Origin of the sequence: Methanobacterium petrolearium (genome assembly GCF_017873625.1) — an archaeon.
Lineage (GTDB): Archaea > Methanobacteriota > Methanobacteria > Methanobacteriales > Methanobacteriaceae > Methanobacterium > Methanobacterium petrolearium.
Map to the genome: position 1 here is coordinate 57,672 of NZ_JAGGKL010000008.1, position 57,215 is coordinate 114,886.

The window sequence follows — 57,215 nt, forward strand, 5'->3', positions numbered from 1 at the left end:
TTACTTACCTCGGAGACAGAAGCTGTTTTAAGAGTTGTTGACGGTCATCTGCAAGCTGACACCGAAAAAGACATCCTGAAAATCGCGGTTGTGGAAAGATACGGCCATGATAATGTTTCAAATGCTTTCATACGTGGATTCCTGCTTAAAAATGGGGCGATTGCCTCCAGTGTTGCCCATGATTCTCATAACATCATTGTGGTTGGTACCAATTGCCAGGATATGGCAGAAGCAGTGAATATTCTTTCCAAAAACAATGGAGGGATTGTTGTTGTGTCTGATGGTGATTGTTACTCGTTAAAACTTCCAATCGCTGGTCTTATGAGCACTGAAAGTGCAGAAGATGTGTCTTCCCAACTAAGCCAGTTACATAAAATAGTTAAGGATATTGGATGTGAACTTGCTTCACCTTTTATGACCATGTCCTTCATGGCGCTTCTGGTGATTCCTAAACTGAAAATTAGTGACCAAGGTCTGTTTGATGTTGAAAATTTTCAATTTGTTGATGTTATAAAATAAATAAGCATTTATTCAAATGTATCTAATTGAATTTTAAACTAAAGATTATCAATGGGTGTTTTATCATGAAAATCGTACCTCTGGCCTTTGAAAGTATGGGTGTCCGTTCCATGGCCACCTTCATTGAAACTGACCAGAAAATACTCATGGACCCTGGAACATCTATTGCCCCTAAAAGGTTCGGATTCCCTCCCTGGAAGGATGAATTTGATGCTTTGCATGAAACCCGGACTAGAATTCAGGATTATGCTGCCAATGCAGATATTGTTACCATCAGCCATTATCACCATGATCATTTCACGCCTTTCAGCCTGGGACTATACCTGGCTTCAGCTCCTAAATATGCAGAAGAAATATACCAGGATAAAAAGTTGTTCATAAAGCATCCCACTTCCCATATAAATAAAAGTCAACAAAAAAGGGCCCGTGACTTTTTAAAGAATCTGAAAATCATGAAAAGCCGTGACATCACCTACGCCGATGGAAATACTTTTGAAATTGGAGATACGAGGATTAAATTTTCAAAACCATTGCCCCACGGTCCGGAGGGAAGTCGGTTGGGTTATGTGATAACCACCACTATAGAATGGAATGATGAAAAGGTTATGCATGCTTCAGATGTTCAAGGACCAATCTATGAGGGGTCAAAAGAACTTATAATTGATGAAAACCCCGATACTCTAATTTTAAGTGGTCCTCCTATTTATCTTGAGGGTTTTGCCCTGGAAAAAGAGGATATTGAAAAAGCCCGGGAAAATCTTGTTGAAATAGCAAGTAAAATATCAAGAGTGGTTGTGGATCATCATTTGTTAAGAGACCTTGGCTGTTTTAACTTTTTAAAAACTATAAGAGAAGAATCTGGCGGAAAAATATTAGTAGCATCAGAACTTTTAGGTGAAGAACCCTATTTGTTGGAAGCAAGAAGAAAAGAGTTTTATTATTAGTTATTCCTAATTATTAATAATTTTCATTCGAATATATCTTCAAGTAATATATTTCCGGATCAAATTTCCATTATAGATTATATTAAAAAAGTGTAATTATTTGATTATTTAGACTTCAATTCCTTTAAAATCATTTTCATGGCTTTTTTATGGTCTTCACCACCCACTTTATTCACCACTCTGGAGATTTCATCTATTTTATCCAGATTCTTATTCTTTTCATCTTCAGATACCATGTCAATCCGAGTTAAATATATCAACGCCTCAATGATCCCATAAATAGCCCGGTTTAAAGGTTCAGGGTGTTGATTGACCTCGACAACTTCTTTAACATTGGCTCGGACAATATTCAAAGTAGATGTTCCCAGGTGATCCTTCCGTTCTACGATCCTTTCATGAGTTACATCAGCCCTGAAAAATGAATCTGCACCCTTAAGAGAAAATCCACTGTTTTGTTTCTGGAATTTTCCACTGCCCAGATCCCCAATGGTTGATTGGACAAACAATAGGGGGTCTTTTGATAGATTAACATAAAAAGTCTTTTTACGTCTCACATTCAAATAGGTTTTTGACCCCTTAAAAAGATAAAGAACAATCTCGTTTTCATTTTTACACACCACCCCTACTGGTGCTGCATTGGGTGTTCCATCCCTGTTTTGGGTGGTGAGGATGGTCTCATAGAGAAGACCACGTTCCATTCCCAAAGAATAAATATCTGACATTATAACCATTATCCTAATCTTCTATTTTTGTTTTATTCTTTTCTAAGGATCTCTCCGGTTAACATGCCATTGATTATGCAGTCAAAATCAATTAACTCATCCCAACCTGCCTTTTTAAACATGTCCATATAACAGAGTCCGATGATCTTCCCATTAGGTTCTAGGATGTCATCTAAGAGTTTTTTAACATCTTCTATGTCTACATTATATTGGGGCATAGAAAGTCCGCCAAGCAATGCCACAACCCCAGAATGAGGATCAGCTTCTTGTGAAAATTGCATGCCAAGTGGAGTGCGTTCTATTTTACGTGCGCTTTCCATATCAGTTTTAGCCATAAACACTGATTCTTTGTCTCGAATTACATAGGCGAATAGTTCTGCAAATGGACTGCAAACACCAGGAATGCCTACAAAAGTAACTTTTTCAGCATCCCCTACTTCTTTCTTAAGTGCCATTAAATTTGCATTCAATCCTTTGAATTTTTCTGTTTCAATCATGTTATCCTTCCGTATCTCCTGTATAAAAAAATAAACAATTGGTAAAAAAATGAATATGACTTTTTATTCTCTAAATTAAAGAAACGATAAGTTTTAATGGTCACGTACTAATTTAGGATCCCTTCAAAAATATGTATATGACGTAGGCGATTACCAGTATAATTATAACTGGAAGTAACCATATGAATACATAGAAGAAAACCACTGCCAGCACCAGGGCCACCAGTATGAGTAAAATGTCTTGAAGTTCCATATTTTTCTATATTGCCATTTCAACATAAAAATATTTCCATAACACAAATTTAATCAGTATCATGGTGAATTAAGAAATTAAATAAGCATCAGTCATCTATATTTAAAGTTAAACCCTATTAAACGATAAATTTAAGAAGATAAATCCAAGGAGAACATCTATAATGATATTAGTGATTAATAATCATGGGCAGTATAATCACCGCATCCATCGTACCCTTCACTATCTGAAAATACCCTCTGAGCTGGTGCCCAACACTACTTCACTTTCTGAAATTGAAGATAAAAACCCCAAAGGACTCATATTAGGGGGAGGTCCTTCAGTGGAAAGATCTGGTAACAGCACCGAATATGTTAAAAAACTGGATTATCCCATTCTGGGAATCTGCCTCGGTCACCAGATTATAGCCAAGGCTTACGGTGGCGAAATAGGATCTGCGGGCTCAGAAAGTTATGCTCAGATTCAGATCAACATCCAAGATGAGGATGATATTTTCAAGGGTTTGGGACCCCAGTTAGATGTATGGGCTTCTCACAAGGACGAAGTTACCAAAATTCCCCCGAAATTTGAAATTCTCGCTTCATCACCCATATGTGACATTGAAGCTATGAAACACCCTGAAAAACCTTTATATGGTATACAGTTCCATCCTGAGGTTTATCATACTCCAGAGGGGCCTAAAGTTTTTGAGAATTTTTATGAAGTTTGTCGAGAATACCATAAAACTGATTAAGACTCCATTGGAATAATTAACCCACCTAAGAGAAGAAATTATCATATTAAACTACTTAACAAATTTTCATATTTCATTGAATCAAAAAAAGTCATTAAAGGTTGATAAACATGTTGGATCCGTCTTCTTTTATTAAAGAATCAATAGATGAACTAAAAAATACCATCAAAGGTAAAAAAGCAATAATAGCCCTCTCCGGGGGTGTTGATAGTTCAGTAGCATCAGTACTGGTTTCTAAAGCTATTGGTGAGAATTTGACTGCGGTTTTTGTAGATCATGGCCTCCTCAGAGAGGGGGAAGCAGATTACGTTCAGAATACTTTCCAAAATCGGCTGAATCTAAAATATATTGATGCTAGTGAAGAATTTCTGGGTAAACTGCAGGGTGTGGAAGACCCTGAAGAGAAAAGGAAGATCATTGGTGAAGTGTTCATTCGGGTTTTTGAAAGAGAGGCTGAAAAAGTCGGTGCTGAGTTTCTGGTGCAAGGTACCATTGCCCCAGACTGGATTGAGAGTCAAGGTGACATTAAATCCCATCATAATTTGGCCCTCCCCCATGGGATGGTTTTAGAAATTGTTGAACCCATAAGAGAATTGTACAAAGATGAGGTAAGAATTATCGGAACTGAAATGGGCTTACCCCCTGAAATGGTAAATCGGCAACCATACCCTGGTCCTGGATTGGCAGTGCGCATTGCAGGGGAAATAACCCCGAAAAAAATCGAGATATGCCGCAAAGCCAACGCCGTTGTGGAAGAAGAAGTGCAAAAAGAGGGTTTGGATAAAACATTGTGGCAGTACTTTGCAGTATTAACCAACACCAAGGTTACTGGTGTGAAAGGGGACATAAGGGATTACGGATACTTAGTTGTTCTGCGAATGGTTGAGTCTTTGGATGCTATGACTGCAGATGTCCCTGAACTACCTTGGGGAATGGTTAAAACAATCTCCAGTAGGATAACTGCTGAAATACCTGAAGTAACCCATGTTTCTCTTTCAGTGAGTGATAAGCCCCCTAGTACTATTGAGCTGGCATAATGCTATTTTTCATTCATTTTTTCGAGTATCCTGCATATTTTTAGATATTAGACAAATATTCAGGAAAAATTCATTTTCGATAAACAAATTTTTGGTTAATCAGTAATATTGTGGATAAATTTATATACTATTAAAACGAACAATTTGATCGGAAGTAGGATTCCGTATTCCTGTTAAATTTTGTTGGTGATCAGATGGAAACTAAAAAAATTTTAGTGTTAGGAGACTCAGATTCAGGGAAAAGAACAACCTTGAAACATATCTGTAACAATTTGGTTGAAACTGAAGCTGCAAGTTATGGGAAAACTATTGCAAATAATAAAAAGCTTCAAATATTCAGTCCATCCAGTGCAGAGAGATTTCAATTCATGAAAGACATATTATCCAAAAACATGGACGGAGCTATTATAGTCATTGACAATACTCAGGGAATAACTCCTAACTGTGAAGAGATGATCGATTTTGTGGAGGAAAAAGGGGTTCCCTACATAATATTTGCCAACAAACAGGATTTAAACAATAACCCCTTATATAGCCATTATCCTCGTGTTTATATAATCCCTACAAAGGCAATATCAGGTAAAGGTGTTTTAGAAGGTTTAAACTTATTATTAGAATTAATGGAAAACAAATATGCCAATGAAGCTCACGCTATAAGCCACTGATAATTTAAACCACTTTTTAATTTATTTATTAAATAGTTATTAGAAAATACCTCTAAATTAGTTTATATTTGATTTATTTCACTATCTGCATGATGATTAATTAAAATAACTATCTTGAAAAAGAATTATTTCCGAAACGAGAAAAAATCCAAAATATTGTAGTAATCATAATCTAAGGTGACTGAATTGGAAAATGAATCCCTCATCAATGTTAAAAAAATCGTTATCTTCAGCAATTATAACTCAACCCATGAACAGTCTGAAGAACTACTAAACTATTTCAATGAAAACATAATAATGGAAGAAAAAATTGAATTATCGATTTTTAATTACCGGAAAATCCAAATAGATGGACAAAACAATTATTTATTTAACATCCCTGGCCATCAGGAATTTATTTCAATTAAACAGGCATTATCTGGAGATGTGGATGGAGTTATTATTTTTATTGAGACACAGGTGGGAATTTTCAAAACAGATGTGGAAATTATCAATTTGATTAACACCAAAAACATACCACATGTTTTGTTTGCAAATCGAGCCGATTTTGGCGAATATGAAATGAACACGTATGTTGAAGGCGAACTTATTATTCCAACCATTATAAAGGATGGAATTGGTATTAATGACGGTCTGAAAATTTTATTAAAACTAATCGAGAAACATGACCAAGAACCTCCCATAATTGAACATGAAGAACCACAAGAAAACCACGAACCACAAGAAAACCACGAACCACAAGAAAACCTTGAATCAATAGAAATGGAAACCCATCAAAAACCAGCGGCTGCACCACAGCCTGAAACAGAATTTTGTAAAGTAAGGTTCTTTTTCCATCCAATTGAACTGGAAAATGTGAAAAATTCCCTGAAAGAATTTGGATTTTCAAATATAACCCTAATTGAAATTAAATACCAAGACCCAGACAATGAAAAAATGGAAACATATCGTGCCAGTATTTATGAACTGGAATTACCACCAAAAATGGAAATGATGATGATTATCAAAAAAGAAGAAATTGAATATTTGGTCCGGGCTTTTGAAGCAATTAAAACTGAAAATGTGAGTGAAAAACTATTCATATCCCCTGTAGAAGAGGTAATACGAATAAGAACCACTGAAACGGGAGAAAGTGCAATTGATTAATTTTTTTAATTATTTAAAACGTAATTTTTCCCCCATATTCTTCATAATCCATCCATTATCAATCATTCTACTTCATAACTAATTATTTGGAATGTGGATCTAAATTTAGGGATCTAAATCATCCAAGTCACTAAAAGCAATATTCATACCCCCAGCAATATTCATACCCACAGACCATTATTTATATGATGTGAATTTTGGCACGTTGCATTAAGATGAATTTTATTTTTTTGTGAAGATAGTGTAATACTGTGACGCGAATGGATGTGAAACTGGTACAATTGGTTGTTTAACTTTTCACTCCAAAGTCATTTTATGAACTTAACCCAGTTATTCATGCATATATCAAGGTTATAATGGGCGATATAGGGAGATTTATATGGTATAGTTAATTCTGAGTGAGTTATAGGTGATTATATGGAAATTAAAAAAATTTTGATGCTGGGAAACTCCGGTGCTGGTAAAAAAACTGCCCTTAAACATATGTGTAATAATTTGAAAAAAACTGCTTCTGCAAGTTATGGAAAGACCATCATAAATAATAAAAAACTCCAAATATTCAGCCCCTCTAGAGCAGACAGATTTGAGTTTATGGGAGACGTTTTATCCAAAAACATGGATGGAGCTATCATATTTATTGACAACACCCATGGAATTACTAACACCTGCACCGAAATGATAAATTTTGTTGAAGAAAAAAACGTACCTTACGTAATATTTGCCAATAAACAGGATTTAACTAATGAACCATTAAAAAATCACCCCAATGTTCCCATACTCCCAACTGAGGCAATCTCAGGTAAAGGACTTTTACATGGTCTTAACACATTACTCGAAATTATGGAATCTTATAACAAAAAAAGAAAGATTGAAGTTATCTACTGTTGATTATACACCAATTATTCCTTTTTTTAATTAAAATTCAAACATAATTAAAGATAAAAATAACATAACTCTTCTCGAATGCAAGGCCAGCATCCATGAAAATAACCTACATGTTGAAAAGGATACCAAAGAGGAACAAACTATGAACAAAATAAAAAACCAGGAAAAGTGCTGGGATGAATTAGCAGAAGTAAAAGAGTTTCCCACACCATTCCAAATGGAAGAATTTGAAAAACACACCTCTCACCGAATGAAAATACTGGATGTGGGTTGTGGTTACGGCAGAATATTAAATGAACTTTATAATAATGGTTTTAAGAATTTAACTGGTGTTGACTTCTCTGAAAAAATGATAAAAAGAGGATCAAAGTTATATCCTTATTTAAATCTTGTTAAGAATGATGGAGAAAAATTACCATTTCCTGATGATGAATTTGATGCTGTTACCCTTGTTGGAGTTCTCACCAGTAATTTTCAGACTGGAGAACAGGAAAACTTGATAAGAGAGATAACACGAGTACTCACAACTAGAGGTGTTTTGTATGTCAGTGATTTTCTTTTAAACGATGATCAGAGAAATCTCGAACGTTATCATAAATATGAAGATAAATATGGAGTATATGGGGTTTTTGAACTCCCTGAAGGATTAATTCTGAGACATCATACCATGAAACATATATCAAAACTAACTGAAGAATATGAAGAATTAATATTTGAAAAAACAATTTTTAAAACGATGAATGGCAATATTTCCAATGGTTTTTACTACGTGGGACGGAAAAAGTGAAGAATGATAGTTATTATTTGACCGATATTTTGAAAAATAAGCTATTGATAAAAAAGGTAATAAAGATTTGGAATGCTTAAAGATCCAGTGTCTTAAAAAAATTTTTTACCTCATAAAGAGAGTTAAAAGTCTTTGCGGTTAATTTTTCAATCTCTTTTGATGGTTTTTTAGCATCAGATACCAGTAAAGGAATCATATTTGCCTTTGAAGCAGCTATAATGCCATTAAGTGAGTCTTCCAGAACCACACATTCATCTGTTTTGCAATTCATTTTTCTAGCTGCAGCTAGAAATATTTCTGGTTCGGGTTTACCATTGGAAACTTCATCTCCACATATTATAATATCGAATTTATCTTTAACCCCGGCAGAACACAATAAACGTTCTGTTCTTTCCCTTTCTGTGGATGTGGCCACTGCCTTAAATACTGTTTTCTCATCCAAAAATTCAATCAATTCATAAAGCCCGTTTTTTACAGGAACCCCATTTTCGTTTATATGATCGTTGGTATACTTTAACCTTAAACTCCTAATATCATAATAAGGGAAATTATTCCCTAAATGTTTCTTAAACACCTTTTTTGCACCGTGGATATCTAGACCAAATGATTCTGTGACAATTGACTCAGAAATGTCAATACCCTGACTTTTTCCAGCTTTTATCCAGGTTTGTATTCCCAAAGTCTGTGTGTCAAACATCAATCCATCCATATCAAATAGGATAAGAGAAATCTTGTTTTTTATTTCCATTTTTTCCCTCAAAAAACGTGTTAATTATTGTTGTTCTGGTTTTTTATCATTACTTTCTTTAACATCATTAATATCAGTAATAGATTAATTGTCAAACTGTTTCATAGCAATTTTAGATGCTTTGCTAATTTCTGAATTTTGATGATGGGATAACTCCAATAGTAAGTTCATTATTTGAGAATTTCCAACTCTAATTTGGCCTAAACTACGCACTGATTCCCAGATGATCGGGAAATCATCCTCATTTTCCATGGCATGTTCTATCACCGCCAATAGGGGGCCGGTGGCATCTTCACAATTTCGAAACCCGCCTAAAGCCCTGACTATTTTCCATGAAGTAAGTTTGTCATGCTTCTCCAAGGAGGATTGGAAAAGACTAATTAAGGATTTTAACCCCCTTTCATCATTGGTTTTGGCTGCTATTCCCCCCACTGCATCTATGGCCTGTTGGACTTTAAAACTGTTTTCATCTTTGAATATTTTTATAAGGGGAAGAGTTGCTGGTTTCCCTATTTTAACCAGTGTTCTAGCTGCCATGTCCCTAGCCAGGGGGTAACTTTTCTTGTTGAAATATTTCTGGGGAAGTTGAGTTTCCTGATTATTTCCAATTTCACCTAAAATGTCTATTAACGGAGTAATTGAAGGTTCCCCTATTTCGGATAATGCTCTTGAAATTGCAATTCGAGAATACAATGCTTTTTCCTGCTTTAACGCAGAAGTAAGAGGTATCACAGCTTTTATAATCTGTTTTTTTCCCAGGAGGGTTGCAGAAATAGTCCTTTTTTGGGGATGATCATCATTCAATAACTCAATTAAATGGTTGTCAGGAGAGTTAGAATAGGGTTTTAGATCTTCTGGTGTGATTTGTCCCCTTTTTTCTCGATTCCTCCTCTTAATTTCATCCGAACTCATTTAATCCTGTCCTTAATCCCTATTTTTATAATATGTTTTGGATAAGGGAATTTATTTTTTTGATTATACACCTATTTTAAGTTTATAAAATCCATATATAATATCGTTTCATGCCAATATCACCTACAAATAAATTTGTAAAAAAAAACCTTGCGACGGTGATTTATATGGGAACCCCACTTAACTCTAATGGTCTTATTCCAATTTATTTCATTGATTCTAATGAGATTAAACTGGTTGAAAAAATTGTTAAGACTGATGAAGAGTGGAAGAAGATTTTGAGTCCAGAACAATTTAATGTTGCCCGAAAAAATGGGACTGAACTTGCTTTCACTGGTAAGTATCATAATTGCCATGAAGACGGAATTTATCAGTGTGTATGCTGTGGTACTGATCTTTTCAATTCACAGGCTAAATTTGATTCTGGAACTGGATGGCCCAGTTTCTGGGAACCTGTTGCAGAAGAAAATGTTAAAACTAAAACAGACCGTAGTTTATTCATGGTGCGTACTGAGGTGCTTTGCGCCCGCTGTGATTCTCATCTAGGTCATGTTTTTGATGATGGCCCACCACCCACTGGCTTGCGTTTTTGTATGAATTCAGCTTCCCTTAATCTGGTTAAAAAATGAAATTCGCTTAAGAATATCATGAATAATTTGGACATAACAATTGAAAGACCTGATTGTTGAAAACTACAAATTAATGGTGAGATCTAAGCAGGAATATTATTTGAAAATTTAATAGTTCTCACCTGCTCACCTAAAATCTTTATAAAAAAGCAATTTAATTGATATGATAATATGATGGGTAAGAAGACTTACCTTAAAAAACTGACTTCTAAATTTCAGATACCCTCAGTTGACGTAGGTAAACAGTTGGATGGAAGCACACCTCCATCAGTGTTCATAGGTAGTTGGAACTATCCCAAAGTATATGCCGGACCCATGATATCATCTGTATCTGGAGATACCACCATAATGGACACTCCTGAAGCATGGATTCCTGGAAACAAAAGCCAGGAAGACATTATTTCTTATCGTATGAGTTTGGTTAGGGGTAAGAACATGTTGGGAGTCACTGATCTGGATAACAGAATGGTAGAAAAGCTTCAAAATATTTCCCTAGCTTCCAGTTCCATTGACAGTGAAGCAGAATTCTGGAAAAAACCACGAGGAGTTTCATTCAGTGAATATCAGGCCCCACATGGTCCAAGCGCAATCCTGGAAAAGTTTGAAATTGACAACGTCCGCTGGGACCGGGAACTAGAGAAGGCATACTATGATACTGATTTAAAGGCCAAAGAAGCACTCATAGATCTACACCAAAAAGACGTGCCCTTTTCCCATATTCAAAAAGCCTTTTCAGTGGGCACTATGGGTGTGGATAAACGCAGGCGCCTGGTTCCCACCCGCTGGTCAATAACTGCCTGTGATAGTACCATAGCTGATGAATTACTACGAGAAGTAAAACACCATGATCCTTTGGATGTCCATCGTGTATATGAATTCCAAAGCCTCTCAAATTACTACGCAGTGCTCTTACTCCCCACAGCATGGCAATATGAGTGGATGGAAGCATTTCTTGAAGTTTTAGGGAGAGAAAAAATGATATTCTCCGATTACGAACATTACCCTGGCAAAAAAGAATACTCAAGGGTGGGAGGATGTTATTACACTTGCAAAATGGCAGTATTGGAATCTTTAGCACAACAAAAAATCCAGGCAGGAGTAATAGTTCTCAGAGAGGCATACTCAGGATACATTCCTTTGGGAGTGTTTAATGTGAGGGAAAATGTCAGAAATGCCATGTTACAACCTTACCATGAATTCGAGGATATGAAAAGTGCTTTAGCTTACATTGACACTAAATTAAAACTCTCGGTTGATAGTTTCATTAAACGTAGTGATCTCCTGCAGGACATTCTTCTTTCCAGACAGACCACCCTGGACTCATATTTCGCGAAATAAATAGAAAATAATCAAATTAGTTATTTAATATAAAAATTCAAGACAAACAGCCATATTAAAGTGATTCAATGGAACTTTTATTCAAAAAACCTTCCAACAAAGCGATTAAAGCCATGGCAAATGCTTCTTTTGAACTTGGTAACCGTGAAAGGAGCAATGAATACACAAAATTAGCCGAAGAGAGTATAAAAAGTTTCACAAACCATGAACATTCACGTGTGCTCTGTAGTGGTAATGCCGCAATAATGGTTGCCATGAGTAACATGAAAGGGCCAGTTATGATACCAAACCAGGGCGGTTGGAGTGGATTTATAAAAATGGCTGAATTTTTAGGTCTTAAACTAATACGTGTACCTACAAAAATGGGAGTTATAGATTTAAAAGTCTTAAAAGACCATATAAAACAAAATAATCCTGATTCTCTTTTCATCACCAGTTTTGCTGGTTATATGGCTGAACAACCAGTGAAAGAAATCTATGAGATTTGTGAAGACCATGACGTGATTCTGGTGGAGGATGCCTCAGGATCAGTGGGTGATCCCCAGAAAAATCTGGCCTGTGGTGACCATGCCCATATCATAGTGGCTTCTACTGGATATCCAAAAATAGTTAACGTTGGAAGTGGTGGTTTTATCTCCACCAACAATGTAAAATTCTTTAAAGATGCCCATTACCTTATTAAAACTGTTAAAAGCAGTCCGGTTATCTGTGCAGGTTTGGTAGAAGAAATTAAGAAAGCCCCTGAAAGCCTAACTAAAACACTCAAAGCCTGTGAATTTCTGAAAAAAGAGTTTAAATCCGAAAAAAACAAATCTGTTTTACACCCAAAAAAAAGGGGAATAAATCTTGCACTGTCCCTGGATGAACCCAAATTAAAAGCTAAAGAACTTAGAAAAAATATCAGAGTAAAGGGCGGTGGTATGATCACGGTTTGCCCCCGTTATGATCGGATTAACCAATTTGCAATCTGTTTAGAGGTTAAAAACCTCGATACCCAATGTTTAGAAAAAAATAACCTTCGAAAAATAGTTAAGATTGTGGAGAAAACTATTTGACTGTATTTTTATGTAAATTTAACTGGTTTGAGAATGTGAGGAACCATTTTTAAAGTTATTAAGAATGATTCTTTATGCATTGCAAGGTTAACTTTATTGCCCTAGAATATCTTATATACAATATGACCAAATAGAGGCCATGAATGAATAAACCAAAAATCACACCAAATGCGTTGGATGCTTTTAAGGTTTTGTGGAATGATGATGACATTTATGTCCGCCATGGTGCTGAAGAGGCAATAAAAAAAGATAAAAAAGGAACAAAATTAAACCAATATTTTTATGAGAGATTTAATGCCTTAGTCACTATAGTTTGCTATTAATACTTGAATATCTCAGATTTCAAGGTTTAAAAGTGCTGTTTTTTCAATTAAAACCCTTTCAATATTCCCTGCACTTTTTATTTCTTCATTGGAAATTTTATACAAATTTTTTAATGTTTCCTCATCTGCCTGTTTCATACCTTCATGCATTTTGCCCAGAACTTCCTCCATTTTATTAAAAATGTGTTTATCACAGTCCACTGCAACTGCACAGACTTCCATCTTCCCCTCCTTTATCCCCAATATATTAAGAGCATGGGATATTTGCCTTTGAGCAGAAGCTCTAAGACAGATCTCTAAGCCCAAATCTTTTGCTGTGTTTTTATTACTATCAAATGCCTTCAATGCCTGTATTGTAGCCTGCAAAATGTGTTTTTCACCAGCCAATCCTCTGGAATTCAACAATTGTACCGTGCCTTTTTCACAGATTCTGTTGGTAAAACCGATTACTTTCTTTAAATCATCTATCTTTACATCAAAACACGCAATCTGAATATCATGATTCATGAACTTGTAATGATTCTGCATAAGTATCTTCCATGTTAATCCCTGTAATATTAGTTCTAGTTTTTATTGGAAAAATAAAAGATTAAATAAAAAATATGCCAAAAAAAATATAAAAAGTGATTATTTAGGATTTTTATCAGGCTTTTCATACCTTTTGTCCAGGAGTACCTTGTTAATACCACCAAGGAATGCTTCTACACTGGCGTTTATAATATCAGGTTGGGTGCTTCTGGCGCTTACCACTTTACCATCGTGTTTGAGTTTTATCACCACATCAATAAGAGCGTCAGTACCTCCAGTTATGGCATCCACGTGGTATTCTTCAAATTCTATATCAGCAACATCTTTTATGGTTTTTTTGATGGCTACTATCGCAGCGTCCACTGGTCCTACACCAACACCTGCTTCTAATCTTTCAACATCACCAATTTTTAGTTTAACCGAAGCAGTTGGTGTTACCTTATTTCCAGATACTATGTTTAACTCCTGAAGTTCCACTGGTTTTTCAGTCATGACCCCCATTACATCCTCTGCTATGGCCTGTAAATCCACGTCAGTTACACATTTTCCCATATCACCAAGTGCTTTGATTCTGTTGAATATTTGGGAGAATTTTTCATCATCCACCCTGAAACCCATTTCATCAATCCTTTGTTTGATGATGTGTGAGCCCACGTGTTTACCCATGACAAAACGACGTTTGTGTCCCACAAGTTCCGGTGTTATGGGTTCGTATGTTTCGGCTTTTTTTATCACTCCATCAGCATGTATTCCGGATTCGTGAGCAAAGGCGTTTTCCCCCACTATGGCCTTGTTAGGTTGTAGATACATTCCAGTGATCCTGGCAACTGTTTTTGATACTTCATAAAGCATTTGAAGCTTCACTTTGGTCTTAACATTGTAAAGTGAGTACAGTGAAACTACCAATTCCTCTAATGATGCGTTTCCTGCTCTTTCTCCTATTCCGTTAACTGTTACGTGGGCTTGGGTTGCGCCTGCTCTGATTCCTGCAAGAGAGTTTGCAACTGCTAAACCAAAATCATTATGACAGTGCACACTCAATGGAACACCCAGTTTCTGGAGTTGACTGTAAAATTCAAATGAACGTTCTGGGGTGAGCATACCCACAGTGTCACAGGCACATATACGTTTGGCTCCGGCATTTATTCCTGCCTGGAAAATCTCTTTCAGATATTCCATATCACTACGAGTGGAATCTTCCGCGGATAGTTCCACCAGAAGCCCATGATCCACTGCGTATTGGGTTGATTGAACAGCCATGGCTTTCACTTCTTCCCTTGATTTGCGCAGTTTATGTTTCAGGTGCAAATCAGAGGTGGGAACCACCAAATGGACGCTGTCCACATCACAATCTAAAGCAGCATCAATATCTACCTGAACTGCCCTGGCAAAACTACATATCTCCGCAGAAAGGCTTTCAGAGGTTATATTTCTAATGCCCTCTCTTTCCCCTTCAGAAGTGATGGCAGAACCTGCTTCTATTACATCAACTCCTAATTCATCCAGTTTTCTGGCAATTAAAAGCTTTTCATCTGGTGTTAAGGATATTCCTGGAGTCTGTTCACCATCACGGAGAGTAGTATCAAATATTCGGGCTTTCATTGCATCCACCAACTAATTGTTAATTAGAAAATATGTTTTGTAATTTATCTAGAGTGTTATTATGTAATTAATTTTAATATAATATATTACGAATGAGTCCATACCTTTTTGAATCAAAAGTTAAGTGAATATTAAGTGAAATCACTGCTAGCAAATAAAGAGACTTTTTAAGAGGATGATGATTGTTCTTTTAGACTTTTCCAAGGACTGATATGACCCTGGTTAAACTTTTATGCATTCTTATGTGGTGCTGTTCTATTATTTTAAATTTTGTACCCATCAAGACCTCATCTAAATCAAGGTAATGGGGAGTTGCCAAACACATAAGACCATCATCTTTTAACAATCCCTCTAATGATATCATTGATTGCTGGTATAGGCTTTCACTTTTTTCCCCACCCGTGGATGCGGAGATACCATAAGGAGGATCAGTTACAATAGCATCTACTTTATTTGATAGTTCTAATTTTCTGGCATCCTCCTGGAAAACATGGAAATCGTGTATACCACAGTGCTGAAGGTTTTTCTTGGTGCCTTTAACCATTTTATAGTCGATATCCGCCCCTATGACTCTTGTTCCGATTATTCCCGCTTCAATGAGTATTCCTCCTGTTCCACAGAATGGGTCCAGCAAGGTTTCTCCACCGTGAATGCGGGTCAAATTAACCATACACCTTGCAAGCTTAGGACTCATTGATCCAGGATAAAAAAAGGGTCTTTTATGAGGTTTAAGGTTGAAAAAATGTTTTTTCGATATTTTTCCGATTCGATACCCAATCAGCGCCTTTCCATCTTGAAGAACGATCCTGATTAGAAATGAAGGATTTTCCAGATTAACTTGGGCTTTTTTGTCAAGGTTGGTTTTTATTATTCTCCCCATTTCCCATTCTAAATTTGAACTGTCAAATGAGGATTTTTTGTCCATCTTCTTAACTCGTACCGCAAAATCTGACTTGATATGCTCATTCCAGGGGTATTTTTTAGCTTCATCAATTATTCTGTCTTCATCAGCCCTTATGAGAATCTTAAATAGTTCATGAGTGAAAGAAAGCCTTTTGGTAATTTTTATCAGATTTTCGGAGGGGACATCAGGTAAATCTAAAATTAATAAGCCCTCTTTATCTTTTTTAACCAGGTAATTCATTCCTTCCGCATCAAATACTGCTTCCACTTCTGCTAGGGGAAGAGTGTGATGTTCTAGGGATAACACCAGGGCTACTTCCATAGGCTGGATATCCCCCGGGATAACATCTTTGGAAGAATTGAAAAAAGAATTCCTCTTTTAAACATTTCCTTAACCAGGGGAGATTGGTTGTCCATGTCTCCGTACTGGGAAATAATATCTTCTGCTCCTTCTTCCTTAAGTTTCCTGAACATATATTCCAGATCAGAATCATTGAGTGATTTAAAAACCTTATGAACCATCAGTTGTACCTTTAACTCATTTTTGAACTTATCATCATAGGTCTTAGGATAGTTCTGGAGCAGGTTTATGTCTTCAGCATCCAGTGCCTGTGATACTATCCTGGAAGCCATTCTTGCACAAACAAATCCCATTATGAGCCCACCCCCAGTGGTAGGTTTTATTTGGGATGCGGCATCCCCCAGTAGAATAACTCTATCGTTTACTAACTTCTTTTGTGGGTCATGTTTAGGTATAACCCCATAAAATTTCTTTAATATAGTTGTCCCAGCTAATTCAGGTCTTTTTTTGATTAATTCATCTAAAAACTGTGTTAATTGCGGGTAATTTGCATCCGCAAAAAGTCCTACCCTGGCTGTGTTCTCAGATAAAGGGATAGTCCAAAGAAATCCTGGAGAGACCTTTGAATCCGCATAAAGATGTACGAAATCCTCTTTAAATCTTCTTTCTCCCACATCAACAAGATACTGGGCTGCCTGGAAAGATTTCACTGGAGGGTTAAATGAACGTGAGATGACAGAAGAATGGCCATCAGCTCCCACTATCACATCGGCGGACATTTTGGTGTTTTGACTCTTCTTAAAATGTATATCACCATTGGAAGAATCCACTTTTTCCACACCATGGTTTAAGAATATATCTGCACCAGAATTTACTGCTAATTCAGCTAAAAACTTATCGTATTCTACCCTGTCCAGAACATATGCTTCTGGCCTTTTTTTATTAACAGAAAGTACAGTATCTGCTGGCGAATGAAGGAAAGCCCCATGAACAGAGTTTATAATAAATTCATCAGGTAAATTATTCACTTTCTTGATTTTTTTACCCAAAAGCCCGGCACACTGAAGTGGAACACCAACTTCTTTCTTTTTTTCCAGTATAGCCACTTTAAAGCCTTTTTCTGCCATGTATCGGGCAAAGGTTGAGCCTACTGGCCCAGCACCAACTACCGCTATATCATATTGATTCATATTTATCTTTATATCATAGTTTTATTATGCACCAATTAACATCATAAAATTAATAATTGAGCATTCTAAAATATCTTGATAGACGTTTACAATTCATATGTTCACTAAACTATCTTTTAAATTTTTGGTCATATTCTTCGATTATGGATCTCTGGGCTGATTTGTTACGCTGAGGTTTGAAACCTGCTTCTTCCCCCATCATAACCCGGTCAATCATATCCTCCACTTCTCGGGGATTAGGGATATCCTCCAATATAATGTTAGTGCTATCATGACCCCCATAAATCTCTACATCCCCTGCAGAAAAAATACGATCAATAATACCTTGATAAATGTCAATGTCCTGTATTTTAGTGTGATGTATGTAAGATCTCTTCCTTCTAATGATTCCTTTTTGAATAATTACCCTCTGATTAGTAAGTTGGTACTTCTTCTGTTTCCAAGAAACTATATCAAAAAGTATGGACAGGATCAACAAAATGATAATCAACAGTAGTAAATAAAATGTGGCTTGAATAAATGGTATTTGGGCCATCTGCACTGCATATTCCTGCAGAGTTATTGCTGCTGCTATTATTGTCCTGAAATAGTAAAATATCACAAGTAGGATTATGAATTTGAGAATGGTTGATTTCAGGTTGGCCAGAAATCTGGGCCGGGTCTCAAATACTACCCTTTCCCCTGGATTTGAATGATTATCTCTATTAAACATTTTATTGTACCACCATTCCTTATGAAAAACTCTTAACTTTTTTATAGGTACTCTTAATCTTTTTATATGTATTTTATTAGTGTTATTAACTATTTTTTAGTATAACCTTCACAATCTAAATAGTTTATCTGCTTTATTAACCTATTTTTTAATGATGATAAAAAGAAGGATCCTGATGGATGAAACTGATATAACACTCCAGTCAGATGTTGAACCTCACCATCTTTTCGACTTTATTTTAAAGCAACGAGAAGAACTAAAACGTTATATCCGGATGCACAATGACTTTCAAATGAGTTTAGAACCATTGAAAATAGATAAAGCACCCGTTATTGTGGAAATAATGGAAAAAGCTGCAGATAAAGCAGGTGTTGGTCCTATGGCTGCAGTGGCTGGAACTATATCCCAACTTTCCCTAAATTTTTTGTTAAATCATGGTGCTAAATATGTCATAGTTGATAATGGTGGAGATATAGCTCTTAAAACTAATAAAGATGTTATTATGGGATTATACGCTGGTGAATCATCACTTTCTGGGAAAATTGGTTTTAAAATTAAATACCAAAAGACACCTATGGGAATCTGCACATCTTCTGGAACTGTAGGGCACTCCATTAGTTTTGGAAAGGCAGATTCAGTAACTGTTTTTTCATCCAAATCAAGCACTGCCGATGCACTGGCAACATCAATTGCCAACCATGCCACTGGTAACGAAGATGGTGAAATAGTTGAAAATTGTCTTGCTAAAGCCGAAGAATTGCGTGAATATTTCAGAGGTGTTATGGTAGTGGTGGGAGAAGCAGCAGGAACCATCGGTAAAATACCCAAACTTGTTGAAACTGATAAAAAAGTGGTTTTGGGTGATATTTTCGATGTTTATTAAATTTTAATTTTTCTAATTCATATGAAAATTGAACCATAACCAATTTTGATAATAAAATAAATTTGAGGTCAGGTAATAAAATAAAAATTAAAATAAGCCAGACAAGGGCATTACTTCAATTTTTTCATGTTTTTCAATGATTTCCACATTCTTTGGAACTTCAAAATAACCATCAGCCTCAGCGAAAGCGGTTATTGCACCCGAATCTTTCAAAATAGGACTAGCAATATCCCCTTCAATTTTTACCAGAACTAAATGGCTTCTTCCCCGGGCAGAATGATATCTTTGCGCCAATTTAACTGTAAATGACTCTTTTTTATCAGCATAGTCAGAAATCCCTGCCATTTCCCTTAAAAAGGGAGCTACAAATGATTCGAAAATCATTAAAGCAGATATCGGATATCCTGGAAGTCCAAAAAGGATAATATCAACATCTTCATCAGGCAATGTGCCTATTAATGTTGGTTTGCCTGGTTTAACTGAAATTCCATGGACCAAAACACGACCCATATCATCTGCAACTCGACGCAGCACATCTCCCGCACCAGCCGAAGTTCCCCCAGATGTTATTATAACATCAGCATGTTTAAATTCATTTATTTTTGATTTTATAGAACTATAATCATCTTTAACTATTTCAGAATATAATGGAATACACCCACAGGATTTCACCGCATTTGAAATGGTTTCAGAGTTAATATCATAAAGCTTCCCATGTTGAAGTTCCTGGTCTGGTTTTATTAATTCATTACCCGTGGAAATAACTGCTACTGTTGGTTTAGCAAAAACAGGAGCTTTTGAAAGGCCAATAGCACTTAAAACCCCAATTTTCTCTGGTGTGAGTAGGGTGCCCTTTGAAAGGAGTAGTTCTCCTTTTTTCAGGTCAGAACCACATGCAGCCATATTTGCTCCAGGAGCCACTGCTTCGGATACTAAAATCCTGTCATCCTGAATGTCTGTGAATTCCACCATAACTACAGCATCAGCCCCTTCAGGCATTGGGGCACCGGTGCCTATCTCAGTACACTTACCTTCCCCAACTTTTTCCCGGGGCACATCTCCAGCACCGACCTTCTCAATTAAATCTAAAGTTATCGGATTATCCTCTGAAGCCCCAAAAGTATCCTGAGCACGTACTGCATAGCCATCCATGGCTGAACGATCAAAAGGAGGAAGATCAATGCTGGCATATATATCTTCAGCCAGAACACGTTGATACACATTAGATAAATGAATGGTTTCAATTTTTCTCTGGATCTGGAGAGATTCGATGATTTCTTTCACTTCATCTGGATCCATCACATTCAAAAATACTGTTCCCATGGTTAACTCCTTTCAACCTCTAAAATTCAAACCTGCACCTTATTACTGCAATTCCATTGACTGTGAAAATTTAAATCAATAATGAAATAAAGCAGGAAAAGACGATTATTTTATTTAAATAAAAAGTTAATAAATCTTACAAGTGGATTCAAACCATGCACCAATATAGTTAATCCACTCAAAAGTCCTATTTAATCAGTTAATGTTTAACTCCTCTTCCTCTTTTACTTCCGGGTTTTTTATGTTTCGCTCTAGTTCTTTTTTTTGTTCCTTTAACTTTTGCCATATTATTCAACTCTTAATCTATTTCTACTTTAATGGATTCTTAATCTATTTACTACTTTAATGGATTTTAACATTATGTGAAACTAATTCCTGTTAAACTTCTCAAAACTCCTTTTTTATTCTAAAATATTAGATTTGCATTGGAGATTTTTTAAATTCAGGGTTTCAAAATGGTGCTTAAATATCTTACCAAGACACCATCACCATATTCCATTCTTGGATATATTTTTAATATAACTTTATATACATTGCCCATTGTCTTTCAAATTTTCTCATAAAAAAAATTAATGATTTTCAATGATGATAGTTAAAATTAGATTTTATTTAGAAAAAGATTTTATTTGGAAAATATATTTTCACTAAATCAGCAAAAAAATAGGATGGTACTAAGTTTTTCATCAAGCTAATAGGAAAATGCGATTTTATATATACCTTAAAACACAATATAAAAAGAAAGATTAAATGATCAATAGTTCAGATTAAATGATCATTACTTAATTGATTCAATCAAATCCCACTTAAGTGAGTTTGTGAAGATAGATGAAACTATCACAATTCTATTCTTACTTAAAATATGATCTTTTATTCCGTTGATCTTTTATTATTTTAATTGAGGAGGAGAGTATTTGAGCAGAGGACACGGTCGTAATCAACAACCACAAGAAGTACGAAGGGTGAGATCCCCTCGAAAAGGAGAAATACCTGGAGTAGTAGAGCAAATTATGGGACATGGAAAACTTAAAGTTCGATGCGCCGATGGTAAAATAAGGCTTTGCCGTATTCCTGGAAAAATGAAGAAAAGGATTTGGATTCGAGAAGGTGACGTTGTTTTAATCAAACCATGGGACTTCCAGAGTGATGAAAAAGCAGATGTTATCTGGAGATACACCCGTACTGAATCAAATTATTTGGAACGTCGTGGATTCCTCAAGCTTTAAATACTGTTCATGCAATGAACTTATCTAATTTTTCTACAAAAACATTAGGGTTAACGGTGTTTTTAATCTATTAAATCATGAGCTTAAGAGTTAATTAATGACACATTGTCAGCGAATAAGAAATTTAAGGCTTTAAAAGGGCATTTAATTTAAATGTTCTCATTTTCCTTCTTTTGATTCTTAGGAAATAGATTTATATACATCTTGAACCTAATTTATCATTATAAACATAAATAAAACTGCGAAAAACCTTTTTTTAAGGGAAATTTTGTTGATGTGCCTAACATGGAATCACCTGTAACCAAATCAGATGTTAACCTGCAGAAAATGCGGGAAATAAAACGTTTGAAAAGTGTGGAAGATAAAAGAGTGGGTAGTGAGGTTTTTGATAGAATCACTCTTCAAACTTTGTATAAACTGGCTAATCAGGGATATATTCACCTTTTAAACGGAGCTATAAGTACTGGTAAAGAAGCTAATGTCTTTAAAGGTGCTGATGATGAGGGTAACTTGGTTGCAGTCAAGATATACCGGGTGACCACCTCTGACTTTAAGAAAATGCAGTATTACATCCAGGGAGATCCCCGTTTTAATGTTCGCAGTAACAGTAAACGCCAGTTAATCAATAATTGGGTTTTAAAGGAATTCAAAAACCTTAACAGAGCATATGATGCTGGGGTAAAAGTACCCAAACCCATAATTGCCAAAAACAATATACTGGTCATGGAATTTATTGGAGATGAAGACGGAATCCCTGCACGTCTCATGAGGCAGACTGAAATTTCCAATCCCGAATGTGTTGCCAATAAAATATTAGATTATGTTAAAAAACTTTATAATGATGCAAAAATAGTTCACGGGGATTTATCTGGATTTAATATCCTTATGGAAGATGATGAACCGGTTATAATCGATTTATCCCAGGGATTGGTGGTTGATCATCCCCTGGCACGGGAGCTTTTAAACAGGGATATTGACAACTTAATTAAAGATTTTAAAAAAATGGGTATTGAAATATCCAAAGACGAGATTAAAAGAAAGATTATGGATTTATGAGGATAGAAAAGTATATCTTAAAGGATAATGTAATATCTTTCTAGGAGTAGAGGTGAAATTTTGCCTACAACTGAGTATCTAAAGATCCCCAGAGAAAGAGTGGGAGTACTTATTGGACCACACGGAAAAACCAAACAAACCCTTGAAAACACCACCCAAACCACCATTGAAGTTGACAGCGAAGCAGGAAGTGTATCCATATCACCCCATGAGGATGCTGAGGATCCTTTATCTGTTTGGAAAGCACGCTACATGGTTAAAGCCATAGGTAGGGGTTTCAACCCAGAGATAGCACTTAAACTAATTGACGATGAGGTAATGTTAGAGATTATCAATCTACCTGATTATGTTGGTAAGTCAAAAAAGGCCATTTTACGACAAAAAGGGCGTATTATTGGCAAAGATGGTAAAACTCGAGATATAATCACAGAGATGACAGGAACCTATGTTTCAGTTTATGGGAAAACTGTTTCACTCATTGGGGACATGGAACACTTACAAATTGCTAAAGAAGCCGTGGAAATGATCCTGAATGGAGCCCGGCACAAAACTGTTTATGCATTTCTGGAACATAAAAAACAGGAAATGAAGTTAAGAGAAATTAAAATGGGCCCTCCCCTATGATCAATAAACAAATTAAATGAACGAATAGATCTGAATTCATATTACTCAAATAAATTAAATTTAAATTAATTAAATCATTTTAAAGGAGGCATAGTTTGGAGCGAGAAGCAGCTGAACTATTTGAGGAATTTAAAGAACTTACCGCATCTGAATTTTTCCGTAGAAATAAACAGATGCTGGGTTTTTCAGGAAAAATACGGTCTTTGACCATGGTATTTCACGAACTGATTACTAACAGTTTAGATGCTGCAGAAGAAGCAGGAATACTTCCTGAAATAAAAATAGACCTCAAACGTTTAGATAAAGATCATTACATACTTAAACACACCGATAATGGCCCTGGAATCCCTGAAGATTTTATTACCAAAGTATACAGTACCATGTTTGCTGGTTCCAAGTTCAGGAACATACAATCCCGTGGGCAACAGGGATTAGGGTGCAGTGGATGTGTTTTACTATCCCAAATGACCACAGGAAAACCTGCCAAAGTTATCTCCGGTTACAAAGACGGAGATACTCTTAAAGGCGTTGAAATGACCTTTAAGATGGATGTGAAGAAGAATAAAGGATTGGTACTGGAGCGAAAGGATGTTGAAGTGCAATCAACAGGAGTATCCATAGAACTACACTTCAAAGACGTTTCTTATTCACTCTCAGAACAGGGAGCCTTTGAATACATTCGAAGAACCATGATCGGCAACCCACATGCCAAGATCACCTTCCGGGACCCAACCGGCCATAAATATATCTTTAAAAGAGCCGCAAATATCATTCCAATACTACCTAAGGAAGTTCTTCCACATCCTAAAGGTGTTACTGCTGATGACCTGATATTCATGGCAAAACACACTGATAAACGCCGCTTCCGCAGTTTATTAACCAGTAATCTTTCCAGAATGTCCACCAAAAGGGTGAATGAGATCGAAGCAATCACTGGAATTGATCTTAATAAACGTCCCAAGGACATGAAATGGGAGGAAGCAGAACAGATCGTGGAAACTTTTGCCAAAATGGATTTCATGGCCCCACCCACTTCTGGCCTCATACCCATAGGTAAGGAACAGATAGAAAAAGGAATAAGGGAGATTTTAAACCCTGAATTCGTGGCTACCACCACCCGAAACCCCAAAACATTCCGTGGAGGTGTTTCCTTTATTATAGAAGCAGGTATCTCCTATGGTGGAGACTCGGGAAGAATGGTTGGTGAACAGCGTAAAGCAGAAATCATGCGTTTTGCTAATCGAGTCCCCCTAGCCTTTGACCAGGGCAGTTGTGCCATCACTGAAGCTCTTAAAAGTGTGGATTGGAAACGTTACGGCATAAGAGATATGGATAACGCCCCCATAACCATCTTTGTTAACATTATTTCCACCAACGTACCCTACCTTTCTACAGGTAAGCAAAGTGTGGCTCCTGAGCCTGAAATCCTGCATGAGGTCCGTCAGGCCACCATGAAAATAGCCAGGAGCATGCAGAAGTATATACGTGCCAAAAAGGCCGCTAAAGAAGAAGCAATGAGGGCCAAGGTATTTGAAAACCTGGTTCCAGTTATAATCCGTGAAGCAGCTGTTCTAGCAGAAAAAGATGTTCCAGAATACGATGCCGTGCTAGCAAAAGTTACACACCGAGCAAAATACGAAGGCGTGGTTGAAGATGAATAAGAAAGATATTACGGTTAACAAGCTCAAAAGTTTGGGCGATATAATATTAGAGGACGTTGAAAAAAACAACGTTCCTGCAATTAAAGTTCCATCCCGAGGAACATCTAACATAGTCTATGATGATGAAAAACGTTACTACGTCCTGGGAGACCGTTACGGGAAAAGATCCCTGGGTAACGTTAAACAGATAAGTAAAATGGCCCAAATGGTTTATGTAGCCAATTTCTGTAAGGATCTGGTCCGTAGAGGGAAAACCGCCACTCTGAGGGAGATGTACTACGTTTCTGAAGGATGGGATGTGGATTTCGGAGACCAGCAGGAATCCAACATCGTGGGCGAAGACTTGGAAGTGACCCTGGGAACGACCCGTGAAGATCTGGGTCTGATGCCTGAAGAAGACGGTGCTTCAGTCTATGGAAACATCACCCTTCAGGATGATGACGTTGAAATAAATGCCCTCAAGGCAGGTAAATCAGGTTACACCATTTCACCCACCATTGATGAAGTGGACTTTGTGGATCACGATGTTAAAAGGGTTATTGCCGTGGAAACAATGGGTATGTTCCACAGGATGGTTCAGGAAAGTGCATACAAAAAATTCGACTGTCTGATTGTTGGACTAAAGGGCCAAGCTGCCCGTGCCACACGACGTTTCCTTAAACGTGTGAACGAGGAACTTAAACTTCCTGTTTATGTCTGTAACGACGGAGACCCATGGGGATTCCATATTGCCATGGTTATCATCAGTGGAAGTGCCAAATTGGCCCATGTTAACCATCAACTGGCCACTCCAGATGCCAAATTCCTGGGTGTTACTGCATCTGACATCATAAACTACGATCTCCCCACTGACCCACTTAAAGACATTGATGTTTTAAGGCTTAAAGAACTTTCCAAGGACCCTCGATACAAGGATGAAGCCTGGCAAGTGGAAATAAAAAAGATGCTCAAGATCGGGAAAAAAGCAGAACAGCAGTCCTTCTCTAAGTATGGATTGGAGTACGTTGTTGAAACATACTTGCCTGAAAAACTCGAAGCACTGGAATAACTACAAAACAACCAGCCTTTAATTAAAAAGGCTGATGTTGAATTTTTTTTCCTTTTACCAAAATATTTTTTTTAAGTTTTTAAGTCGATTTATATAACATCTAACCTTGATAATTGGACTATTTTACATTTAATTGATAAAAAAACTTCTATGATTCCTGTTTCTCTTCAAAATTAAATCATAAAATTTATAATATTCTAAACAAGATAACTAATTATTAATTCAATACTATAACGGGGATTTTACTATGAAAAATGTAGGGATAAACGGATACGGTACTATTGGAAAAAGAGTGGCAGACGCAGTCTCCTGCCAGGATGACATGCAGATCGTTGGAGTAACTAAACGAACTCCTGATTTTGAAGCCCGTCTGGCAGTGGAAAAGGGATTCCCATTATACATCAGTGCACCTGAAAGGGAAGGGCTTTTTGAAGAAGCCGGAATAAAAGTGACTGGTACCATTGATGATCTCTACAGCAAAATTGATGTAATGGTAGACTGCACCCCCGGAGGAATAGGTGCTAAAAATAAAGAAACATATGATGATGTAGGCGTTAAAGGCATATTCCAGGGCGGAGAAAAACATGAACAAATAGGAAAATCATTTAACTCATTTTCCAACTACCAAGATAATTTGGGTGCAGATTTCGTGAGAGTTGTGAGCTGTAACACCACTGGACTATGCCGGACTTTAAAACCCATAGATGATCTTTGTGGGATAAAAAAAGTCCGGGCAGTTATGGTGCGTAGGGGAGCAGATCCTGGACAGATCAAATCAGGCCCCATCAATGCCATAGTCCCCAACCCCCCCACCGTGCCTTCTCACCATGGTCCAGATGTCCAGACGGTTATGTACGACCTGGACATTACCACCATTGCACTGCTGGTACCCACCACCCTCATGCACCAGCACAACCTCATGGTGGAACTGGAAAACCCACCTGCACTTGATGATGTGATTGACACACTTGAAACCACCCCACGAGTTTTATTAGTGGAAGCAGATAAAGGTTTAGGTTCCACCGCTGAAATAATGGAGTATGCCCGAGATTTAGGTAGGCCCAGAAGCGATTTAAATGAAATAGCCGTTTGGAAGGAATCTTTGAATATCAAAGATGGAGAACTCTTCTACATGCAAGCCATACACCAGGAATCAGATGTGGTTCCAGAAAACGTGGACTGTATAAGGGCTATGCTTGAAATGGAAGAGGACCCTGCCAAATCCATCGAAAAAACCAATAAAAATATGGGAATTAATTGAATAATTATTTCTATATTCTTTTCCTATTTTTTTAATACAACCTCTGAAACCTCAATTATTTTTCATTCTTAACATTTAGTTCTTAACAGATTTTCCAGACATATCCACCAACATATAAAGTAAAAAAAATAGAAAATCACTAAAAAAATTGTTATAATCACCAATAGGTAGATGAATGAAATACGACCTCCACACCCATACAAAATACTCTCCAGATGGGTTCATAGAACCCAAAAAAATCGTCAAAACCGCCATGAGAAGAGGTCTTTCTGGAATTGCAATAACAGACCATGACACGATTAAAGGATCAGGGAAAGTTAAAAAGTATGAAACTGATGAATTTCAGGTCATATGCGGGTCTGAAATAAGCACAGAAAGAGGAGAAGTTATCGGCCTGTTTTTATCCGATGAAATTAAATCTCACACATTTTTAGAGGTAGTTGACCAGATCAAAGAACAGGATGGAATTGTAGTTCTCCCACATCCTTTTGATAATATAAGAAAAAACGGAGTCAACCTCTCGAAAAAAGAAGTTAAATTAGTTGATTGCATAGAAATCTACAATTCACGTTGTTTGCGCCAAAAATACAATGATGATGCATGGAAATTTGCCAAAAATAATGATTTGATGTATGTTGCTGGAAGTGACGCTCATTTTGCCAGAGAAGTTGGAAATGCAGGGATTATAATTGGAGAAGGCAGTGTTAGAAAATCAATTTTAAAGGGTAACTTGGATTTTTTCGGAAAAAAATCATCCCTAACCAACTTGATAATGACAAAAATGCTAAAAACTTGGCGAGATTTCTCTGAAGACCATTCAAAATTAGATGAGTAAATTATTATAACTTTTTCCATAATAATTCAAAATTATCATTAACCATAGAATAGTAAAATAATATAGAACGAAAAGAAAATTAATTTAAAAAACCTATGTTAACTTGATGGCAATTCAAGACATCAATTAAACTATTAACTACTACTATCAACTAGGGCCTTGTTGGTGAATTTATATGAAATGTCAGGATTACTCCCTAAATCGGCAGACAGAAAGGAATAACCTTAATCTTAATCCCCTCCAGCGTGGTGGGGTGCTTCCTCCTGAATCACGTGAAGCGCTATACGAATTTTCAGACGGGTACAGTGTCTGTGACTACTGCTCAGGTCGCCTGGACGAAATACCCAAACCATCCATAGACAGTTTTTTAGAGGATATGGCCCGTTTTATTAATGTAGATCAGGTTAGAACTGTTCACGGGGCAAGGGAGGGTAAATTTGCAGTGATGCATGCCCTTTGCCAGCCTGGAGATACTGTGGTAATGGATGGTAACGCCCATTACACCAGTCACCTGGCAGCTGAGCGTAACAACCTTAACATTGTGGAAGTTCCCAGTACTGGAGAACCAGAATACCGAATAGATCCAGTGGCTTATCAGGAAGTCCTTGACAACCTCGATGATCAGGGTGAAGATGTGAGTCTGGTGCTTTTAACTCATGTGGATGGTGACTATGGTAACCTAACTGATGCCCGGGCTATTGGGAAAATTGCACATGATGCAGGAATTCCTTTCCTCCTGAATTGTGCATATTCCATGGGAAGGATGCCCATTGATGCCAAAAACTTGAATACAGACTTCATAGTGGGAAGTGGACATAAAAGCATGGCAGCATCAGGACCTATAGGTATTCTGGGAGTTAAGGAAGAGTGGGCAGATCTGATATTTAAAAGATCAGGTAGACATCAGGTGAAGGAACTGGAGATGATGGGATGCACCAGTAGGGGAGCGCCCATTGCAACGTTAATGGCATCTTTACCATATATTATAGACAGAGTGAGTAAATGGGATGTTGAATTACAAAAAACACTCTATTTTGTCTCGGAAATGGAAAAAATAGGAGGGGTGAAACAGATTGGTGTGCGACCCACACAACATGATCTAGTACGATTTGAAACCCCATTTTTCCACAGTATAGCTGATAAACATCCTCGAAAGGGTTTTTATCTTTATGAAGAGCTTAAAAAGAAGAAAATTGTTGGTATTAAGCGAGGGCAAACCCAGTGGTTTAAATGCAGTGTTTATGGGTTTAGCCAGGAGCAGGTACATTATATTGCACATTCCTTTGCTGAAATTGCTTCTAACTTCAGGAAAATGGCTGATTAACCAAAATTGATCTAGTACAAAATAAGGTAGTTGGATCCGATGGGATACCTAAGATGTCAAAAATGTGGGAAAGGTACTACAAACTCCATGAGGGGGAATCTCTGAATGATTTTGCACAATGCTCATGTGGAGGTAGTTTAATCTACACTGAGATTATTGATGAATCAGCAGCGTAGGCAATGCCAGTAAAAAAACACATTCTTTTCCAGAATAATTTGAAGGAGATTCCTGATGGCAATACCATATTCCAGAACGTGAGAATTCCTAAAAACAGGTGTTTGATTGGTTAGTCTGTTCCCGATTCGTTTTGAGTTTTATCTACCCGGTTGTTATCGGGGTAGTTCGTATACACCAGGATGTAATATTTATCTTCAGTTGGAGTGAAGGTTAGTGAATCACCTATAGTAAATGTACCATTGGAATGGGGGAATGTTCCGAATTGTAACACCGCACCATGATTTGCTGAAGGTCTAGTTTTAATCTCAAAATAACCATCACCTATGACACGGTTTTTTGGGTTAGTAATTTCTGCCGTGAAATTTAAGCCAATAATATTCAAAATAAAGTGATCTACCAAATATTTGTTCTGTGAACTATTGTCTGGCTTAGAATTTCCAGTATTATTATTGTTTTGTGATTTATCAGAACTTGACTGGGAAATCCCAGAACCATAACCCATTATTAGGTTTTCAGAACCAGAATTGGACTGTGAACTCCTAGAATCGTTATTTTCTTGAGGTTCATTCAAATCAGGGTTTAGTTGCAAATTCCCAGGACCGAAACCGGTTTGTTGGTCTTGAATATTCTCACTAAGCGGATACAAAGCAGCCAAGCTCACCCCGATTCCAACCCAAATGATCAAGACAGTTATGGTCAGTTTACCCAAAATCTCACCAGTACATATTTTCATTAACAATATAATTTGAAACCTACAACATACTCAATATTATCAAAAATTTCCATATATCAAATGTTATATTATACTGTATAAGATATTAAAAAGTTACTATTCACCGAACACAAATTGGAACATATTCTATTGATATGTTCACGGAATTATCACCAAATTTCACAGAATTAATATCAAAAAATGAAAATAATTCACATAAGTCTATTTGAATCAACAACTGTGAAATCTTGAAATCAAAGCCTTAGATCAATGATGATTTAATCCATTTTCAAACTAATCACATAATTGTATCCATTTGGAGTGTTATTCTTTGCATTTTCGTCAAAAACAATTTCTACAGTCTTACCAAAATGTTCTGCCCCTACTTTTAAATGGTAAAGTGCGATGCCCATATCAATGGGAATGTATTTTTTCATTATTATCGCTCTTATGATGTTGGGCTTAAAAGAATGAACATTGATCACATGATTATTTCTAGTAAAAAACCAGGGTTGGCTGTTGATTGCAGAGGGTGCCAGACGGGCTGCTTCCAGAATTTCATCAACGCCACTGTCACTAATTTTACAAATCTTTTGGAGAGGTTTTCGCTTGAATTCCAGAATATTGTTACGGTGTAAGGTTTCTTTAGGATTTCCAAAGGCCATTAAAATTATAAATTCAAGATCTGAACTTTCCAAGACTTTTTTACGTGGTTTTGGTATTCCCTGCCAACAGCTACCTAAACCATTAGCTGAAAAGAAAAGGTCCATCTGCTGTAGAATAAAACCAATGTTAGTTTTATATCCTTCTTCAGTATGTTTTTCTTTGGCCTCTGAAAAAGCTGCTATGTAATGAGGGGCTTTCTTCATCATGCGGGAATTAACATCACTTTGCGATATAATTTTGAAATCTACTTCAATATCATTGTACAATGGTTTCAAAGAAGTGATTTGGTCTTTAATATTCCCTAATATATCTTCATCAAGGGGAGTTGGATCGTACGTTCTAATGGATTTTCGCCTGAATATAATTGGGTAAAAATCAGCATCTTTCATATTTTTTCCCCTTTAAAAAAAAATGTTGAAAAATTATCTGGATTTATATTTAGTGTCGAATCTTCTCCATGATTTAGCGATATACGGTTCACATTTGTCCAATTCTGTTAAAAGGCACATTTTGATGGTTTCACTTTTAATTTCTTTTTCTTCATCTAACTTTTTATTGATGTTGAATAACACTTGGTTGATGATGTCTTTTTTTTCTTCAACAGTGTATCCTGCATCAATGGTTGCCTTCTGTAGGGCACCTTTAATTTTATTAGAATTAAAAGGCTCTATTTTACCTTTCTTTTTTACAACATTCGTCATGATAATCACCCCATAAAAATCTTGTTTTTAATTTATTTATTTCCAAAGGTTATTCTAAAACTGTTAATCAACGGTTTTGAACAATTTTTTAGTGATTTGGAGGTGTTGTGTTACAGAAACTTTGGAAAAAATATTGTATTGATACTTACTTTATTAAATAAATTAAATGAAAAATAAACGTGTTACCTAAAAAATGAAGAAAGGTTAGTATTGCATACCCTCTTCGTACGGCTGAACAATTACAAATCCATTGCCCTGGAACTGTAATTGGAATTCTTCACCACTAGTTTTTCCTAATAAAGTTTTAAATCCAATATCCGTCTTAACAGATGGGTTTAAACCACCGGACCAGGCTACGGTTGCCTGAGGATCGGTGAATACTGGTTCATCTGGAGTCACCACCAAGGTTATTGGTGTGAAATAAGTGGTTATGGCCACCATCCCGGTTCCTTCTAATTTTACATTGAATAGTCCCGCTCCACTGGAAAGTCCCACACCGGTACTCATCATGGTTATGTCCCAGTCAATCTGATCTTCAAAGGCCAGTAAATCATTTCCCTTCACATATATTCTTTCATTTTGAAGGTTCAAGATCACCACTTTTTTACCGTAATCTGCCAGGTAAACTTTCCCGTTACCTTCCATTTTCATGAGAGTGGATGATTCTCCGGTTACTGCTTTTTTAACAAATTTATCCAAGCCGTGTTCGAAGGTTCCCTCTTTTTTGAATTTTAAATCACCACTATAAGCAACCATTGCTCCTTTTTTTGACCAAACTCTGCCATTTACATTGATATTTAATAAGTAATCATTTTCAAGTTCAAACATTTCCCCAGTACCAGTTTTCTCCTGGGTTTTGGTGACAAACTCTTCAATACTGTATTTTTTGGTAGCTCCCCCAGCAGGAGTGACTGAAGGCTGGGTTTCAGGGGTTTGAGTAATTTCAGGCTTTTTTTCAACACTTTCTATGGTCGCACCGCAATTTGGGCAAAATTTTCCACTTTCAACTTCGGTTCCGCAGCTCGGACAAAACATATTAAACAACACCTCAAGATGTAATTTAGTCTATAATAAAATTATTTTTTTAATGCTTAATATTTATAAGGGTTAAGGTAAGTTATTGATTTTACAAAATTATAGAATAAAGTATACACCTTAATTATACTCATCACCACATACCAGATTACCCCAAAGAAAAAAAATCTGCCTATTTCTTGTTTATTCCTTGTTTAACAGCGATTTAACATTGTTAAGGATATCTTCCAATGCAGTTTCAAGCAACACCCTTCCCAATTTGATGTCAACACAGATTCCTTCTTCTTTGACCTTACAGGCCCCTGTATTTATACCTTTATTGGCCTTTCGTGCTTCCTGAAGACCAACCATTCCCACTTCAGGGTAATTATCAAATTCACAGTGTTCATCAAGACGTGATTCATCAACGATTCCCATAACTGCCCCCATTGAAAGTTCTCCTGTACCTGCATGGGGACCTTCAATTTCCACAATTTTATTGTTAAAAACAACCTTTAACCCCACTTTTTTTTCTATATCCCTGATATAATCTTTAATGGGCACATTTCCACCATGACCATTTACCAAAACCACGGCTTCCAGATTTAGATTGTTTTTAGCCTTTTTCAAAGTTGGAATAAGTTCTTTTTCAACTAAAACATCAGGAGAAAGATGAATTCCATGTTTAACGTAATCATACTCTGTTGCAGCATATAATATACCAATATACTTAGCCCCAGTCTGGAATGAAGTTTCCAAAGCCAGATATGATGCTATCTTTGAATCAGTGTCAATAGGGAGTGCTGCACCATGATTCTCCAAATGGGAGCCAATTGCCAGGATTCCAATTTTGTGTACATCTGGTGAAAGTACGTTACCAGAAGAATAGCGAAGTTTTATCATCTCAATCATTAAAGTTGACTTTAGTTGTTTTAAGTTTCTGCCACATTCAGAGTCTTGTGATATGCTATCAAAAGCATTATGAAGACTATTGGCATTAATATATCTAAATAAAGAACTGTTCCGGCGTTTCCTGCCGCCAAGTTACCGGTTTGCTGTATGTTGTATATGTGGCCAATGGCAGCTCCCCACATGAACACTGCATTAGCAATGATTGTAGGTGCCCAGAAACTACGATATTTAATTGATATGAGGCCTAAAATACCATAAGATATGTTGGCAAATCCCACTTCCCGTAAAAATGGGGTGTTAGGCCATCCTACTGATTGGGCAATCATTTCTGGGGAGAAAACCTGGGCCAAGCCACTGAATATGGATCCAACTCCAACTCCGAAACCTAGAAACCACAACAACAATAATTCTATGAATCTATTTTTCGTGTGTGCCTTTTTACTTACAAAAAAATGCAGTAAAGCCCCGATTATAGGAATTGCTACAAATATATACCACATTTCCATTATAAACACCTTCAGCCCCTAAACTTAATACCATCATTGGCCTTATTTTCATTAATGAATTCAAATTTCAAATAATGAATCTAATCTCTCCCACAGGAGGATATCTGCTTTTAGTTGAAATTAAAGATTGAAATTCCAAATTTTATCTCCGATGTAATGTAATGTATTCACTGCCTTGCCTTTGTCAGTTTTAACCATTTCTTCTCCAGATATAATGGCTTTTCCCATGGCTAAAGGTTTATGATGTTTTTCATCCACTATTATAACTGTATCTCCTTCTTTGATTTGAGGGTCTGCTTCAACAATCCCTGGAGACATCACATCTGCACCGCTGGCCATAAATTTCACTGCACCCATATCAACAACCACGACATGACTGTCAACAGGTTTTTTGAGCACACCTTTAAGTGTAGGAAACGGATCTCCATCTAGAATCATTAAAATCGGTTCACCATCAATCAGGATCAGATCAGGGAGTTCTGTTTCCAGAATTTCAACCTTGGCCTTGGAAGGTATTAAGGAACTGTACGGCCCCAATTTAGTTTTTATCTCTTTCAATTTCTTTTTCTTGAGATAGTATCTCTTTTTTATTTTCAATTATAACTCACCTAATTCTAAGTTTCCATTCTCAATTGTATATTTTTGATGGCGGTACATTTAAATATAAATCTTAACTACATTGATGGTATAGGAAAGGTGATAATAGTGAGTGTACAGAAGAATGTAAATACATCACGACCATTAGATGTATTAGGTAGAGCTCTTAACTCTCAAGTGTTAATCAAACTTAAAGGCGGCAGAGAATTCCGTGGAGTTCTTGAAAGCTTTGACATGCATATGAATTTAGTTTTAAACGATGCCGAAGAATTAGAAAGCGGCGAATCATCAAGAAGGTTAGGTGTGGTCCTCATACGTGGGGACAACATAGTATACATATCACCAGGATAAACGAAAACACCGGCACATAGGCCGGGAGATTATTTTAGGAGGATAATAAATTGAAAGGTACACCATCATTTGGTAAACGTAACAAAAAAACCCACATACGCTGTAGAAGATGTGGGAAAAACTCATACAATGCCAGGAAGCGCTACTGCTCTGCCTGTGGATTCGGAAGATCCAAGCGGGTCAGAACTTACAACTGGCAAAACAAGAAGCTTAACGGCTACAGGTTGAAGTAAATGGAAACGAGAAATCCCATCGATGTGCGTATCATTGTGGAAGGGGCATCCGACGTGGAAAACGTCTCCCGGGCTCTGCAGAACATTGCCCTAGGAGCGGAGTACCATATAACCATCTCCTCCATCATACCCACCACCAACACTGAAATCGCTCAAAAAGCTGTGAGTGGGGCAGATATTGTTTTAATCGCAACCGATGTGGATGCTCCTGGAAGAGAACTTGCTGATAAATTCCAGAAAGTCCTTAAAAAAGAAGTAGGGCACATAGAACGGATGAAACTTCCCTTCGGCCATGATGTGGAGTACATTGACCCTGCACTTATTCGGAAGGAAATTAAAAATGCAATTATCCGTTCTGGGTTGACATCCATAGCAAATTTAGGACGCTTCCAGGAACTTAAAAACCAACTTAAAGAATCTCAAAATAAAATTAAGGAATTGAATAAGGAAATTGATGATTTATCTTCTGATAAGGAGAAATTAGCCAGTGAAGCTCAGGAATTGACTTCTTCCAATGAACGAATACAGTTGAAACAAAAATCTCTCCAGGAAGAGCTTAAAGTTACCAAACAACGTTATGCAGATGTTAAAAATCAATACGGAATTATTTTGAATAAAAGTCTGCACGAAACATTCTCTCTTGGAGAACTGTGGAAGGAAAGTTTTAATGAAACCTTAGAAGAAGAAGAACTTGTTAATTTTATCACCAGCGAATTTAAACCAGATAACATTGTCTTAGGGCAGGGTTTCATTGCTGCCCCATCAAAGAAGGAAGCAGTGGATTGGTTGAAAGTTATTCGCACGGTACTCATTTTTTACGATTCCAAAATTGAAGATCTTAAAGAAGAAATAGGTGATGAGAAATTCATCCCCAATTTACTTAAAGGGTAATGTTATGAATTTTTTCCACCTCTTTTTAGAGGATTACCCCATAATGATAATATTCAGGGAGAATTCCAAGTGCAGGATAAATGTGGTATCGTAGGTGCTTATTCTACTAATAAGTCACACAATGTATCAAGAGAAATATATTACGGATTATATGCTTTACAACATCGTGGACAGGAGTCCGCAGGTATTTCTGCCCATAACAGCGAGGAAATGCGTACCTATCGCGGTATGGGGCTGGTTTGTGATGTTTTCAATAATGGGAACATCCAGGGATTGAACGGAAATGTGGGCATAGGTCATGTTCGTTACTCTACAACCGGTGAATCCCATATTCAAAATTCACAACCATTCATTAGTAAATTTGACATGGGAACTATTGCCATAGCTCATAATGGAGATATTATAAACTCCATGGAACTGCGCAAGGAGTTGGAGGAAGAAGGAAGAGAATTCCAGTCATCAACTGATTCTGAGGTTATCTGTCACCTTCTAACCAAGGACTACTCCAAAACCCATGATATGGTGGAGTCCATTAAACGGGTTTCCAAGAAACTTATTGGTTCATATTCACTGGTCTTGCTGGTAAATGATGATCTGATGGTGGTCAGGGATCCTGTGGGAATAAAACCCCTCGCCATTGGAAAAGGAAAAGGAACCATCCTTGTAGCATCAGAAACTGTTGCCTTTGATGTGGTAGGGGCAGAATACGTTCGTGACGTGGAACCCGGGGAAATAATGCTTATCAACGATGAAGTGAAAAGTTTTAAAATACCCAAAAAACCTGGAACACCCCGCGCCCATTGCATGTTCGAATACGTTTATTTTGCCCGTCCAGACAGTATTTTGGATGGAAAGATCGTCTACAAGGTGAGGAAAAACATTGGAAAAGCCCTGTGTAAAGAACATCCTGTGGATGCAGATGTGGTCATGCCTGTGCCTGACTCTGCCATTACCGCAGCTATTGGTTATTCCCGTGCTTCAGGAATTCCCTACGGGGAAGGGTTAATCAAAAACCGTTACATAGGCCGAACCTTTATCATGCCCACCCAGGAAGAACGTGAAACATCTGTAAAGCTCAAGATGAATCCCATCCGGTCGGAACTTGAAGGCAAACGCATCGTACTGGTGGATGACAGCATAGTTAGAGGCACAACATCCAAAGCACTGGTAAATGTGCTTCGAGATGCAGGAGTAAAAGAGATCCACCTGCGAATTGGATCACCACCCATTATCTCCCCATGTTATTATGGTATTGCCATGGCTACACGTAAGGAACTCATAGCCTCCGATAAAACTGTGGAGGAAATAAGGCAAACCCTTGGTGTTGACTCTTTGGGATACCTCAGCATAGACTCCCTGGTGGAGTGTATCGGCATTAAAAGGGAGGAATTATGTCTGGGATGTCTCACCAGAGAGTACCCAACAGAATTACCTGCTGATATCGATGAATATGAATCATGCCGGTGTTAAATCCCTCTACAAATCTTTTTAAACTTTGAATAACTGATTAACTCATTAAATTTTTAATGGAATGAGATTGGGACCTGTCTTAATCAAAGTGTGGGTTAATTTAATTTTTATTAAAATCTGTGGGTGATTTTTATGGTAGAATTACTGGCACCGGCCAGGGACTTCACTGCCCTGGAAGCAGCACTGCAAAATGGGGCAGATGCAGTATATATCGGTGTGGAAGGCCATAATATGCGAGCCCACACTGCCAACTTCACCACAAACAAGCTTAAACAAGCTGCAGATCGTTGCCATGAACATGATTCTCTTTTTTACGTCTGTACCAACACCATAATGAAAAACAAAGATATTGAACATCTTAAAACTGTTTTACCAGAAATTAAATCTGCAGGAGCTGATGCAATAATTGCATCTGATCTGGGAGTTCTTAGAATAGCTCATGATGCTGATATTGATGTTCACATGAGTGTTCAGGCCAACATATCCAATTCTGAATCACTGAAACTTCTGGCAGATTTAGGGATTAAAAGGGTTATACTATCCCGTGAACTATCCCTAAATGAGATTAAGGAAATTGCAAATGAAAGTCCCCTGGAAGTGGAGGTTTTCGTGCACGGAGCCATGTGTCTGGCCATCTCCGGAAGATGTTTTTTAAGTTCATATCTATACAGTAAGAATGCTAACTGTGGAGAGTGTCTGCAACCGTGCAGGAAGGAATGGAAACTCATCTGTGAGGATGATGAACGTTCATTAACTTTAGAAGGAGATAGTACGTTAAAAGAATATGATGATGGATTTAAAGGCCACATATTAAGTCCCAATGATTTGTGCATGATTGAACACATACCTGAACTGATTGAGGCAGGAATTGCCTCTTTTAAGGTTGAAGGAAGAGCCAGGCCAGCAGATTATGTGGCCGCCGTCACTAAAGTCTATAGGGAGGCAATTGACTCTTACCAGAGTGGTTCATGGGAGTTTAAGGATCGTTGGATTGATGAACTTAAAAAGGTTTATCATCGTGGTTTTGACACTGGATTCTATTTCAAATCCCCCCACGAGATCAGTGACTACAACCAAGCCACCCATGCCAAACAGGATGTTGGTGAAGTGGTTAATTATTATTCTAAGGTTAAAGCTGCAGAAATAAGGCTCTGGAACCCTCTGAAGGTGGGTGATGAGATTATAGTTCAGGGCCCCACCACTGGTTCTGTGACTGATAAAGTGGAATCAATGCAAGTGAATGGCGAAAACATCCAGAAAGCCAATAAACAGAACGTGGGAGTTTTCTTCCCATACAAGGTCAGGCATGGAGATCTGGTTTACCTACGTTACAAAAAAGATTGAGATTCCCTATTCAATATGAGGGATATTTAGATTTATGATTCCCCAACCAATTCCCTGTTTTCTCTGAATTAATATGGGTTCCAAATGTTATTTGAGAACTCACACATCATGGAAGTAACTATGAATAATGCTTGTGTAGACATGAAGATTCACTTGTGTCCCTATAGATCTGAAAGCTTTCCTGAGAGTATTACAGCCATGGTTGATGAGGGCATGTAAATGGTAGATGGGCATACACAGTAGACCACACCTCTTTGACTACTTCTGACCTTGGGCAGGACTCTTAATTGAGTTATCCATGTCACCATCTGAAAAGTCATAAAACTTTTTTCATGTTGATCTAAAAAGGAATCCCCTATAGAAAAAATAGAATAAGTGGATGACCAATACAATTAAATAAATAGAAAAATTTTTCAATCAGCCACCCAATACTACTAATCTCGAGATAATGGATATTTTTTAATGGATACGAAATCTTCTAAAAACAGTTACAATCAAAAAAATATAATCGATACACTCTTGAGAATTATTGATGTAATTTATTATGGAGAATATTGATGTACTCATGAGAAATTATATTGATGTACTCATGAGAAATTATAAAATTTTTGATTAAAACATGAAAATGAGATTATTTGAGAATTTCGATGTGAAGGAGTTGATATAATGAAAATTCAGGACGCCATGGAAAAAGAAGTAATTAAATTCCAGATAGATGACCGGATCATTGATGTGGCTGGAAGCCTGCGTGAAAACAAGATCAGCGGAGCACCAGTAGTGGATAAAGAAGGAAAATTAGCAGGAATCATCAGTGAAGGCGATATCATGCGACTCATAGAAGTTCACTCCCCCCACATGAACTTGATCTTACCTGCACCCCTCGATCTAATCGAACTACCAGTCCGCATGAAATATGAGATGGATGAAATAGCCGAAGACATGAACAAAGCCGCTTCTCTCCTCATCGGGGAAATAATGACCAAAAAAGTAATTACCATTGGACCAGAAGCTGACATCTCTGATGCAGCACACTTAATGGACACCCATGATGTTAAACGACTGCCTGTAGTTGACTCTCATGGCAAAATGGTGGGAATCATTACCAGAGGAGATATTATCGGAGCCCTGGTGAGGGGATGAGTGAAACCAAACATATTGCTATTTATGGCAAGGGAGGTATTGGTAAATCAACCATTGTCGCCAATCTGGCTGCAGCTTACTCTGAAAACATGAGTGTGCTGGTGATAGGCTGTGACCCCAAGGCAGACACCACTCGCACCCTGGTGGGAAGAAGGATACCCACTATCCTGGATATTTTGAAAGATAAACGGAATCCTACCCAGGAAGATGTGATATTTGCTGGTTATGGTGGTGTTAACTGTGTTGAAAGTGGTGGGCCAAAACCAGGAGTTGGTTGTGCAGGACGCGGAATTATCGTGGCCATGAAACTCCTGGAAAATCTGGAAGTGTTTTCACAGGAACCAGACATTATCATCTACGACGTATTAGGAGACGTAGTTTGCGGAGGATTTGCAGCACCTTTAAGGGAAAACTTCGCTGATGAAGTGTATATCGTGACTTCTGGCGAGTATATGGCATTATATGCTGCCAATAACATCTCACAAGGTATAAAAAAGCTTAAAAGTAATCTGGGTGGCATAATCTGCAACTGCAGAGGTATCAACCGAGAAGTGGAAATCGTGGAAGAATTTGCTCACAGAATTGGAAGTAAAGTAATTGGAGTGATTCCACGGAGTGAATTAGTCCAGAAAAGCGAAATTGATGCGAAAACAGTTGTGGAGAAATTTCCTGAGTCTGAACAGGCGAAAAAGTATGTTGAACTTTCCAAAAAAATCTCCCAGAACCAGGAATTCACACATCCAGAACCAATGGATGTAGATGAATTTGAACAGTTCTTCCGAGGGTTTCAATAACCCCTAACTTTTTTATTTTTATTTACTACTGATTATTGGAATACTTTAACCGTGTTAACCATCTATTTTTTGTATATATCAACCAACTTCGAAAATATCAACCCAACAATTCATCCAGTTCTTTTAACTTTAAAGCACTATTTCTGAAGGCATTTTTACATGCATCTTCGGTTTCATCAATGTTAGAGAAATAGATCAAATGGGAATGGCATTTGCAGTCTGAACAGCCAAAATCCTGAATTCCTTTTCCTTCTTCTGCAATATATGTGGCCAGTTCACATTCATGTTTAACTCCATCATCAGAAAAGAAAACCTGAACTATGTGGGAGCTGGGATTATCCAAAAGGTAATCCACATGCCAGTGCATTTTTTTATCATTCCTTAAATGTCTCCTGATCCTCCCCTCCAGGGAATTCATAGCTGACCCCACATACACATAGTACCCCTTATTAAAACTAATTTTTCCCTTCTTACCAATTTGGATAATTTGATTAGTTTTTAAATGGATTAAAAGACAGTAAGTGCCTTTACGAATAATTTTTTCTGTCATGATAAAATAATCCTAATCAGATTCTATTTCAATCAGATTCTATAGTGCAAATAAACGTGTTTTAATCAAGGACTTAGATGAATCAAATTCTATTTCAATCAGATTCTATACCAATCCCTCACTTTCTTCCAATCAGAGGATTTTATTAAAGTCATTAAAGGTCTATTTCATTGGAGTGTGATTTCTGCACCAGACTCTAGAGGTGTGAATTTATCTTTAAATTCCCTGGCAAACCTACATAAAGCTTCAAAACCTGTACAATGCCCCATGGCTATTATTTCAGGGTTTATTTTTTTAAATTCTTCCACTGTTTTCTCTATTCTCTGAGGAGTGGACTGTGCCAAGTGTGATCCCCCAATAACTGCATATATTTCATCCTGGAAGTATTCTCTGGCAGAATAGATGATGTTAACCATCCCTTGATGGGCGCATCCGGACAAAACCACCAAACCATTATTTGTTTTCATGACCAAATTCAGTTCATCCTTGAATTTATCTTTTGAAAATTTATTATCTTCCTGTATAACCATGTAATCAGGTATGGTTTCAAAGTCACAGTACTTCTCTGTGTGATTAAAAATCCACATTTCCGGTTTTATCTGGGTGGTTTCAGTCACATAATTCAGTTTAAGTGTTTCCGGAGGAATATTTCTTGGAAAACCTATATAACGCGGTTCAACACTGTCCAAAGCGTATTTGGGAGTTAATGTCTCAGGGTGTATGAAAAACTGTGCCCCCATATCCCTAAGGATTGAGACACCTCCAGTGTGATCGTTGTGACCATGGCTGATTATCACACTATCCACAGATTCTATCCCCAAAAGATCCATGTTATGCTTTAAAACCGTGGCTGTCTTCCCAGTATCCATCATGATATTCTGGTTTTCCCACTCTACCAGTAATGAAAATCCATGTTCAGCATATAAATCTGATTTAAATCCTGCCCGATTATCTACTATACAACTGATCTTCATGGTTAACAACACCTGAAATAAATCCATTAATTTTTTTTACTATTTCTTAACTACTTAACTACTCGTTATACTAATATTAAATTCTAACAGTCATTATTATTGAGTGATATGACAATCTCCTATTCAATTTAGTAAAATTATTCAAAACTCCAAAAGAAGATTAAAATTCCAAAAAGGATCAGTTATCATGCCCCCTATAATGAAATATATTTTTAAAGCTAAAGGCCATGACAATGTAACATCTAAACACCGCAGTACATTTGAAGTAACCCAAGATAGAGAAATGAATTTAGCTGGGGACTGTATTGTTGGAGTATCATCCAATGCATCCCTAAAAGACCTTCCTCCCCAGATGAAAGATGCAATTCGGGATGAAAACACTGAAATTCATGTTATTTTGGAAACAGAAAACGCAAGTGATGAAATCATAGGATATGGGAGCCCTTCACTGACTCTGGATCATCCCACCGATATGGTGTGCCGCAGGAGTGATTATACTTGCAGCCGAACACTTATGATACGTGCAGATAAGGCAGCTGTGGATTTAAACCCAGATCTTGTAGAGGATCTTAAATCTGGGAAAACGTTGAAGGTGACTATAAAAATTTAAGCAGAATATACCATCTTAAAAAAGTTATAAAAATCAGAACAGATTCAAAATAAGTGCAGGGGACGGGATTCGAACCCGCGAAGGGACTCACCCACTAGGCCCTCAACCTAGCGCCTTTGACCGCTCGACCACCCCTGCTGTGCTGATTCTCACACAAGAGAGTGAAGCATACCATCATCTCTTGCTTTCACTATTTAAAGGTTACCTCTAATGACCAGCCCACTATTTAAATGGATAAAAAACCATTTTAATTCATGAAAAAATAAAATATAACACCTAATGTATTGTCTAATCAGACTGAAGAGATATTTATTTAGAATAACGGGATGTTTAAAGTGCAGGCAGTTAGAACCACTCCAGATGGAATAACCGTGCAGATAGAAGTATCCCCTAACTCTGGCCAATTTCAGATCACAGGATATAACAAGTGGAGGCAGACCCTGGAGGTCAAAATAAAAGCACCTCCCACCAAGGGGAAAGCCAATAAAGAGATAATGAAAGAATTCTCAAAATTAACTGGTCACCACACCGAGATCATATCTGGACATAAAAGTCGTCAGAAGACCCTTAAAATAAGTGGAATTCATGAGGAAACTTTTTTTGAGATTTTAAAAAAATTTGAAATGGATTTGTAAGTTTTTATATTAAAGAATAAAAAAATAATGAGGATGAGGTTTATTCAAACCTCTAAAAAATTCGTTTTATACCATTCCACGGTTTCAAGCATGGCTTTTTCAAATGAAAACTCAGGCCTCCAGCCCAACTTCATTATTTTAGATGAATCAAGGGAATAACGTCGGTCATGACCTAATCTGTCTTCAACAAATGTTACCAGACTTTCAGGTTTTCCTAAAATATCCAATATGAGGTTGGTTATCTCTAAATTGTTTTTTTCATTTCCTCCACCGATATTGTAGACTTCTCCAAGTTTACCTTTTAAGAGGGCAACTTCTATTCCTTTACAATTGTCCATAACATATATCCAGTCCCTAACGTTTTTCCCATCACCATAAACTGGTAATGGTTTATCCTGCATAGCGTTCATGATGAATAATGGTATTAATTTTTCAGGGTACTGGCGGGGTCCGAAGTTGTTACTGCTGCGGGTGGTGATCACTGGAGTATCATAGGTTTTCCAGTATGCACTTACCAACAGGTCCCCTCCAGCTTTACTGGCTGAGTAAGGACTGGAAGGATCCAGGTTACTCTCTTCAGTGAATGATCCTTCATCTATACTGCCATAAACCTCATCAGTTGATATTTGAAGATAACGTTCCACATCGTACTTTCTAACATGTTCCAGGAGGTTGTAAGTGCCTTTAACATTGGATTCAATGAATATGCCCGGATCCTCTATGGATACATCCACATGTGTTTCAGCAGCGAAATTCACCACCATGTCACAGTCTTTCATGACCCTGGAAACAACTTCTTCATCTTTTATGTCCCCTTCTACAAATTCGATCCCATCACGAACTTCCTTAAGGTTATCCATGTTACCTGCATAGGTTAACTTGTCCAGGACTACTACCTCATAATCATCATTCTTACTGATGTGGTGTACGAAGTTGGATCCGATGAATCCAGCACCCCCAGTAATCATTATCTTCATCTAATCACCAAATATCTTTATCTGCCTGTTTTATCTATATCTAGCCATGTTTCTTGCTCTCGTCCAGTATCCAATCATAGGGGATCTCATCTGTGTCTGGTTCAAGGCGGTACTCATCAGGTTCATCATAGTTAAATGGTAATGTAGGTACGCTTACAAAGTAGGCTGTTTCATCACCTACCGCTTTAAAACCATGATAAACATATGGAGGGACACTTATTAGTATTGGATTTTTGTCTCCAACGAAGAATTCGTTGACTTCACCATAGGTAGGGGAATCTTCCCGACTATCATATAATGCGACCTTCATCATGCCATGGATACAGGTGAAGTTATCAGTCTGCTTCTTATGCAGATGCCATGCCTTCACCACTCCAGGATAGGCTGTGGTCATGTAAACCTGTCCGAATTCTTGGTAAATGTCATCATCATTTCTTAATATTTCCATTAACCATCCCCGCTCATCAGGGATGACATTAAGCTTCTTCACTTTTACTCCTTCAATCATAAATACACCGTTTTATTCTTCTTGGAAAGTTTTATATATCTCGCTCTTATTAACCATTACCATGGATCGTCTTTTGGTAACTGGAGGAAGTGGATTGTTAGGCTCCAGTTTCAGGGACGTGGAAGGCCGAGACTACAAAATCATCACAACCCACCACCAGAACCCTGACAAAGACACCATTCCTCTGGATGTAACTAACCATAAGGATGTTCAGGATAAAATAGGCCATCTAAATCCAGATGTGGTCATACACTCTGCTGCACTTACCAATGTAGATTACTGTGAAGAACATCCTGCTGAGGCCTGGGCCCTGAATGTTCAGGGAACAGAAAACATAATCAAAGCCTGTAAGATGACTGGATCCAAGTTGATCTATGTTTCCAGTGATTTTGTCTTTGATGGTTGTAAGGGGAACTACAGTGAGGATGATGGAACCTGTCCTCTTAATTATTATGCTTATACTAAACTTAAAGGTGAAGAGGCTGTCTGGAAATCTGGCCTTGAATATGCCATTACCCGGGTGAGTGTGCTCTACGGATGGCATGCCAGGAGGGGTTTTGTTTCATGGGTTACAAACGAACTTAATGGTGGACATGAAATAAATGTGGTGGATGACCATTACAACTCTCCCACTTTAGATAGCAATGCAAGAGATGCAATTTTAAAGATAATCGAAACAGATAAACAGGGAATTTACCATACATCTGGTAGCCAAAGAATTAGTCGCTTCGACTTTGCAGTTAACATCTCTAGGGTGTTTGAACTTGATGAAAGTCTTATAAACCCCATTAAAAGTTCAGATCTAGTTCAGAAGGCTAAACGTCCGAAAGATTCATCTTTATCTGTTAATAAAGTTCATAAAGATCTTAAAATCAATATGATTAATACATTAGAAGGGCTAAAACATATGAGGGAGGCAAGATTATGAAAGCTGTTATACCTGCTGCAGGACTTGGAACCAGATTTTTACCGGCAACCAAGGCCCAACCAAAAGAAATGTTACCAGTTTACAATAAACCAACCATTCAGTACGTGGTGGAGGAGGCAGTGGCCTCTGGAATCGATGACATATTGATCATCACTGGTAAGGGAAAAAGATCCATTGAGGATCATTTCGACCGTTCATTTGAACTGGAATATTCTCTACGAAACTGTGGAAAAATGGATTACTTGGTGGAAGTTGAGGCCATATCCGAGATGGCAGACATCTATTACGTCCGGCAAAAGAAACAAAAAGGATTGGGAGATGCTATACTTTGCGCCAAAAAACATATCGATGGTCAGCCCTTTGCCGTGCTTTTAGGGGATACCATAAGTCAGTCCTCGGTTCCGTGCACCCAGCAATTACTTGATGTCCATGAAAAATATGATTCATCGGCCATTGCCATTGAAAGAGTACCTCGTGACAAAATTGAACGTTACGGTATAATAAAGGGCCAAGAAGTTGAAGATTCTGTTTATAAAATTGAGGATATGGTGGAAAAACCCCGACCAGAGGAAGCACCATCTGACCTGGCGATTACTGGACGTTACGTACTGGATCCTGAGATATTTGACCATATCGAGGATGTGCCACCAGGAGTGGGTGGAGAAATACAACTCACCGATGCCATGAGACAATTGGATAGTATCTATGGTCATATATTTGATGGTAAAATTTATGACATTGGAAACAATGTGGAATGGCTTAAAAGCTCCCTGGAGATTGCCCTGCAGGATCCTGATGTCAATGGAGAGTTAAGGGAATATTTGAAGAATATTTTGAAATGAAAATAAATCCTTATTCTTTTTTCAGATTAAATCCTTTTTTTGAAAGAATGTATTCCTATTTTCTGTCCAAATTAATACTTTTTAAGGAATATTATAAAACCAAATCCAATCAAATAAATCAAAAATATTCCGATTCCAGAAAAATAATCTAAGCTTGAAATAGTCCCTGAATTATAAAAATATGTATAGATGAGAGTTAATCCTGAAAATATTATTAAAATTAGTAGTATGAACGGAAATACCTTTTTAACACGGGTAAAAATAGAGATAAAAGTTAAAACATAAAAACACCTAAAGATACACATATCAAATATAATGGATTTCCTGAAGTCTGGAAATCCAAAAATTTAGATAATAATACGATTATAATAAAAACTGAAAAGATTAAACACCATATAATGTAAAATAATAATCTTTTTACAGTAATATTACTAAATTTCGCCATCTTGTCAATTGAATCTGATATTTCATTAATAGAATCTTTTCCAATCATTTATTACCTTATACTTTGATCATCTTTTTTATGCCATTCCCAGGCAGTGCTGATGATCTTAGTTAGATCATCATATTTAGGTTGCCATTTCAGGATTTCACGGGCTTTATCAGCACTTCCCACCAGTATGGGAGGATCACCAGGCCTTCTATCAGCCTCAGTGGCTTTGATTTTTTTACCGGTGATCTTTCTGGCTTCCTCTATCACTTCCCTCACTGAAAAGCCATTTCCATTTCCCAGGTTGAAAACATCACTCTGGCCGCCTTCTTCCAAATATTTCAGGGCCTTTAGATGGGCAGATGCCAGGTCAGTGACGTGTATGTAATCTCTGATGCATGTCCCATCAGGGGTGGGATAGTCTGTGCCGAATATTTTTATATCCTCCTTTTTCCCCGTGGCTGCGTCCAAAATGAGGGGTATGAGGTGGGTTTCCGGGTTATGTCTTTCTCCGATTTCACCTTCGGGATCTGCACCAGCCGCGTTGAAGTAGCGGAGGGAGACATAGCGAAGATCATAAGCTGAACTGTAATCTGCTAAAACCTGTTCCACCATTAATTTTGCTTTACCATATGGGCTTATTGGGTTTTGAGGGTGGGTTTCGGTTATAGGGATTTCCTGGGGGTTTCCATAGGTTGCACAGGTTGAGGAGAAAACCAGCTTTCCTACCTTAAACTCATTCATTACCTGGAGAAGGTTGAGGGTGTTTTTCAGGTTGTTTATGTAATATTTCTGGGGATCTTCCACTGATTCCCCTACATAGGTGAATGCTGCAAAATGCATAACTGCATCAATGTCATATTTCCTGAAGACATTTCTTAGGGAATCTAGATCAGCTAAATCAACATTTTCATAGTTTCCCCATTTCAGGAAATCTTCATGACCATAGCTCATGTTATCCAGGACCAGTGTGTCGTATCCTGCAAGGTTAAGCTCTTTATTGGCATGGGCACCTATGTATCCTGCCCCTCCAGTTATCAGTATCATGCTTATCTGTTGGATTTTATTACATTTAATCCCATCGTAGGATAAAACCAGCCCACCTTTATGGATAGCACTAGATGGTCATTAATCAGGGAATTAGATGAGTAAATATAATCTCAATAGGAACCTTTATAATGAAAAAACGAGTATATGGAATAATACAGATTATGTGGAATAATATAAAGGCGATGCGATGAAATTACAATATTTTTTGATTATAACCCTGATTATGGTCCTAGCTGTTTCTGGCTGTACCTATGATGATTCAGATCAGACATATCAATACAATGACTCATCCTACGATCTAAACAGCACCCCACAAACCACCACAACTCCCACAAACACAGCCCGCCTCACCAATACCAGTTCTGAAAATAAGAATGTAGAAGTGAGTGGTCTATGTTACAAGGTGATTGACGGTGATACTATAGACGTGGAAGGAGTGGGCAGAATACGTTTTGTTGGGGTAAACACTCCAGAAAGGGGAGAATCTGGATACTGGGATGCTAAAAACTTTGTAAAAAATAAATGTCTGGGTAAAACCGTGGGACTGGATATTGATGATGCTAAAAATAAGGATAAATACGGCCGCACCCTAGCAGTGGTCTATGTGGATGGTGAGAACCTGAACCAGGAGCTTTTGAGGGAGGGCTATGCAGAGGTGATGTACATTCCGCCTTCAGAATTCAACCCCTATCGCTGGTCATAACTCCTTATTTGCACCTTATTCCTCATTTATTTCATAAGGGTTTTTTCAGGAAGTGAAGTGATAATATTCCCCATCTGTGAGTTGAATCTTCCTTAAAATACTTTTATTCTCCAAAGAAGTTATCAGGTTATACATACTGATGTCGCTTAACTCCAACTCCCCATAAAGAAGAGTTCCCTCCAGGAGTGTCCGTGAAATATTCCCTTCTTCATTAACCAATCCTTTAATTATTTCCAGAGATCTTTGTTCTTTTTCAGAAAGCTGGTTTTTATGTCCAGCTTCATCTACCTTCCCCTCATTATCATCAACTGATAAATTAGAACCTTCATGTTCATCTGTCACTTTACCATTTTCTTTTGATTGTTTTTCAGGGATGTTGGCTTCTTGATCCATTTTCGACTCCTTTTTTAGAATTATAACCCCATCCTGATGGGAAATATACCCCTTCTCCCCAAGGTATCCTAAAATTGAGGCTAGGTTTTCTTCAGGAATGTTCAAATCCAGTTTCAGGATGTTGTAAGGAATTTTTTCCGGGTATTCTGACTGAAATACTCTGACGCTGTTTAAGACCATTCCTTTGTTGGGGTGTAACCGTGGTCATAATCATAGATTGGTTACCGCTCTATTAATAAATAAAGTTTTAAATTAAGGAGGGCAAAATATACTTTAAAGTTCAGTTATTAATATTCGCTTATTTATCATAAAAACAGATTTAATAGAGTTTATATTAGTTTTGAGGGATCATATGCTGGATTCACTTTATGAAAAGGCCTTGAGAAAGAAAGACCAGATCAATACAAAATTAGAGGAAATTGAATTATCCCAAGTCGATGCTTCTGGGCAGTGGATAGATTATCCCATTATCGAAAGCGGTTCAGACATTAATATTGCAGCAGGTGATGGGAGTATCAATAAACGCAGATTTTTACCGTTCATATTCTATGCTATCGATGCAGAAGGAATAATCCATACTATTAATGGCCTTAAAAGGATTGAAAGCTCTGAAATTGACATTATATCCCACCATAAATATGTTGAAGATCGTTTAAGGAGTTATATGGGAATATTCGAGATAAAAAATGCTCTGAGAATGTTTAAAGAACATGATGTTGATTTATTTCTATTTGATGGGTCTGTTTTGGGAAACATTATCCGACCTTTCCCCATTGAAAGAGAACTCAAAGAACAGGTAAAAGAAAAGATAAGGGAAAAATATCTGCCTCTTCTTGAAGAAGAGTTAAAGAGTTCGAACATTAAAATAACATCATCTAAATTTGCTGGTGAAATTGCAGAAGAATTTAATGACAATTCTGAACCAATGATCTACCTGGAAAACTTGGAAAACCTCCTAGTAATCAGTGAGCTGATGAAACAGGGGAAAAAAATAGTGGCTATCTCAAAAACATCCACCAGTACTGAATACTTTGATTCAAAAGTGCCGGACATTGCCATATTTGATATGTACAGTAAAAAACAGGGATACTCCAAACCAAGATACTCAAGTGTTTCTGAAGTGAAAAGGGATTTTCCAGTTAGAAATGATTTTTTAAAGAGTTTGACCTTCACCATCTTCTATGCCAGATTAGATGACCATAAAAATATTTTGAAGTTTGAATTACCATACCATGCTAAAGAAAGGGATATTAAAAATTTACTTATGAATATAAAAAAAATAAGTGCAGAAGGATATCCTTTACTATTAAAAAAAGCACATAATGATGTTGTAATACGTAAAACTGATTTGGAAAACCTTTCCAAGATAATCGGATTCCAGGAGAAGAGTGGGAGGGAAATGTTAAATGAGTAAAATCATTGGAAGATGCATAGGTGAAACATCACTAGTTGAGGTGAGTTTCATATCAAAGGAAATGCCCAGGGTGGGGGAATATGTTTCCCTGAAATATGATGGAAAAAACGTCCTGGGAATGATCGAATCCCTGGTAAGGGGTAGTGTTTCCATTAATGATCAAATATATGACCCTTTAACCATAGAAAAGATTAAAGCAATTGAGGGTGACGACCACTACGTGAAAGGAACTGTTAAAATACTGGGAGATATTGATGATGATCTCCGCATACCCCGAACACCTGCACCCCCGGGAACTGAGATAAAAGTTGCTGATTCAGAGGTTCTAAAAGAAATATTTAAAGTTGATAAGTATGGTTTGAAGCTTGGAAACCTGATAACTCAAGAAGAAGTAGCCCTAGAAGTTGACATCAACAAAATGGTTTCAAGACACCTGGCAGTTCTGGCCATGACCGGTGCCGGGAAATCAAATACAGTATCTGTAATTGTAAACGGTCTTTTAAATGTTAATGGAAGTGTCTTGATATTTGACATGCACTCTGAATATGTGAACACTGATTTCGGTGAAGCTAAAGTTAATGTGATGAGACCACAGATCAATCCACTTTACCTGTCATTTGGTGAGATTAAGAAATTATCAAATATTCCCCCCAATGCCTATGTCCAAGAAAGGTACTTTTTAAAAGCCTATAAATTGGCGCGTAAAAGTCTTATGCAGGGTTCTGCCACGGGAAAAGATTTCATAGCCCTGATCCAGAGTAAATTAGAAGGTTGGTTACAGGAAGCAGAGGATCCTGATTCTAAATCAGCCTATGCAGCTGATAAGAAATCAATAGCTGATATTTTAAACAAATTGGAGCATATGCGAGATAAGTATGGGAATATACTCAGCCTGGAAGCAAAGGACATTGTTGACAATTTGAAAGTGGGAAAAGCAAATATTCTGGATCTGGGTTCAGTGGATGAATTCGCATCAGATGTGGTGGTAAGCCATATCCTCCGCAATGTTTTAGCCAGCAGAAAACAATTTTTAAGAACAGGTGAGGGCCTTGAATTTCCGATATTCCTGATCCTGGAGGAAGCCCACATACTGGCACCTCAAAATAGGAAAACAGAATCTAAACTATGGATAAGCCGGATTGCCCGGGAAGGGCGTAAGTTTTCAGTAGGATTATGCCTGGTGAGTCAAAGTCCCAAAACACTGGATTCAGATGCTCTGTCACAGGCCAATAACATGATAATCCTGCGTTTGGTAGAACCAACTGACCAGAATCATGTGCAACGTGCCAGTGAAAGCTTGAGCGATGATCTTATAGCTCAACTTCCCTCGTTAAATATTGGAGAAGCAATTGTGCTGGGTTTAATGACCCGAATCCCAACCCTGGTTAAAATAGATGAATTTGAGGGCAAAATTTCTGGTGGAGACTTGAACATTGTGGATGAATGGTCGAAATCCCGCCAAAATCAGGAAAAAATTTTAGATGAACAAAAAAGAGAGTATGAGGATTTGGGAGGAGATTACTGATGCAGTTTGTTCATCTGGCTGACACTCACCTGGGTTATCGCCAGTATGGACTTGTTGAACGAGAAAATGACTTTTTTCATGTGTTTAATGAGGCTATTGATGAGTTAATTATGGAAAGACCCGATTTTGTTATTCACTCAGGAGATCTGTTCGAATATTCAAGACCTCCCACCCGGGCGTTATTAACAGCGCAGAATGGTATCTTAAGACTGAAAGAAGAAAAAATCCCAATCTATGCCATAGCAGGTAATCATGATATTGTAATGCGTAAAAACGCACTACCCCCACAAATTTTATACAAAGATTTTGGTTTGAAACTTATAAGCCCCAAAAAACCATTTTATTTAGAAAATGATGTTTTCATAGGTGGAGCACCCTACACATCCAAATACCACTCGAAACAATTAGTAGAAAGGTTGCAAACAATAGAATCAAAATCGAAAGATTATAATAAAAGAATATTAGTTCTGCATCAGGGCATAGACCGTTATATTCCCTATGAGTATGAAATTAAGATAGGGGATGTGCCACAGAGTTTCAATTACTGTGCATTTGGCCATATTCACGAGAGGGTAATTGATGATTTTGGGGAGGGTAAACTAGCATACCCTGGTTCCACTGAGATATGGCGTTCCAATGAAGTTGAAGGATATAAAAAGAATGGAAAAGGATTTTATCTGGTTGATATTGATGGTGATATGCCCGAAATTGAAAAAATCGACCTTAAACTTCCCCGTGAATTCATAAAAGAGACCATTCTATTTACTAAAATCCGAGAAGAGTTATCACGGATCAAACAGTACGTAAGCAACTTAAATAACAAACCCCTGCTTATGGTTACTGTGGAAGGTGGGAATTTCAGCCGTTCCGAGGTGTATGAAACTTTAAACCATTCCCTATCCCACCTTTGTCTTGCTGTGAGGACAAATTACAAGCCTACAGCAGTTGAAGATGGAAAAAATCTTTTTGAAAACAAAAATGAAGCTTTAGATATTAAAAAAATGATTGAACACAGCCTTGATGATTTTAAGAATGAAAAAGTTAACAGGCTGGCAACGGATCTTTTAAAAGAGCTTTCTGATGGAGATTTCAAGATGGCTGAAACCATAGTTCAGAATTTCTACGAGGATTTATATGATCATTAAAAATCTCCATATGAAGAACTTTAAATCCCATAAGGACACCCGCATTGAATTTGATACAGGAATATCCATAATAATAGGTGGAAATGGTGCGGGTAAATCCAGCATTCTGGAAGCAGTGAGTTTTGCACTTTTCAAACAACATACCAGTAAAAAAATTCAACAGCTTATAACCATCGGCCAAAAAAGGATGTCAGTTGCAATCCAGTTTTCTGCCCATGGCCGCACCTATCGGGTTTTACGAGAACGAACCAAAACATCTTCAAAAGCCATTATGAGTATCAAAGAAGGGGAAAGATTCCAATCATTAGTTTCAGGGGATAAACAGGTTACACTGGAAGTTCAAAACATTTTGGAGATGGATGGGGACCTGTTCCTTAATGCAGTTTATGTGCGCCAGGGAGAAATATCAGACTTAATCGAAAAAACCTCTTCTGAAAAAAAACAGATGGTTGGAAGGCTTTTGGGTATTGATTCCCTTGAAACAGCATGGAAAAACATTAAAATTATTTTAGACAAATATAACGGGCAAAAATTAAGATTAGAAGGTAAATTAGAATCTTTTGAAGATGCAAATGTAGAATTGGATTCTAAAAAAGAAGAAGAAACCCAATTCAACATCAAGATTAAAGATCTCAACCGTGATATAGAAGGAAAAATAATTGACACCAACCTAATCAGAGAAAAAATGGAAATACTGGATAAAAGGAGTTTAGAGTTTGGAAAAAACCAGACCCTGCTAAATTCCAAAGAACATTTCAGGGAACAGCTGGAAAAAACTAAAAAAGATCTTAACTGGCAATTAACTGAAATAACAGGCAAAGAAGAGGAAATGAGTAAATTAAAACCCAGGTTAAAGAAACTAAATGTTTTAAAAAGTCTGGAAGAAAATATCAAAGAATTGAAAAATCTAAATAAAGATAAAAAAAGATTAGATGCAATATTGACCGATATAAAACGTTTTAAGACTATTTTAAATGAAAATGAAGTTTATTACAATGACTATTCTCTTCTAAATACTGATATCAGCAGTTTACAATATGCCAAAGATCAGTTTGAGGGAAGTAGAGTATTATCTGAACAGTACACAACAAGAAAATCAAAAATCAAAGTTAAAATGAAAAAATCCCTTGAAAAAGTAAAAACCGTTCTGGAAACATCCAATCAGATTTTAAACACTCAATTTGATTCTGTCGAAGAATTGGAAAATTATCTGACCACATTTAAACCACAATTAGAGGCAAAAATACAGACAACTTCCGAGGAAATTCATGATATACAGAAAGAATTATCTAACCTTCAGGTAAAAAATCAGGACCTTGAAAAACCTATTGGTGAGTTAGAACAAGTTAAAGATCTTTGCCCAATTTGTAAATCTGCTATAACCCCCCAAAAAAGGGATGAACTAATTGAAGATTATCAATCTGATATTGAGGTTAATATTTTAAGATCAAAGGATTTAAAAGAACAATTAGGAGATATTGAAGCTCAGAAAGGTAATTTAGAATTGCAACAATCTAAAATTCAGAGCATAAATCTGGGTATTTTAAGAGAATATTTAAAATCAGTGAAGGATGATGCCAAAGAGGTTGAAAATATTGATTCGAACCTTAAAGATCTTCAAGACAAAATAACCATCCTGGAGGGTATTGAAAAGGATATTAGGAAGAAAAAATCCCAGATCGAGAATATGAAAGGTAAATATGAGAATTATATAGCTGCAAAAGGTTCATTAGAATCTTTAGGGAATATTGAAGAGCATACCTCCAATTTAAATGAAATCAACACCTCTTTAAGTGGTTTAAAAAAGAAGGTTAGTTCCCTTATGGAAATTGCAGGTGACAGTGTGGAGGATCTTCCTGAAGAGATATCTTATCTGGAAGAAATGGATAAACGGTATCAGCATCTCCAAGGTGAGGTTAGTCAGAAGGATGCTCTCCTAAAAAGACAAAAAGAAAATGAAATGCAGATCCAGGAGACCCTGGAAGCAGTAAAAGAGATCAGTCAAATTATTGAAGATTTAAACTACAATGAAAAATCTCATGAAAGGGTAAAAAAGGACTGGGAGTTGAAAAATGAAGAACTGACCCAGTTAACCGGAAAAAAACATATGTTGATCGGTCAGATGGATCAGCTTTCCCTTTCAATCAAAGAGTTAAAAAGTAAAATCATAGAATTCCAGAAATATGAAAATGAACTAAAAAATCTTAAAGACTTTTTAAAGTTATTGAACTTCATTAGACATATTTATGGTAAAGACGGTGTTCAAAAAGATTTAAGGAACATCTCAAGACCATTAATAGAAGAAAAGACACGGGAGTTATTTGAAAAATTTAATTTTGAATATTCTGATATTCAACTGGATGATGATTATGATGTGACTATCTATGGTCCCACTGGCAAAAGTAGTCTGGACATGATCAGTGGTGGTGAAAAAATAGCCGTAGCCATTGCTTTAAGGTTGGGAATCACCCAGGTACTTTCCAGAGGTAGTCTGGAACTCATCATGCTGGATGAACCTACAATCCATCTTGATGCTTATCGCCGTCAGGAACTGATTGATTTACTTAAGAAGATGTCCATAATCCCCCAAATGATCATTGTCACCCACGATGCAGACCTGGAAGATGCTGCTGATAATATATTGAGGATTGAAAAAGAGGAAGGTACCTCTTTTCTGGCGGAATCCTAAATATTCATATACGATATAAACAGTGAAGTAAATCCTAAATAACTTAATTAACTTACTTTATACTTTTTCAGCAGAGTAAATGGCTATTTCTAAATCTTTTGCTACCAGATCTTCAATTGCGACTCCAAATGATTTGAAATGTTCAGTTTGCATGTGGGTATCAAGAGCTTCCTTATTTTCCCATTTTTCAAACATCACTAGGACATTCTCATCTTCGGTGCTGGCCAATAATTCGTAACTTATGTTCCCCTGTTCCTGGAGGGTGTTTTTAATTACATCCTGGGATTTAGAAATCATTTCATCTCTTTTGCCTGGTTTAGCTGTTATATTAGCAGTTACTATGATCATTACAGTCATTCCTCCTTTCATTTCTTTTACGTTTTAAAGTAATGGATGAACTATGTTATAAATCTCTTTTAATTTTTACATTTACAAAAAATCAGCATACTCCTAGTGAAATGGAAAAAATGATAAAAAAGAAAAATTAAAGTCCAAACAGGATTATGATGGCTGAATTTCCTTGGACTCCTTTTTTAATAAATCAGACTATTGAAAAACCACCATCTACAAATATTGTTTGTCCAGTTATGTAAGAAGAAGCATTTGATGAGAGGAACAGGATTGCTCCGTTTAATTCTCCTTTTTTAGCTGGGCGGTTGAGTGGTAC

At 37.1% G+C, this 57,215-nt stretch carries 65 protein-coding genes and 1 tRNA gene (2 of these 66 cut by a window edge); 38 read left to right on the forward strand and 28 right to left on the reverse strand.

From position 1 onward, the window contains the following. Both ade and J2743_RS08550 read left to right on the forward strand, forming a co-directional pair. Positions 1-519: the final stretch of an adenine deaminase gene (gene ade / locus J2743_RS08545; protein WP_209626205.1), read on the forward strand. The gene continues 1,089 nt to the left of window position 1, outside the view; 519 of the gene's 1,608 nt are visible here — the last part of the coding sequence; its start codon lies beyond the left edge, outside the window; the stop codon is at positions 517-519. A gap of 65 nt (positions 520-584) precedes the next feature. Further along, a complete protein-coding gene (locus J2743_RS08550; RefSeq protein ID WP_209626206.1) occupies positions 585-1,463 on the forward strand; it encodes an MBL fold metallo-hydrolase in 879 nt (292 codons plus the stop codon). Between the two features lie 104 nt (positions 1,464-1,567). Here the strand turns inward: J2743_RS08550 and J2743_RS08555 are convergent, their stop codons facing one another. From J2743_RS08555 to J2743_RS08565, 3 genes are all read right to left on the reverse strand, one after another. Continuing rightward, on the reverse strand, positions 1,568-2,194 hold the full coding sequence (locus J2743_RS08555; protein WP_245248187.1) for a DUF447 domain-containing protein: 627 nt from the start codon (positions 2,192-2,194) through the stop codon (positions 1,568-1,570). 23 nt (positions 2,195-2,217) lie between these two features. After that, positions 2,218-2,682 carry a DUF2124 domain-containing protein gene (locus J2743_RS08560; protein WP_209626207.1) on the reverse strand — a complete coding sequence of 155 codons (465 nt, stop codon included), beginning with the start codon at positions 2,680-2,682 and terminating at the stop codon, positions 2,218-2,220. Positions 2,683-2,794: 112 nt separating this feature from the next. After that, positions 2,795-2,935 (reverse strand): hypothetical protein, encoded by a 141-nt coding sequence (locus J2743_RS08565; RefSeq protein ID WP_209626208.1) that lies wholly within the window; start codon positions 2,933-2,935, stop codon positions 2,795-2,797. A 163-nt stretch (positions 2,936-3,098) separates the two neighbouring features. Between J2743_RS08565 and J2743_RS08570 the strand changes: the two genes are divergently transcribed. The 6 genes from J2743_RS08570 (at position 3,099) to J2743_RS08595 (ending at position 8,188) form a co-directional block, all read left to right on the forward strand. Further along, a complete protein-coding gene (locus J2743_RS08570) occupies positions 3,099-3,668 on the forward strand; it encodes a GMP synthase subunit A (protein WP_209626209.1) in 570 nt (189 codons plus the stop codon). A gap of 110 nt (positions 3,669-3,778) precedes the next feature. Beyond that, positions 3,779-4,705 carry a glutamine-hydrolyzing GMP synthase gene (gene guaA / locus J2743_RS08575; protein ID WP_209626210.1) on the forward strand — a complete coding sequence of 309 codons (927 nt, stop codon included), beginning with the start codon at positions 3,779-3,781 and terminating at the stop codon, positions 4,703-4,705. Between the two features lie 194 nt (positions 4,706-4,899). Then, entirely contained in the window at positions 4,900-5,370 is a 471-nt protein-coding gene (locus J2743_RS08580; RefSeq protein ID WP_209626212.1) for a GTP-binding protein, read from the forward strand. Between the two features lie 177 nt (positions 5,371-5,547). Further along, entirely contained in the window at positions 5,548-6,516 is a 969-nt protein-coding gene (locus J2743_RS08585; RefSeq protein WP_342451643.1) for a P-II family nitrogen regulator, read from the forward strand. A 417-nt stretch (positions 6,517-6,933) separates the two neighbouring features. Beyond that, a complete protein-coding gene (locus J2743_RS08590) occupies positions 6,934-7,404 on the forward strand; it encodes a GTP-binding protein (RefSeq protein WP_209626216.1) in 471 nt (156 codons plus the stop codon). Positions 7,405-7,543: 139 nt separating this feature from the next. Continuing rightward, complete coding sequence (locus tag J2743_RS08595; protein ID WP_209626218.1) at positions 7,544-8,188, forward strand: class I SAM-dependent methyltransferase; 645 nt, start codon at positions 7,544-7,546, stop codon at positions 8,186-8,188. Positions 8,189-8,264: 76 nt separating this feature from the next. On the opposite strand, the gene J2743_RS08600 is transcribed toward J2743_RS08595, so the two are convergent. Further along, on the reverse strand, positions 8,265-8,936 hold the full coding sequence (locus J2743_RS08600) for an HAD family hydrolase (protein WP_209626221.1): 672 nt from the start codon (positions 8,934-8,936) through the stop codon (positions 8,265-8,267). Positions 8,937-9,020: 84 nt separating this feature from the next. After that, the gene (locus J2743_RS08605) at positions 9,021-9,848 is read right to left on the reverse strand and encodes a HEAT repeat domain-containing protein (RefSeq protein WP_209626223.1); all 828 of its coding nucleotides are present in this window, start codon (positions 9,846-9,848) and stop codon (positions 9,021-9,023) included. Positions 9,849-10,015: 167 nt separating this feature from the next. Between J2743_RS08605 and msrB the strand changes: the two genes are divergently transcribed. The 4 genes from msrB (at position 10,016) to J2743_RS08625 (ending at position 13,193) form a co-directional block, all read left to right on the forward strand. Further along, positions 10,016-10,477 carry a peptide-methionine (R)-S-oxide reductase MsrB gene (gene msrB, locus J2743_RS08610; RefSeq protein WP_209626225.1) on the forward strand — a complete coding sequence of 154 codons (462 nt, stop codon included), beginning with the start codon at positions 10,016-10,018 and terminating at the stop codon, positions 10,475-10,477. A 171-nt stretch (positions 10,478-10,648) separates the two neighbouring features. Continuing rightward, entirely contained in the window at positions 10,649-11,815 is a 1,167-nt protein-coding gene (locus J2743_RS08615; protein WP_209626227.1) for an Nre family DNA repair protein, read from the forward strand. 68 nt (positions 11,816-11,883) lie between these two features. After that, positions 11,884-12,870, forward strand: a complete 987-nt coding sequence (locus J2743_RS08620; RefSeq protein ID WP_209626229.1) for a DegT/DnrJ/EryC1/StrS family aminotransferase — start codon at positions 11,884-11,886, stop codon at positions 12,868-12,870. A gap of 143 nt (positions 12,871-13,013) precedes the next feature. Further along, on the forward strand, positions 13,014-13,193 hold the full coding sequence (locus J2743_RS08625) for a hypothetical protein (protein ID WP_209626231.1): 180 nt from the start codon (positions 13,014-13,016) through the stop codon (positions 13,191-13,193). 12 nt (positions 13,194-13,205) lie between these two features. Here the strand turns inward: J2743_RS08625 and cgi121 are convergent, their stop codons facing one another. From cgi121 to J2743_RS08650, 5 genes are all read right to left on the reverse strand, one after another. Next, positions 13,206-13,721: a KEOPS complex subunit Cgi121 gene (cgi121, locus tag J2743_RS08630; RefSeq protein WP_209626233.1), complete on the reverse strand. Its 516-nt coding sequence runs from the start codon at positions 13,719-13,721 to the stop codon at positions 13,206-13,208. 99 nt (positions 13,722-13,820) lie between these two features. Then, positions 13,821-15,323 carry a 2-isopropylmalate synthase gene (locus tag J2743_RS08635; RefSeq protein ID WP_209626235.1) on the reverse strand — a complete coding sequence of 501 codons (1,503 nt, stop codon included), beginning with the start codon at positions 15,321-15,323 and terminating at the stop codon, positions 13,821-13,823. Between the two features lie 190 nt (positions 15,324-15,513). After that, entirely contained in the window at positions 15,514-16,548 is a 1,035-nt protein-coding gene (locus J2743_RS08640; protein ID WP_209626237.1) for a TIGR01177 family methyltransferase, read from the reverse strand. Further along, a complete protein-coding gene (locus J2743_RS08645; protein WP_209626239.1) occupies positions 16,539-17,717 on the reverse strand; it encodes a geranylgeranyl reductase family protein in 1,179 nt (392 codons plus the stop codon). The genes J2743_RS08640 and J2743_RS08645 overlap by 10 nt, the downstream gene beginning before the upstream one ends. A 109-nt stretch (positions 17,718-17,826) precedes the next feature. Further along, complete coding sequence (locus tag J2743_RS08650; protein ID WP_209626241.1) at positions 17,827-18,429, reverse strand: PH domain-containing protein; 603 nt, start codon at positions 18,427-18,429, stop codon at positions 17,827-17,829. A 154-nt stretch (positions 18,430-18,583) separates the two neighbouring features. On the opposite strand from J2743_RS08650, the gene J2743_RS08655 reads away from it, so the two are divergent. Next, the gene (locus J2743_RS08655; RefSeq protein WP_209626360.1) at positions 18,584-19,312 is read left to right on the forward strand and encodes a UPF0280 family protein; all 729 of its coding nucleotides are present in this window, start codon (positions 18,584-18,586) and stop codon (positions 19,310-19,312) included. A gap of 87 nt (positions 19,313-19,399) precedes the next feature. Here J2743_RS08655 and J2743_RS08660 read toward each other — a convergent pair whose 3' ends face one another. After that, positions 19,400-20,635 (reverse strand): molybdopterin-binding protein, encoded by a 1,236-nt coding sequence (locus J2743_RS08660; protein WP_209626243.1) that lies wholly within the window; start codon positions 20,633-20,635, stop codon positions 19,400-19,402. A 911-nt stretch (positions 20,636-21,546) separates the two neighbouring features. Between J2743_RS08660 and eif1A the strand changes: the two genes are divergently transcribed. The 9 genes from eif1A (at position 21,547) to J2743_RS12160 (ending at position 29,843) form a co-directional block, all read left to right on the forward strand. Then, positions 21,547-21,858 (forward strand): translation initiation factor eIF-1A, encoded by a 312-nt coding sequence (gene eif1A / locus J2743_RS08665; RefSeq protein ID WP_209626245.1) that lies wholly within the window; start codon positions 21,547-21,549, stop codon positions 21,856-21,858. 285 nt (positions 21,859-22,143) lie between these two features. Next, positions 22,144-22,914, forward strand: coding sequence for a serine protein kinase RIO (locus J2743_RS08670; RefSeq protein ID WP_209626247.1), 771 nt, complete (start codon positions 22,144-22,146; stop codon positions 22,912-22,914). A 60-nt stretch (positions 22,915-22,974) separates the two neighbouring features. Then, on the forward strand, positions 22,975-23,538 hold the full coding sequence (locus J2743_RS08675; RefSeq protein WP_209626249.1) for a KH domain-containing protein: 564 nt from the start codon (positions 22,975-22,977) through the stop codon (positions 23,536-23,538). Positions 23,539-23,633: 95 nt separating this feature from the next. Beyond that, a complete protein-coding gene (gene top6B, locus J2743_RS08680; RefSeq protein ID WP_209626251.1) occupies positions 23,634-25,199 on the forward strand; it encodes a DNA topoisomerase VI subunit B in 1,566 nt (521 codons plus the stop codon). Next, complete coding sequence (locus J2743_RS08685) at positions 25,192-26,247, forward strand: DNA topoisomerase IV subunit A (RefSeq protein WP_209626253.1); 1,056 nt, start codon at positions 25,192-25,194, stop codon at positions 26,245-26,247. Before top6B ends, J2743_RS08685 begins: the two co-directional genes overlap by 8 nt. A 247-nt stretch (positions 26,248-26,494) precedes the next feature. Further along, complete coding sequence (locus tag J2743_RS08690) at positions 26,495-27,508, forward strand: phosphorylating glyceraldehyde-3-phosphate dehydrogenase (protein WP_209626255.1); 1,014 nt, start codon at positions 26,495-26,497, stop codon at positions 27,506-27,508. Positions 27,509-27,683: 175 nt separating this feature from the next. Beyond that, positions 27,684-28,343, forward strand: coding sequence for a PHP domain-containing protein (locus J2743_RS08695; protein WP_209626258.1), 660 nt, complete (start codon positions 27,684-27,686; stop codon positions 28,341-28,343). A 175-nt stretch (positions 28,344-28,518) separates the two neighbouring features. Then, positions 28,519-29,667 (forward strand): O-phospho-L-seryl-tRNA:Cys-tRNA synthase, encoded by a 1,149-nt coding sequence (gene pscS, locus J2743_RS08700; protein ID WP_209626260.1) that lies wholly within the window; start codon positions 28,519-28,521, stop codon positions 29,665-29,667. A 53-nt stretch (positions 29,668-29,720) separates the two neighbouring features. Next, on the forward strand, positions 29,721-29,843 hold the full coding sequence (locus J2743_RS12160; protein ID WP_280904631.1) for a hypothetical protein: 123 nt from the start codon (positions 29,721-29,723) through the stop codon (positions 29,841-29,843). A gap of 110 nt (positions 29,844-29,953) precedes the next feature. On the opposite strand, the gene J2743_RS08705 is transcribed toward J2743_RS12160, so the two are convergent. From J2743_RS08705 to J2743_RS08735, 7 genes are all read right to left on the reverse strand, one after another. Then, positions 29,954-30,553: a hypothetical protein gene (locus J2743_RS08705; RefSeq protein WP_209626262.1), complete on the reverse strand. Its 600-nt coding sequence runs from the start codon at positions 30,551-30,553 to the stop codon at positions 29,954-29,956. Positions 30,554-30,834: 281 nt separating this feature from the next. Then, positions 30,835-31,611, reverse strand: coding sequence for a nitroreductase family protein (locus J2743_RS08710; protein WP_209626264.1), 777 nt, complete (start codon positions 31,609-31,611; stop codon positions 30,835-30,837). A 33-nt stretch (positions 31,612-31,644) separates the two neighbouring features. Next, a complete protein-coding gene (locus tag J2743_RS08715; protein WP_209626266.1) occupies positions 31,645-31,923 on the reverse strand; it encodes an ATP cone domain-containing protein in 279 nt (92 codons plus the stop codon). A 204-nt stretch (positions 31,924-32,127) separates the two neighbouring features. Further along, entirely contained in the window at positions 32,128-32,958 is an 831-nt protein-coding gene (locus J2743_RS08720; RefSeq protein ID WP_209626268.1) for an AIM24 family protein, read from the reverse strand. Positions 32,959-33,141: 183 nt separating this feature from the next. Continuing rightward, positions 33,142-33,840, reverse strand: coding sequence for a 2-amino-5-formylamino-6-ribosylaminopyrimidin-4(3H)-one 5'-monophosphate deformylase (arfB, locus tag J2743_RS08725; RefSeq protein ID WP_209626288.1), 699 nt, complete (start codon positions 33,838-33,840; stop codon positions 33,142-33,144). Positions 33,841-33,869: 29 nt separating this feature from the next. Continuing rightward, positions 33,870-34,355 carry a DUF6790 family protein gene (locus tag J2743_RS08730; RefSeq protein WP_209626290.1) on the reverse strand — a complete coding sequence of 162 codons (486 nt, stop codon included), beginning with the start codon at positions 34,353-34,355 and terminating at the stop codon, positions 33,870-33,872. Between the two features lie 120 nt (positions 34,356-34,475). After that, positions 34,476-34,952: a DUF1947 domain-containing protein gene (locus J2743_RS08735; RefSeq protein ID WP_209626292.1), complete on the reverse strand. Its 477-nt coding sequence runs from the start codon at positions 34,950-34,952 to the stop codon at positions 34,476-34,478. 108 nt (positions 34,953-35,060) lie between these two features. Here J2743_RS08735 and J2743_RS08740 point away from each other — a divergent pair, with 108 nt between their 5' ends. The 5 genes from J2743_RS08740 to J2743_RS08760 all read left to right on the forward strand — a co-directional run bounded on the left by J2743_RS08740 (position 35,061) and on the right by J2743_RS08760 (position 39,241). Beyond that, complete coding sequence (locus J2743_RS08740) at positions 35,061-35,303, forward strand: LSm family protein (RefSeq protein WP_004030252.1); 243 nt, start codon at positions 35,061-35,063, stop codon at positions 35,301-35,303. A 50-nt stretch (positions 35,304-35,353) separates the two neighbouring features. Continuing rightward, the gene (locus tag J2743_RS08745) at positions 35,354-35,536 is read left to right on the forward strand and encodes a 50S ribosomal protein L37e (RefSeq protein ID WP_209626294.1); all 183 of its coding nucleotides are present in this window, start codon (positions 35,354-35,356) and stop codon (positions 35,534-35,536) included. Further along, a complete protein-coding gene (locus J2743_RS08750) occupies positions 35,537-36,427 on the forward strand; it encodes a toprim domain-containing protein (protein ID WP_209626296.1) in 891 nt (296 codons plus the stop codon). Between the two features lie 69 nt (positions 36,428-36,496). Next, the gene (gene purF, locus J2743_RS08755) at positions 36,497-37,897 is read left to right on the forward strand and encodes an amidophosphoribosyltransferase (protein WP_209626298.1); all 1,401 of its coding nucleotides are present in this window, start codon (positions 36,497-36,499) and stop codon (positions 37,895-37,897) included. 132 nt (positions 37,898-38,029) lie between these two features. Further along, a complete protein-coding gene (locus J2743_RS08760; RefSeq protein ID WP_209626301.1) occupies positions 38,030-39,241 on the forward strand; it encodes a U32 family peptidase C-terminal domain-containing protein in 1,212 nt (403 codons plus the stop codon). A gap of 161 nt (positions 39,242-39,402) precedes the next feature. Here the strand turns inward: J2743_RS08760 and J2743_RS08765 are convergent, their stop codons facing one another. Next, positions 39,403-39,561 carry a hypothetical protein gene (locus tag J2743_RS08765; RefSeq protein ID WP_209626302.1) on the reverse strand — a complete coding sequence of 53 codons (159 nt, stop codon included), beginning with the start codon at positions 39,559-39,561 and terminating at the stop codon, positions 39,403-39,405. Positions 39,562-39,907: 346 nt separating this feature from the next. Here J2743_RS08765 and J2743_RS08770 point away from each other — a divergent pair, with 346 nt between their 5' ends. Next, complete coding sequence (locus tag J2743_RS08770) at positions 39,908-40,381, forward strand: CBS domain-containing protein (protein WP_209626304.1); 474 nt, start codon at positions 39,908-39,910, stop codon at positions 40,379-40,381. Continuing rightward, positions 40,378-41,175, forward strand: a complete 798-nt coding sequence (gene cfbC, locus J2743_RS08775; protein ID WP_209626306.1) for a Ni-sirohydrochlorin a,c-diamide reductive cyclase ATP-dependent reductase subunit — start codon at positions 40,378-40,380, stop codon at positions 41,173-41,175. The genes J2743_RS08770 and cfbC overlap by 4 nt, the downstream gene beginning before the upstream one ends. A gap of 97 nt (positions 41,176-41,272) precedes the next feature. On the opposite strand, the gene J2743_RS08780 is transcribed toward cfbC, so the two are convergent. Continuing rightward, a complete protein-coding gene (locus J2743_RS08780) occupies positions 41,273-41,725 on the reverse strand; it encodes a GIY-YIG nuclease family protein (protein ID WP_209626308.1) in 453 nt (150 codons plus the stop codon). Positions 41,726-41,892: 167 nt separating this feature from the next. Further along, on the reverse strand, positions 41,893-42,699 hold the full coding sequence (locus J2743_RS08785) for an MBL fold metallo-hydrolase (protein WP_209626310.1): 807 nt from the start codon (positions 42,697-42,699) through the stop codon (positions 41,893-41,895). A gap of 199 nt (positions 42,700-42,898) precedes the next feature. Here J2743_RS08785 and J2743_RS08790 point away from each other — a divergent pair, with 199 nt between their 5' ends. Next, positions 42,899-43,309 (forward strand): DUF371 domain-containing protein, encoded by a 411-nt coding sequence (locus J2743_RS08790; protein WP_209626361.1) that lies wholly within the window; start codon positions 42,899-42,901, stop codon positions 43,307-43,309. A gap of 54 nt (positions 43,310-43,363) precedes the next feature. Here J2743_RS08790 and J2743_RS08795 read toward each other — a convergent pair. After that, a tRNA-Leu gene (locus J2743_RS08795) sits at positions 43,364-43,447 on the reverse strand. 197 nt (positions 43,448-43,644) lie between these two features. Here J2743_RS08795 and J2743_RS08800 point away from each other — a divergent pair. Further along, the gene (locus J2743_RS08800) at positions 43,645-43,944 is read left to right on the forward strand and encodes a DUF167 family protein (protein ID WP_209626312.1); all 300 of its coding nucleotides are present in this window, start codon (positions 43,645-43,647) and stop codon (positions 43,942-43,944) included. A 44-nt stretch (positions 43,945-43,988) separates the two neighbouring features. Here J2743_RS08800 and rfbB read toward each other — a convergent pair whose 3' ends face one another. Then, positions 43,989-44,921, reverse strand: coding sequence for a dTDP-glucose 4,6-dehydratase (rfbB, locus tag J2743_RS08805; protein ID WP_209626314.1), 933 nt, complete (start codon positions 44,919-44,921; stop codon positions 43,989-43,991). A 40-nt stretch (positions 44,922-44,961) separates the two neighbouring features. Continuing rightward, positions 44,962-45,429, reverse strand: a complete 468-nt coding sequence (locus J2743_RS08810; protein ID WP_209626316.1) for a dTDP-4-dehydrorhamnose 3,5-epimerase family protein — start codon at positions 45,427-45,429, stop codon at positions 44,962-44,964. 73 nt (positions 45,430-45,502) lie between these two features. Between J2743_RS08810 and rfbD the strand changes: the two genes are divergently transcribed. Both rfbD and galU read left to right on the forward strand, forming a co-directional pair. Beyond that, complete coding sequence (rfbD, locus tag J2743_RS08815; protein ID WP_245248196.1) at positions 45,503-46,357, forward strand: dTDP-4-dehydrorhamnose reductase; 855 nt, start codon at positions 45,503-45,505, stop codon at positions 46,355-46,357. Then, the gene (gene galU / locus J2743_RS08820) at positions 46,354-47,199 is read left to right on the forward strand and encodes a UTP--glucose-1-phosphate uridylyltransferase GalU (RefSeq protein ID WP_209626320.1); all 846 of its coding nucleotides are present in this window, start codon (positions 46,354-46,356) and stop codon (positions 47,197-47,199) included. The genes rfbD and galU overlap by 4 nt, the downstream gene beginning before the upstream one ends. Positions 47,200-47,695: 496 nt before the next feature. Here galU and galE read toward each other — a convergent pair whose 3' ends face one another. Then, positions 47,696-48,676, reverse strand: a complete 981-nt coding sequence (gene galE / locus J2743_RS08825; RefSeq protein WP_209626322.1) for a UDP-glucose 4-epimerase GalE — start codon at positions 48,674-48,676, stop codon at positions 47,696-47,698. A 190-nt stretch (positions 48,677-48,866) separates the two neighbouring features. On the opposite strand from galE, the gene J2743_RS08830 reads away from it, so the two are divergent. Next, positions 48,867-49,382, forward strand: coding sequence for a thermonuclease family protein (locus tag J2743_RS08830; RefSeq protein ID WP_209626324.1), 516 nt, complete (start codon positions 48,867-48,869; stop codon positions 49,380-49,382). A gap of 45 nt (positions 49,383-49,427) precedes the next feature. On the opposite strand, the gene J2743_RS08835 is transcribed toward J2743_RS08830, so the two are convergent. Then, positions 49,428-49,955 carry a hypothetical protein gene (locus J2743_RS08835; RefSeq protein ID WP_209626325.1) on the reverse strand — a complete coding sequence of 176 codons (528 nt, stop codon included), beginning with the start codon at positions 49,953-49,955 and terminating at the stop codon, positions 49,428-49,430. A 172-nt stretch (positions 49,956-50,127) separates the two neighbouring features. Here J2743_RS08835 and J2743_RS08840 point away from each other — a divergent pair, with 172 nt between their 5' ends. Genes J2743_RS08840 through J2743_RS08855 form a run of 4 tightly spaced genes read left to right on the forward strand, consistent with a single transcriptional unit; the run spans position 50,128 to position 56,548 of the window. Further along, positions 50,128-51,189: a DNA double-strand break repair nuclease NurA gene (locus tag J2743_RS08840; protein ID WP_209626327.1), complete on the forward strand. Its 1,062-nt coding sequence runs from the start codon at positions 50,128-50,130 to the stop codon at positions 51,187-51,189. After that, a complete protein-coding gene (locus J2743_RS08845) occupies positions 51,182-52,714 on the forward strand; it encodes a helicase HerA domain-containing protein (RefSeq protein ID WP_209626329.1) in 1,533 nt (510 codons plus the stop codon). The genes J2743_RS08840 and J2743_RS08845 overlap by 8 nt, the downstream gene beginning before the upstream one ends. Further along, positions 52,714-53,859 carry a metallophosphoesterase family protein gene (locus J2743_RS08850; protein ID WP_209626331.1) on the forward strand — a complete coding sequence of 382 codons (1,146 nt, stop codon included), beginning with the start codon at positions 52,714-52,716 and terminating at the stop codon, positions 53,857-53,859. Before J2743_RS08845 ends, J2743_RS08850 begins: the two co-directional genes overlap by 1 nt. Beyond that, positions 53,849-56,548: an AAA family ATPase gene (locus tag J2743_RS08855; RefSeq protein WP_209626333.1), complete on the forward strand. Its 2,700-nt coding sequence runs from the start codon at positions 53,849-53,851 to the stop codon at positions 56,546-56,548. The genes J2743_RS08850 and J2743_RS08855 overlap by 11 nt, the downstream gene beginning before the upstream one ends. Before the next feature lie 57 nt (positions 56,549-56,605). On the opposite strand, the gene J2743_RS08860 is transcribed toward J2743_RS08855, so the two are convergent. Together J2743_RS08860 and J2743_RS08865 are read right to left on the reverse strand one after the other, a co-directional pair. Then, a complete protein-coding gene (locus J2743_RS08860) occupies positions 56,606-56,905 on the reverse strand; it encodes a putative quinol monooxygenase (RefSeq protein WP_245248198.1) in 300 nt (99 codons plus the stop codon). Between the two features lie 184 nt (positions 56,906-57,089). Continuing rightward, positions 57,090-57,215: the 3' end of an SDR family NAD(P)-dependent oxidoreductase gene (locus J2743_RS08865; protein ID WP_209626335.1), read on the reverse strand. Its footprint extends 651 nt past the window's final position; the window shows 126 of its 777 coding nt (coding positions 652-777); the start codon falls outside the window, past its right edge; the stop codon is at positions 57,090-57,092.

Excerpts from the sequence above, each read along its gene's own strand:
- J2743_RS08550 (WP_209626206.1), top strand. The coding sequence starts at position 585 with ATGAAAATCGTACCTCTGGCCTTTGAAAGTATGGGTGTCCGTTCCATG.
- J2743_RS08555 (WP_245248187.1), bottom strand. The coding sequence starts at position 2,194 with ATGGTTATAATGTCAGATATTTATTCTTTGGGAATGGAACGTGGTCTT.
- J2743_RS08560 (WP_209626207.1), bottom strand. The coding sequence starts at position 2,682 with ATGATTGAAACAGAAAAATTCAAAGGATTGAATGCAAATTTAATGGCA.
- J2743_RS08565 (WP_209626208.1), bottom strand. The coding sequence starts at position 2,935 with ATGGAACTTCAAGACATTTTACTCATACTGGTGGCCCTGGTGCTGGCA.
- J2743_RS08570 (WP_209626209.1), top strand. The coding sequence starts at position 3,099 with ATGATATTAGTGATTAATAATCATGGGCAGTATAATCACCGCATCCAT.
- guaA (WP_209626210.1), top strand. The coding sequence starts at position 3,779 with ATGTTGGATCCGTCTTCTTTTATTAAAGAATCAATAGATGAACTAAAA.
- J2743_RS08580 (WP_209626212.1), top strand. The coding sequence starts at position 4,900 with ATGGAAACTAAAAAAATTTTAGTGTTAGGAGACTCAGATTCAGGGAAA.
- J2743_RS08590 (WP_209626216.1), top strand. The coding sequence starts at position 6,934 with ATGGAAATTAAAAAAATTTTGATGCTGGGAAACTCCGGTGCTGGTAAA.
- J2743_RS08595 (WP_209626218.1), top strand. The coding sequence starts at position 7,544 with ATGAACAAAATAAAAAACCAGGAAAAGTGCTGGGATGAATTAGCAGAA.
- J2743_RS08600 (WP_209626221.1), bottom strand. The coding sequence starts at position 8,936 with ATGGAAATAAAAAACAAGATTTCTCTTATCCTATTTGATATGGATGGA.
- J2743_RS08605 (WP_209626223.1), bottom strand. The coding sequence starts at position 9,848 with ATGAGTTCGGATGAAATTAAGAGGAGGAATCGAGAAAAAAGGGGACAA.
- msrB (WP_209626225.1), top strand. The coding sequence starts at position 10,016 with ATGGGAACCCCACTTAACTCTAATGGTCTTATTCCAATTTATTTCATT.
- J2743_RS08615 (WP_209626227.1), top strand. The coding sequence starts at position 10,649 with ATGATGGGTAAGAAGACTTACCTTAAAAAACTGACTTCTAAATTTCAG.
- J2743_RS08620 (WP_209626229.1), top strand. The coding sequence starts at position 11,884 with ATGGAACTTTTATTCAAAAAACCTTCCAACAAAGCGATTAAAGCCATG.
- J2743_RS08625 (WP_209626231.1), top strand. The coding sequence starts at position 13,014 with ATGAATAAACCAAAAATCACACCAAATGCGTTGGATGCTTTTAAGGTT.
- cgi121 (WP_209626233.1), bottom strand. The coding sequence starts at position 13,721 with ATGCAGAATCATTACAAGTTCATGAATCATGATATTCAGATTGCGTGT.
- J2743_RS08635 (WP_209626235.1), bottom strand. The coding sequence starts at position 15,323 with ATGAAAGCCCGAATATTTGATACTACTCTCCGTGATGGTGAACAGACT.
- J2743_RS08640 (WP_209626237.1), bottom strand. The coding sequence starts at position 16,548 with ATGGAAGTAGCCCTGGTGTTATCCCTAGAACATCACACTCTTCCCCTA.
- J2743_RS08645 (WP_209626239.1), bottom strand. The coding sequence starts at position 17,717 with ATGAATCAATATGATATAGCGGTAGTTGGTGCTGGGCCAGTAGGCTCA.
- J2743_RS08650 (WP_209626241.1), bottom strand. The coding sequence starts at position 18,429 with ATGTTTAATAGAGATAATCATTCAAATCCAGGGGAAAGGGTAGTATTT.
- J2743_RS08655 (WP_209626360.1), top strand. The coding sequence starts at position 18,584 with ATGATAAAAAGAAGGATCCTGATGGATGAAACTGATATAACACTCCAG.
- J2743_RS08660 (WP_209626243.1), bottom strand. The coding sequence starts at position 20,635 with ATGGGAACAGTATTTTTGAATGTGATGGATCCAGATGAAGTGAAAGAA.
- J2743_RS08670 (WP_209626247.1), top strand. The coding sequence starts at position 22,144 with ATGGAATCACCTGTAACCAAATCAGATGTTAACCTGCAGAAAATGCGG.
- J2743_RS08685 (WP_209626253.1), top strand. The coding sequence starts at position 25,192 with ATGAATAAGAAAGATATTACGGTTAACAAGCTCAAAAGTTTGGGCGAT.
- J2743_RS08690 (WP_209626255.1), top strand. The coding sequence starts at position 26,495 with ATGAAAAATGTAGGGATAAACGGATACGGTACTATTGGAAAAAGAGTG.
- J2743_RS08695 (WP_209626258.1), top strand. The coding sequence starts at position 27,684 with ATGAAATACGACCTCCACACCCATACAAAATACTCTCCAGATGGGTTC.
- pscS (WP_209626260.1), top strand. The coding sequence starts at position 28,519 with ATGAAATGTCAGGATTACTCCCTAAATCGGCAGACAGAAAGGAATAAC.
- J2743_RS12160 (WP_280904631.1), top strand. The coding sequence starts at position 29,721 with ATGTCAAAAATGTGGGAAAGGTACTACAAACTCCATGAGGGGGAATCT.
- J2743_RS08710 (WP_209626264.1), bottom strand. The coding sequence starts at position 31,611 with ATGAAAGATGCTGATTTTTACCCAATTATATTCAGGCGAAAATCCATT.
- J2743_RS08715 (WP_209626266.1), bottom strand. The coding sequence starts at position 31,923 with ATGACGAATGTTGTAAAAAAGAAAGGTAAAATAGAGCCTTTTAATTCT.
- J2743_RS08720 (WP_209626268.1), bottom strand. The coding sequence starts at position 32,958 with ATGTTTTGTCCGAGCTGCGGAACCGAAGTTGAAAGTGGAAAATTTTGC.
- arfB (WP_209626288.1), bottom strand. The coding sequence starts at position 33,840 with ATGATAAAACTTCGCTATTCTTCTGGTAACGTACTTTCACCAGATGTA.
- J2743_RS08730 (WP_209626290.1), bottom strand. The coding sequence starts at position 34,355 with ATGGAAATGTGGTATATATTTGTAGCAATTCCTATAATCGGGGCTTTA.
- J2743_RS08750 (WP_209626296.1), top strand. The coding sequence starts at position 35,537 with ATGGAAACGAGAAATCCCATCGATGTGCGTATCATTGTGGAAGGGGCA.
- J2743_RS08760 (WP_209626301.1), top strand. The coding sequence starts at position 38,030 with ATGGTAGAATTACTGGCACCGGCCAGGGACTTCACTGCCCTGGAAGCA.
- J2743_RS08765 (WP_209626302.1), bottom strand. The coding sequence starts at position 39,561 with ATGACTTTTCAGATGGTGACATGGATAACTCAATTAAGAGTCCTGCCC.
- J2743_RS08770 (WP_209626304.1), top strand. The coding sequence starts at position 39,908 with ATGAAAATTCAGGACGCCATGGAAAAAGAAGTAATTAAATTCCAGATA.
- cfbC (WP_209626306.1), top strand. The coding sequence starts at position 40,378 with ATGAGTGAAACCAAACATATTGCTATTTATGGCAAGGGAGGTATTGGT.
- J2743_RS08780 (WP_209626308.1), bottom strand. The coding sequence starts at position 41,725 with ATGACAGAAAAAATTATTCGTAAAGGCACTTACTGTCTTTTAATCCAT.
- J2743_RS08785 (WP_209626310.1), bottom strand. The coding sequence starts at position 42,699 with ATGAAGATCAGTTGTATAGTAGATAATCGGGCAGGATTTAAATCAGAT.
- J2743_RS08790 (WP_209626361.1), top strand. The coding sequence starts at position 42,899 with ATGAAATATATTTTTAAAGCTAAAGGCCATGACAATGTAACATCTAAA.
- rfbB (WP_209626314.1), bottom strand. The coding sequence starts at position 44,921 with ATGAAGATAATGATTACTGGGGGTGCTGGATTCATCGGATCCAACTTC.
- J2743_RS08810 (WP_209626316.1), bottom strand. The coding sequence starts at position 45,429 with ATGATTGAAGGAGTAAAAGTGAAGAAGCTTAATGTCATCCCTGATGAG.
- galU (WP_209626320.1), top strand. The coding sequence starts at position 46,354 with ATGAAAGCTGTTATACCTGCTGCAGGACTTGGAACCAGATTTTTACCG.
- galE (WP_209626322.1), bottom strand. The coding sequence starts at position 48,676 with ATGATACTGATAACTGGAGGGGCAGGATACATAGGTGCCCATGCCAAT.
- J2743_RS08830 (WP_209626324.1), top strand. The coding sequence starts at position 48,867 with ATGAAATTACAATATTTTTTGATTATAACCCTGATTATGGTCCTAGCT.
- J2743_RS08835 (WP_209626325.1), bottom strand. The coding sequence starts at position 49,955 with ATGGTCTTAAACAGCGTCAGAGTATTTCAGTCAGAATACCCGGAAAAA.
- J2743_RS08840 (WP_209626327.1), top strand. The coding sequence starts at position 50,128 with ATGCTGGATTCACTTTATGAAAAGGCCTTGAGAAAGAAAGACCAGATC.
- J2743_RS08845 (WP_209626329.1), top strand. The coding sequence starts at position 51,182 with ATGAGTAAAATCATTGGAAGATGCATAGGTGAAACATCACTAGTTGAG.
- J2743_RS08850 (WP_209626331.1), top strand. The coding sequence starts at position 52,714 with ATGCAGTTTGTTCATCTGGCTGACACTCACCTGGGTTATCGCCAGTAT.
- J2743_RS08855 (WP_209626333.1), top strand. The coding sequence starts at position 53,849 with ATGATCATTAAAAATCTCCATATGAAGAACTTTAAATCCCATAAGGAC.
- J2743_RS08860 (WP_245248198.1), bottom strand. The coding sequence starts at position 56,905 with ATGACTGTAATGATCATAGTAACTGCTAATATAACAGCTAAACCAGGC.